The sequence below is a fragment of the Empedobacter sp. R750 genome (assembly GCF_030324345.1).
GTDB classification, from domain to species: Bacteria; Bacteroidota; Bacteroidia; order Flavobacteriales; family Weeksellaceae; genus Empedobacter; species Empedobacter falsenii_C.
On the sequence record NZ_JACAGF010000004.1, the window covers coordinates 109,685 to 167,355 of the forward strand.

Annotated in this window: 63 protein-coding genes (2 of these 63 running past the window's edge); 17 read left to right on the plus strand and 46 right to left on the minus strand. The window is 31.6% G+C overall.

Going from position 1 to position 57,671, the window contains the following annotated elements:
* The 20 genes in view from HXZ74_RS06030 to flxA are tightly spaced (at most 50 nt apart) and all read right to left on the minus strand, a layout consistent with a single transcriptional unit that may run on beyond the window.
* Positions 1-386 carry the 5' end (the start) of a beta-ketoacyl synthase chain length factor gene (locus HXZ74_RS06030; protein WP_286474328.1) on the minus strand. Its footprint begins 604 nt before the window's first position, so only the first 386 of its 990 coding nucleotides appear in the window; it begins with the start codon at positions 384-386; its stop codon lies beyond the left edge, outside the window.
* Positions 383-1,579, minus strand: coding sequence for a beta-ketoacyl-[acyl-carrier-protein] synthase family protein (locus tag HXZ74_RS06035; RefSeq protein ID WP_286474330.1), 1,197 nt, complete (start codon positions 1,577-1,579; stop codon positions 383-385). The genes HXZ74_RS06030 and HXZ74_RS06035 overlap by 4 nt, the downstream gene beginning before the upstream one ends.
* Complete coding sequence (locus HXZ74_RS06040) at positions 1,579-1,836, minus strand: phosphopantetheine-binding protein (RefSeq protein WP_019975316.1); 258 nt, start codon at positions 1,834-1,836, stop codon at positions 1,579-1,581. The genes HXZ74_RS06035 and HXZ74_RS06040 overlap by 1 nt, the downstream gene beginning before the upstream one ends.
* 30 nt (positions 1,837-1,866) lie before the next feature.
* Positions 1,867-2,406, minus strand: a complete 540-nt coding sequence (locus HXZ74_RS06045) for a 3-oxoacyl-ACP synthase (protein ID WP_286474332.1) — start codon at positions 2,404-2,406, stop codon at positions 1,867-1,869.
* Positions 2,399-3,520, minus strand: a complete 1,122-nt coding sequence (locus HXZ74_RS06050; protein ID WP_286474334.1) for a beta-ketoacyl-[acyl-carrier-protein] synthase family protein — start codon at positions 3,518-3,520, stop codon at positions 2,399-2,401. Before HXZ74_RS06050 ends, HXZ74_RS06045 begins: the two co-directional genes overlap by 8 nt.
* Entirely contained in the window at positions 3,520-3,957 is a 438-nt protein-coding gene (locus HXZ74_RS06055) for an acyl-CoA thioesterase (protein ID WP_038332275.1), read from the minus strand. Before HXZ74_RS06055 ends, HXZ74_RS06050 begins: the two co-directional genes overlap by 1 nt.
* Entirely contained in the window at positions 3,932-5,209 is a 1,278-nt protein-coding gene (locus HXZ74_RS06060; RefSeq protein ID WP_286474337.1) for an ABC transporter permease, read from the minus strand. The genes HXZ74_RS06055 and HXZ74_RS06060 overlap by 26 nt, the downstream gene beginning before the upstream one ends.
* A gap of 1 nt (position 5,210) precedes the next feature.
* Entirely contained in the window at positions 5,211-5,936 is a 726-nt protein-coding gene (locus HXZ74_RS06065; RefSeq protein ID WP_286474339.1) for an ABC transporter ATP-binding protein, read from the minus strand.
* Between the two features lie 6 nt (positions 5,937-5,942).
* Positions 5,943-6,944 carry a BtrH-related acyltransferase DarH gene (darH, locus tag HXZ74_RS06070; RefSeq protein ID WP_286474342.1) on the minus strand — a complete coding sequence of 334 codons (1,002 nt, stop codon included), beginning with the start codon at positions 6,942-6,944 and terminating at the stop codon, positions 5,943-5,945.
* The gene (DarG, locus tag HXZ74_RS06075) at positions 6,928-7,332 is read right to left on the minus strand and encodes a flexirubin biosynthesis protein DarG (protein ID WP_286474344.1); all 405 of its coding nucleotides are present in this window, start codon (positions 7,330-7,332) and stop codon (positions 6,928-6,930) included. Before DarG ends, darH begins: the two co-directional genes overlap by 17 nt.
* Positions 7,329-7,784, minus strand: coding sequence for an ApeP family dehydratase (locus HXZ74_RS06080; RefSeq protein ID WP_286474347.1), 456 nt, complete (start codon positions 7,782-7,784; stop codon positions 7,329-7,331). The genes DarG and HXZ74_RS06080 overlap by 4 nt, the downstream gene beginning before the upstream one ends.
* Before the next feature lie 4 nt (positions 7,785-7,788).
* Positions 7,789-8,229 (minus strand): hotdog family protein, encoded by a 441-nt coding sequence (locus HXZ74_RS06085; protein WP_286474350.1) that lies wholly within the window; start codon positions 8,227-8,229, stop codon positions 7,789-7,791.
* Between the two features lie 3 nt (positions 8,230-8,232).
* Complete coding sequence (gene darB, locus HXZ74_RS06090) at positions 8,233-9,372, minus strand: dialkylresorcinol biosynthesis protein DarB (protein WP_286474352.1); 1,140 nt, start codon at positions 9,370-9,372, stop codon at positions 8,233-8,235.
* A 1-nt stretch (position 9,373) separates the two neighbouring features.
* Positions 9,374-10,285 (minus strand): dialkylrecorsinol condensing enzyme DarA, encoded by a 912-nt coding sequence (locus HXZ74_RS06095; protein WP_280061643.1) that lies wholly within the window; start codon positions 10,283-10,285, stop codon positions 9,374-9,376.
* Positions 10,286-10,335: 50 nt separating this feature from the next.
* Positions 10,336-11,205: a lysophospholipid acyltransferase family protein gene (locus tag HXZ74_RS06100; RefSeq protein WP_286474355.1), complete on the minus strand. Its 870-nt coding sequence runs from the start codon at positions 11,203-11,205 to the stop codon at positions 10,336-10,338.
* A 5-nt stretch (positions 11,206-11,210) separates the two neighbouring features.
* Positions 11,211-11,459 (minus strand): phosphopantetheine-binding protein, encoded by a 249-nt coding sequence (locus HXZ74_RS06105; RefSeq protein WP_114999643.1) that lies wholly within the window; start codon positions 11,457-11,459, stop codon positions 11,211-11,213.
* 1 nt (position 11,460) lies between these two features.
* The gene (locus HXZ74_RS06110) at positions 11,461-12,687 is read right to left on the minus strand and encodes a beta-ketoacyl-[acyl-carrier-protein] synthase family protein (protein WP_286474357.1); all 1,227 of its coding nucleotides are present in this window, start codon (positions 12,685-12,687) and stop codon (positions 11,461-11,463) included.
* A 5-nt stretch (positions 12,688-12,692) separates the two neighbouring features.
* On the minus strand, positions 12,693-13,424 hold the full coding sequence (gene flxB / locus HXZ74_RS06115; RefSeq protein ID WP_286474360.1) for a flexirubin biosynthesis SDR family reductase FlxB: 732 nt from the start codon (positions 13,422-13,424) through the stop codon (positions 12,693-12,695).
* A 21-nt stretch (positions 13,425-13,445) separates the two neighbouring features.
* Positions 13,446-14,558: a WG repeat-containing protein gene (locus HXZ74_RS06120; RefSeq protein WP_286474362.1), complete on the minus strand. Its 1,113-nt coding sequence runs from the start codon at positions 14,556-14,558 to the stop codon at positions 13,446-13,448.
* A gap of 10 nt (positions 14,559-14,568) precedes the next feature.
* Complete coding sequence (gene flxA, locus HXZ74_RS06125) at positions 14,569-16,074, minus strand: flexirubin biosynthesis tyrosine ammonia-lyase FlxA (protein WP_286474364.1); 1,506 nt, start codon at positions 16,072-16,074, stop codon at positions 14,569-14,571.
* An 88-nt stretch (positions 16,075-16,162) separates the two neighbouring features.
* Here flxA and HXZ74_RS06130 point away from each other — a divergent pair, with 88 nt between their 5' ends.
* Together HXZ74_RS06130 and HXZ74_RS06135 are read left to right on the plus strand one after the other, a co-directional pair.
* Complete coding sequence (locus HXZ74_RS06130; RefSeq protein ID WP_114999635.1) at positions 16,163-17,404, plus strand: NAD(P)/FAD-dependent oxidoreductase; 1,242 nt, start codon at positions 16,163-16,165, stop codon at positions 17,402-17,404.
* 84 nt (positions 17,405-17,488) lie between these two features.
* The gene (locus tag HXZ74_RS06135) at positions 17,489-18,355 is read left to right on the plus strand and encodes a cupin-like domain-containing protein (RefSeq protein ID WP_038332299.1); all 867 of its coding nucleotides are present in this window, start codon (positions 17,489-17,491) and stop codon (positions 18,353-18,355) included.
* 79 nt (positions 18,356-18,434) lie between these two features.
* Here HXZ74_RS06135 and rplS read toward each other — a convergent pair whose 3' ends face one another.
* The 4 genes from rplS to ppk2 (HXZ74_RS06155) form a co-directional block, all read right to left on the minus strand.
* Positions 18,435-18,785: a 50S ribosomal protein L19 gene (gene rplS, locus HXZ74_RS06140; RefSeq protein WP_019975296.1), complete on the minus strand. Its 351-nt coding sequence runs from the start codon at positions 18,783-18,785 to the stop codon at positions 18,435-18,437.
* Between the two features lie 115 nt (positions 18,786-18,900).
* Positions 18,901-19,704 (minus strand): polyphosphate kinase 2, encoded by an 804-nt coding sequence (gene ppk2, locus HXZ74_RS06145; RefSeq protein WP_286474365.1) that lies wholly within the window; start codon positions 19,702-19,704, stop codon positions 18,901-18,903.
* 17 nt (positions 19,705-19,721) lie between these two features.
* Positions 19,722-20,540 (minus strand): polyphosphate kinase 2, encoded by an 819-nt coding sequence (gene ppk2, locus HXZ74_RS06150; RefSeq protein ID WP_280061638.1) that lies wholly within the window; start codon positions 20,538-20,540, stop codon positions 19,722-19,724.
* Positions 20,541-20,557: 17 nt separating this feature from the next.
* Positions 20,558-21,364 carry a polyphosphate kinase 2 gene (gene ppk2 / locus HXZ74_RS06155; protein WP_407932333.1) on the minus strand — a complete coding sequence of 269 codons (807 nt, stop codon included), beginning with the start codon at positions 21,362-21,364 and terminating at the stop codon, positions 20,558-20,560.
* Between the two features lie 254 nt (positions 21,365-21,618).
* Here ppk2 (HXZ74_RS06155) and HXZ74_RS06160 point away from each other — a divergent pair, with 254 nt between their 5' ends.
* The 3 genes from HXZ74_RS06160 (at position 21,619) to HXZ74_RS06170 (ending at position 22,938) form a co-directional block, all read left to right on the plus strand.
* The gene (locus HXZ74_RS06160; protein WP_286474371.1) at positions 21,619-21,924 is read left to right on the plus strand and encodes a hypothetical protein; all 306 of its coding nucleotides are present in this window, start codon (positions 21,619-21,621) and stop codon (positions 21,922-21,924) included.
* Positions 21,925-21,992: 68 nt separating this feature from the next.
* A complete protein-coding gene (locus HXZ74_RS06165; protein WP_286474375.1) occupies positions 21,993-22,289 on the plus strand; it encodes a YHS domain-containing protein in 297 nt (98 codons plus the stop codon).
* The gene (locus HXZ74_RS06170; RefSeq protein WP_286474377.1) at positions 22,282-22,938 is read left to right on the plus strand and encodes an SCO family protein; all 657 of its coding nucleotides are present in this window, start codon (positions 22,282-22,284) and stop codon (positions 22,936-22,938) included. The genes HXZ74_RS06165 and HXZ74_RS06170 overlap by 8 nt, the downstream gene beginning before the upstream one ends.
* A gap of 49 nt (positions 22,939-22,987) precedes the next feature.
* Here the strand turns inward: HXZ74_RS06170 and HXZ74_RS06175 are convergent, their stop codons facing one another.
* Positions 22,988-23,602 (minus strand): NAD(P)H-dependent oxidoreductase, encoded by a 615-nt coding sequence (locus tag HXZ74_RS06175; RefSeq protein ID WP_286474379.1) that lies wholly within the window; start codon positions 23,600-23,602, stop codon positions 22,988-22,990.
* Positions 23,603-23,694: 92 nt separating this feature from the next.
* Here HXZ74_RS06175 and HXZ74_RS06180 point away from each other — a divergent pair, with 92 nt between their 5' ends.
* Complete coding sequence (locus tag HXZ74_RS06180) at positions 23,695-24,081, plus strand: hypothetical protein (protein WP_280061630.1); 387 nt, start codon at positions 23,695-23,697, stop codon at positions 24,079-24,081.
* A 12-nt stretch (positions 24,082-24,093) separates the two neighbouring features.
* Complete coding sequence (locus tag HXZ74_RS06185; protein ID WP_038332317.1) at positions 24,094-25,005, plus strand: LysR family transcriptional regulator; 912 nt, start codon at positions 24,094-24,096, stop codon at positions 25,003-25,005.
* Here HXZ74_RS06185 and HXZ74_RS06190 read toward each other — a convergent pair.
* The 3 genes from HXZ74_RS06190 to HXZ74_RS06200 form a co-directional block, all read right to left on the minus strand.
* Positions 25,002-25,667: a response regulator gene (locus tag HXZ74_RS06190; protein ID WP_125348814.1), complete on the minus strand. Its 666-nt coding sequence runs from the start codon at positions 25,665-25,667 to the stop codon at positions 25,002-25,004. The genes HXZ74_RS06185 and HXZ74_RS06190 overlap by 4 nt on opposite strands.
* A 14-nt stretch (positions 25,668-25,681) precedes the next feature.
* Positions 25,682-27,136, minus strand: a complete 1,455-nt coding sequence (locus tag HXZ74_RS06195) for a tetratricopeptide repeat-containing sensor histidine kinase (protein ID WP_286474381.1) — start codon at positions 27,134-27,136, stop codon at positions 25,682-25,684.
* Between the two features lie 288 nt (positions 27,137-27,424).
* Positions 27,425-27,580, minus strand: a complete 156-nt coding sequence (locus HXZ74_RS06200) for a hypothetical protein (protein WP_219035051.1) — start codon at positions 27,578-27,580, stop codon at positions 27,425-27,427.
* Between the two features lie 354 nt (positions 27,581-27,934).
* Between HXZ74_RS06200 and HXZ74_RS06205 the strand changes: the two genes are divergently transcribed.
* Positions 27,935-28,717 (plus strand): hypothetical protein, encoded by a 783-nt coding sequence (locus HXZ74_RS06205; protein ID WP_219035050.1) that lies wholly within the window; start codon positions 27,935-27,937, stop codon positions 28,715-28,717.
* Positions 28,718-28,775: 58 nt separating this feature from the next.
* On the opposite strand, the gene HXZ74_RS06210 is transcribed toward HXZ74_RS06205, so the two are convergent.
* The 6 genes from HXZ74_RS06210 to cysD are packed head-to-tail and all read right to left on the minus strand — an operon-like array spanning position 28,776 to position 36,608.
* Complete coding sequence (locus tag HXZ74_RS06210; RefSeq protein WP_286474384.1) at positions 28,776-30,218, minus strand: TSUP family transporter; 1,443 nt, start codon at positions 30,216-30,218, stop codon at positions 28,776-28,778.
* A 19-nt stretch (positions 30,219-30,237) separates the two neighbouring features.
* The gene (locus HXZ74_RS06215; RefSeq protein ID WP_286474387.1) at positions 30,238-31,890 is read right to left on the minus strand and encodes an NADPH-dependent assimilatory sulfite reductase hemoprotein subunit; all 1,653 of its coding nucleotides are present in this window, start codon (positions 31,888-31,890) and stop codon (positions 30,238-30,240) included.
* A 19-nt stretch (positions 31,891-31,909) separates the two neighbouring features.
* Positions 31,910-33,568: a diflavin oxidoreductase gene (locus HXZ74_RS06220; RefSeq protein WP_219035046.1), complete on the minus strand. Its 1,659-nt coding sequence runs from the start codon at positions 33,566-33,568 to the stop codon at positions 31,910-31,912.
* Positions 33,558-34,370 (minus strand): uroporphyrinogen-III C-methyltransferase, encoded by an 813-nt coding sequence (gene cobA / locus HXZ74_RS06225; protein WP_280061624.1) that lies wholly within the window; start codon positions 34,368-34,370, stop codon positions 33,558-33,560. Before cobA ends, HXZ74_RS06220 begins: the two co-directional genes overlap by 11 nt.
* A 42-nt stretch (positions 34,371-34,412) precedes the next feature.
* Positions 34,413-35,648: a sulfate adenylyltransferase subunit 1 gene (locus tag HXZ74_RS06230; protein WP_114999575.1), complete on the minus strand. Its 1,236-nt coding sequence runs from the start codon at positions 35,646-35,648 to the stop codon at positions 34,413-34,415.
* A gap of 51 nt (positions 35,649-35,699) precedes the next feature.
* Positions 35,700-36,608, minus strand: a complete 909-nt coding sequence (gene cysD, locus HXZ74_RS06235) for a sulfate adenylyltransferase subunit CysD (protein WP_114999573.1) — start codon at positions 36,606-36,608, stop codon at positions 35,700-35,702.
* Positions 36,609-37,028: 420 nt separating this feature from the next.
* On the opposite strand from cysD, the gene rlmD reads away from it, so the two are divergent.
* The 4 genes from rlmD to HXZ74_RS06255 are packed head-to-tail and all read left to right on the plus strand — an operon-like array spanning position 37,029 to position 39,929.
* Positions 37,029-38,447 (plus strand): 23S rRNA (uracil(1939)-C(5))-methyltransferase RlmD, encoded by a 1,419-nt coding sequence (gene rlmD / locus HXZ74_RS06240; protein ID WP_286474390.1) that lies wholly within the window; start codon positions 37,029-37,031, stop codon positions 38,445-38,447.
* 17 nt (positions 38,448-38,464) lie between these two features.
* Complete coding sequence (locus tag HXZ74_RS06245) at positions 38,465-39,082, plus strand: DUF6452 family protein (RefSeq protein ID WP_114999568.1); 618 nt, start codon at positions 38,465-38,467, stop codon at positions 39,080-39,082.
* Entirely contained in the window at positions 39,036-39,722 is a 687-nt protein-coding gene (locus HXZ74_RS06250; RefSeq protein ID WP_152606094.1) for a DUF6048 family protein, read from the plus strand. The genes HXZ74_RS06245 and HXZ74_RS06250 overlap by 47 nt, the downstream gene beginning before the upstream one ends.
* A 15-nt stretch (positions 39,723-39,737) precedes the next feature.
* On the plus strand, positions 39,738-39,929 hold the full coding sequence (locus HXZ74_RS06255; RefSeq protein WP_286474392.1) for a hypothetical protein: 192 nt from the start codon (positions 39,738-39,740) through the stop codon (positions 39,927-39,929).
* A 95-nt stretch (positions 39,930-40,024) separates the two neighbouring features.
* Here the strand turns inward: HXZ74_RS06255 and HXZ74_RS06260 are convergent, their stop codons facing one another.
* From HXZ74_RS06260 to HXZ74_RS06285, 6 genes are all read right to left on the minus strand, one after another.
* Positions 40,025-41,803, minus strand: a complete 1,779-nt coding sequence (locus HXZ74_RS06260; RefSeq protein WP_114999564.1) for a WG repeat-containing protein — start codon at positions 41,801-41,803, stop codon at positions 40,025-40,027.
* A gap of 87 nt (positions 41,804-41,890) precedes the next feature.
* On the minus strand, positions 41,891-44,329 hold the full coding sequence (gene lon, locus HXZ74_RS06265; protein WP_280061621.1) for an endopeptidase La: 2,439 nt from the start codon (positions 44,327-44,329) through the stop codon (positions 41,891-41,893).
* Positions 44,330-44,519: 190 nt separating this feature from the next.
* Positions 44,520-45,128, minus strand: a complete 609-nt coding sequence (locus HXZ74_RS06270; RefSeq protein ID WP_280061620.1) for an SMI1/KNR4 family protein — start codon at positions 45,126-45,128, stop codon at positions 44,520-44,522.
* Between the two features lie 45 nt (positions 45,129-45,173).
* Positions 45,174-46,310: an N-acetyl-alpha-D-glucosaminyl L-malate synthase BshA gene (gene bshA, locus HXZ74_RS06275; protein WP_038332343.1), complete on the minus strand. Its 1,137-nt coding sequence runs from the start codon at positions 46,308-46,310 to the stop codon at positions 45,174-45,176.
* Between the two features lie 23 nt (positions 46,311-46,333).
* Positions 46,334-47,464: a serine hydrolase domain-containing protein gene (locus tag HXZ74_RS06280; RefSeq protein WP_114999558.1), complete on the minus strand. Its 1,131-nt coding sequence runs from the start codon at positions 47,462-47,464 to the stop codon at positions 46,334-46,336.
* A gap of 2 nt (positions 47,465-47,466) precedes the next feature.
* Complete coding sequence (locus tag HXZ74_RS06285) at positions 47,467-49,215, minus strand: glycoside hydrolase family 3 protein (RefSeq protein ID WP_286474395.1); 1,749 nt, start codon at positions 49,213-49,215, stop codon at positions 47,467-47,469.
* 111 nt (positions 49,216-49,326) lie between these two features.
* On the opposite strand from HXZ74_RS06285, the gene HXZ74_RS06290 reads away from it, so the two are divergent.
* On the plus strand, positions 49,327-50,406 hold the full coding sequence (locus tag HXZ74_RS06290) for a TerC family protein (RefSeq protein ID WP_180904861.1): 1,080 nt from the start codon (positions 49,327-49,329) through the stop codon (positions 50,404-50,406).
* Positions 50,407-50,472: 66 nt separating this feature from the next.
* On the opposite strand, the gene HXZ74_RS06295 is transcribed toward HXZ74_RS06290, so the two are convergent.
* From HXZ74_RS06295 to HXZ74_RS06315, 5 genes are all read right to left on the minus strand, one after another.
* Positions 50,473-50,826: a hypothetical protein gene (locus HXZ74_RS06295; protein WP_052217580.1), complete on the minus strand. Its 354-nt coding sequence runs from the start codon at positions 50,824-50,826 to the stop codon at positions 50,473-50,475.
* 67 nt (positions 50,827-50,893) lie between these two features.
* Positions 50,894-51,409, minus strand: coding sequence for a c-type cytochrome (locus tag HXZ74_RS06300; protein WP_286474397.1), 516 nt, complete (start codon positions 51,407-51,409; stop codon positions 50,894-50,896).
* A 111-nt stretch (positions 51,410-51,520) separates the two neighbouring features.
* On the minus strand, positions 51,521-52,435 hold the full coding sequence (gene rlmF, locus HXZ74_RS06305) for a 23S rRNA (adenine(1618)-N(6))-methyltransferase RlmF (RefSeq protein ID WP_114999549.1): 915 nt from the start codon (positions 52,433-52,435) through the stop codon (positions 51,521-51,523).
* A 67-nt stretch (positions 52,436-52,502) separates the two neighbouring features.
* Positions 52,503-52,760, minus strand: coding sequence for a chaperone modulator CbpM (locus HXZ74_RS06310; protein ID WP_125349027.1), 258 nt, complete (start codon positions 52,758-52,760; stop codon positions 52,503-52,505).
* 4 nt (positions 52,761-52,764) lie between these two features.
* Positions 52,765-53,661: a DnaJ C-terminal domain-containing protein gene (locus tag HXZ74_RS06315; RefSeq protein ID WP_280051524.1), complete on the minus strand. Its 897-nt coding sequence runs from the start codon at positions 53,659-53,661 to the stop codon at positions 52,765-52,767.
* Positions 53,662-53,869: 208 nt separating this feature from the next.
* Here HXZ74_RS06315 and HXZ74_RS06320 point away from each other — a divergent pair, with 208 nt between their 5' ends.
* The 4 genes from HXZ74_RS06320 to HXZ74_RS06335 are packed head-to-tail and all read left to right on the plus strand — an operon-like array spanning position 53,870 to position 56,384.
* Positions 53,870-54,811 carry an ADP-ribosylglycohydrolase family protein gene (locus HXZ74_RS06320; protein WP_286474399.1) on the plus strand — a complete coding sequence of 314 codons (942 nt, stop codon included), beginning with the start codon at positions 53,870-53,872 and terminating at the stop codon, positions 54,809-54,811.
* Positions 54,804-55,748, plus strand: coding sequence for a hypothetical protein (locus tag HXZ74_RS06325; protein WP_038332357.1), 945 nt, complete (start codon positions 54,804-54,806; stop codon positions 55,746-55,748). Before HXZ74_RS06320 ends, HXZ74_RS06325 begins: the two co-directional genes overlap by 8 nt.
* A gap of 28 nt (positions 55,749-55,776) precedes the next feature.
* Positions 55,777-55,998: a VF530 family protein gene (locus tag HXZ74_RS06330; RefSeq protein WP_038332359.1), complete on the plus strand. Its 222-nt coding sequence runs from the start codon at positions 55,777-55,779 to the stop codon at positions 55,996-55,998.
* Positions 55,998-56,384, plus strand: coding sequence for a hypothetical protein (locus tag HXZ74_RS06335; RefSeq protein WP_286474402.1), 387 nt, complete (start codon positions 55,998-56,000; stop codon positions 56,382-56,384). Before HXZ74_RS06330 ends, HXZ74_RS06335 begins: the two co-directional genes overlap by 1 nt.
* A 57-nt stretch (positions 56,385-56,441) precedes the next feature.
* Here HXZ74_RS06335 and purD read toward each other — a convergent pair whose 3' ends face one another.
* On the minus strand, positions 56,442-57,671 hold the 3' portion of the coding sequence (gene purD, locus HXZ74_RS06340) for a phosphoribosylamine--glycine ligase (protein ID WP_286474406.1). 63 nt of this gene lie beyond the right edge of the window; only the last 1,230 of its 1,293 coding nucleotides appear in the window; its start codon lies off the right edge, out of view; its stop codon occupies positions 56,442-56,444.

Consider the following 57,671-nt stretch of genomic DNA (forward strand, 5'->3'; position numbering starts at 1 on the left):
GCATTACAACCAAGATGCAGAGCAATTTGAGAGCCAACCGTATTATGTGTAGATTGAATAAAAGCCGTTGGTGTTAAAAACTCTTCTTTATTTTGAATAATATTCGTCAAAAACTTTTCGGAATCAACCAAACAACCTAAAGCCGTTCCTGTAATTATCGCTTCTGGTTGTTGAATTCCTGCTTCATTCAATGCTTTTAGTGAAGAATAAATTCCCATTTTAACTCCAGAAGCCATTCTACGACTCATCGCTGGCGAAATCATATCCTTAAGAGAAGGAGATTTTGCCTTAGTAATGGATGTTTCTAAAGGAAGAAAATCATTTGTAATTTCATCTATACATTGCGCATTTACAAAACCTAGTCCGTTTACAAATATTTCTTTCATGATTTAGAAAAAATTAAAGTTGAACAATTTCCTCCAAAACCAAACGAATTTGATAACACATATTCAATATCTTTCTTTTCCAATTTTGTAATCGGAAAGATATTCAACTCTTCAATCGGAGATTGAAAATTAAGATTTGGATAAACAAGATTATGTTGAAGACTCAACAAGCTAAAAACTGCTTCTACACTCGCAGCAGCAGCCAATGTATGACCTGTGAATGGTTTCGTAGAACTGAAATTTGGTACATTTTCTCCGAAAATTCTCTTCAAAGCTCGTCCTTCTGTTAAATCATTATTGTTTGTTGCAGTTCCATGAACATTGATATAATCAATTTCGGTTGGTTGAATAGCTGCTGTTTCAAATGCTTTTTTCATCGCCAAATACGCTCCTTCTCCATTTTCAGACGAAGCTGTTTGATGAAATGCATCGTTTGCATTTCCCGCTCCAATCAAATAACCAAGGACTTTTTTATTTGATTTTCGAATAGATTCTTCTGATTCTAAAACCAAATAAGCAGCTGCTTCACCAAGATTCAAACCTTTTCGATTTTCATCAAAAGGTTGATTAAATTCATCACTCAGAATCATCAAACTTTTGAATCCATTAATGGTAAATTTTGACAATGCATCCGTTCCACCAACAATCACTCGATCCAATTTTCCTGAATTAATCAAGCGCGCGCCATACATAATCGCATTCGCAGCCGAAGAACAAGCCGTACTAATTGTTGAAACAAAGCCTTTTAAACCGATCTCATTTGCAATTTGATTGGAAGAAGCGCCAGCATCATGACTCGAAATGTACTTCTGTTTTTCAGGCAAATTTTCATAATCCAAAAAGTAATTTTCTGTCCTATCCATTCCTCCCACACTTGTCGAAGAAATCAATCCAGTTCTGACTTCATTTACGTTTTCGATTCCTGCATTTTGCAGAGCTTCTTTCACAGCAATTAGTCCTAACATCGCTGTTCGAGAGAAATTATTATCCGGAGATAAATTTAAAAAAGTTGCTAATTCATCGTTCGATAATTTAATTTCTCCTACAAAAATTTCGTTTTTATGAATAGAATCAAAATTTTTGAGGCGTGATAAGCCATGCTTTTGATGAATTAATGAATCGAAATTCTCTTCGACATTTTTACCAATTGCCGAAATAATTCCCATTCCTGTTATTGCAACTTTTTTATGCATTATTTTGTTCTATTTTTTTCAATATAATCTGCCATTACTTCTACCGATTGAAAGATCGTTTTTCCTTCTTTTGGATCTGTAATTTTAATTCCATATTCTTTATCCAATAAAACAATCAACTCCAAAGCATCGATTGAATCTAATCCCAAACCATCTCCAAATAAAGGATCATCATTTTTGATATCCTCTACTGATACATCTTCAAGATTTAAAATTTCAATGATTTTAACTTTCAAATCGTTAATTAAATTTTCCATAGTATTTTTTATTGTTAACTAATATTGTTTTTAATCTATTAAGTACATTTTTGCTTCGTAATTACCTTGTAAATAATCTATCCAAGCCAAAACAACTTTCTTTGTTTTATTTTTTTGAATTAAATAATTCGCATACTTTTTTAATTGTTCTTCATTGAAATTTTCCGAAATAAAAAAAGCATTTTCGGTCTTCAATCGATGACGAATACTCACTTCTCCCAAACAAATATTTGCTAATGTGTAAACAAAAACTGCTGGACTCGGAAAAATTTCATCAGCAGATTGAATACTTTGTTGATGTTTCAAATCTGATTCTAAGCTCGAATTTCGATTCGCAAAAACCAATGCAATATCTTGATTTTCGTTCAATGTATTTTCATCTTTCAACAAAATTTCGGCAGCTAAAAAAGCTAATTTACTCTGATGATCCATTTTATAAAATTTTGGATAATCAATCTGGAAAGATTTGAAGAAATTTTTCGAAAATATACCAAAATCTCCTGAAGAATCTTCAAAATAAAGTTCATCATTCAACCAAACTTGTTCGTTTTTAATCTCAACTTTAGTCATTTTGAACTTTTTTTAGAATAATTACTGCATTACTTCCTCCAAAACCAGAAGAAGTTTTCAAAATAATATTGACTTCTTTTTGAAGATTTTTTTTCAAAATATTTAATGGAACTGATGTTCCTATTTCATCGAAATTATGACTTTTCAAAAGCAAATTTTCTTGTGCTTGCTTCATCGAAATAATCAATTCTAACAATCCAGAAGCTCCCAATGTATGTCCGTAAAAAGCTTTCAAACTATTTGTCGGAATCGATTCCAATTGTAAACGATTAAAAGCAATTGCCTCCATTTCATCATTATACAATGTAGCCGTTCCATGAGCCGAAATATAATCTATTTCATTTGATGAAATATTTGCCTCTTTCATTGCCGATTCTATACTCGATACCAAGCCTTCACCCGTTCGAGATGGTCCAGAAATATGATTTGCATCGTTGATTGAAGCTTCACCTAAAATCAGAAAACTATTTTCGTCTTTATTTTTTGAAAGATAAACACAAGCCGCAGCTTCGCCTAAATTTACACCTTTTCTATCTTTGTCAAATGGTTTACACAACTCAAAATCCATTGCCTGAAAAGAATTGAAACCTGTTAAAACAAAATCTGTCAATTCATCCAAAGCCAAAACATAAGCATCATCAAATTCATCCATTTCGATGAAACGTTTTGCAACATTAACTGCTAAAACTCCCGAAACACAAGCATTTGAAACAATAATTGGTTCTGTTTTAAACTCAAAATAGTTTGCAATCTTCTTTGCAAAATTTGGAATTGAAGCTTTTTCTAACGAATCAGAAAGTTGATCAATATTACCTTTTGTTGTTGAAATTACAAAAGCAGTTCGTTGTGAAATTTTGGATTTATCAATAATAGATTGAAAAGCTAAAATCCCAATTATTTCTAATCGAGTATAAATCTGATTACCTTTAACTTGCTCTTTTAAATTTAAGAAAATTTCATCATCAATTTTTCCAGCATAAAAATTCTTTAAATGTCCAAAAGAATCAATTTTAAAAACAGCAGAATTTCCTTTTACTAATTCATTCCAATTCGCTTGAATAGAATTTCCGAAAGGCGTTAAAATATTCGCACAATTAATGTAAACTTTTTCCATTACAACAATCCTACTTTTTTCTTCCATTCTTCAAAAAATGGTGGTAATGTTAACATTAAATCTCCTTCGTTGTCTAAAAAAACTTGAATCGTTTCTCCAATACAAACTAACTTTTCATCTTGATTAAAAATTTTGAATTTGTATATCATTTTAGCCGCCAAAGTATCTTCAAAAGTCGTTTCTATTCTACATATATCACCATATTTCAACGGAAATTTGTGTTCACAAACCGACTTAATAATTGGTGTTACAAATCCACTTTTCTGAATATCCAAATAACTAATCCCAAAATGACGTCCAAAAGCTTCCCTTCCATCTTCAAAATACGTGATGTAATTCCCATGCCACACAATTCCCAACGGATCGGTTTCATTGAATCGTACTGCGAAATTAGAATTATGTACTAATGTTTTAATCTTCTCTTCTGAACTTATCATAATATATAGCGGCAAACAAGGTAATAATATAGAACAAAGTTAACAAAATAATATTCGGAACAATCTGAAGAAAAGATTGATTTCGCAGGATTAAACTATAATAGCCATCAAGTGCCCAATTCATCGGTGATATTTTCGCGAAATGTTGCATAAAATCTGACATCGCAAAAACTGGAATCCAAACACCGCCTATTGCAGCTAAAATCACGACCAAAGTCGCTCCGAAAGGTGCAGATTGTTCTTGGGTTTTCGCAATTGTACCAATTAAAAGTCCTAATCCAATTGCTGCTAAAGAAGCGAATACAGTTAATCCGTAAATCGAAAATAATATACCATCCGTTTTGAAACCTGGTAAATCAATCAATGGAAAAACTAATTTAGCGACACATAAAATCATAGTAAATTGTAGTAAACTTATGATTAAATACGTGATGGTTTTTCCGATAATTTGAACAGAATAAGGCATTGGACTTGTTAATAATCGAATATGTGTGCCTAAACTTTTCTCTTTTACAATATTGATTGACAGCGGCACTACGATAAAAAATATCGCAAATAATGTCCATGCTGGCACATTATGTTGTGTAACATTTGGTTTCAAAACTGATTTAGAATCCTCAGGAACAATCTCTTGAAAATGAATAAACTTCTCATTTTGAAATCCTAAATCATTTGATCCCATTTCTTGTTGAAATGCTTTATAAATACTTTTATTCTCAGTATCTGTAATTAATTTATCCAAAACATTCGATACATTTTCTTTAAAAGCAAGCGAAGTTGCGGGATCAAAGTATAATTTAATCGTTTTTGGATTGACTTGTTGATTATATTTCACTTGCGTGCTATCAAAAGCAAATTCGTTCAAAATTTTCTCAACATTTTGATTAATTTTATAATTCAAATCTTTTGACAATCGCGCTGGTATTACAATTCCAACTTGGTATTTACCTTTAAAAACTTCGGATTTCAGTTTATCTTCCGTTAATTTTTTTCCATTTAATTCAGTTACGATTTTTAAATTTCCTGAATGAGAAATATGTTTTTTAACAATTGCGGAAATACTATCTTGATCATGATCAATAAATAGCACCGGAATACTCGCTTCGGCAAAAGAATCGTAGGTACTTTTCTGAATTTTAGTCACCGTAATAACCAAAATCAAAGGCATAATAAAAAGAATCACCAATCCGCCAATATCGCGAATGAGCAACAAAATTTCTTTCTTAATACATGCTAAAAGTTGACTCAACATATCACGATAATTTAGTTAGATTAACAAAAGCTTCCTCCAAATTATATGCATTTACTTGCTTGATTAATTCTTTCGGTTCGGCTGTTACAATCGATTTTCCTTGATTCATAATCGTAACTTGTGTACAAAAATCTTCGGCTTCTGCCATGTGATGCGAAGTGTAAACAATCGACATTCCTTGTTGATGCAATTCTTGTAAATAATCCAATAACGCAATTTTTGATTGTATATCAACACCAACGGTTGGCTCATCTAAAAAGAGGATTTCTGGCTGATGAAGAATTCCTGCCAATAAATTAATACGACGTTTCATTCCGCCCGAAAAAGAATCAATTTTTTTATCCAAAAACTTACTCATTCCTACTTTTTCAGTCAAAAGCTGAATCTTTTCGTGTAATTCTTTTGAAGGAACTTTATAAATTTTTCCAAAAAATTCTAAATTTTCTCGCGCTGTCAACGTTGGATACAACGCATATTCTTGTGGAACAATTCCAATAATTTTCTGAATCTGTTTTAAATCCGTTTTTTGATTTAAATTCTGAATCACAACATTACCAGAAGTTGGTTTAATCAATCCAGAAAGTATCGACATCAAGGTTGTTTTCCCTGCTCCGTTTGGACCAAGTAAACCGTGAATTTCGTTCTGTTTTATCGTCAATGAAAAATCTTCTAACGCAAAAACATCCGAATTTTTATATTTTTTATATAATTTTTCAATTTCAATCATCTGTGGCTAAATTGCTTTTCTTAAACGTTTAAAAAACGATTCTTCCAAATCGGCTAATTCCAACAATTGATTCGAAATCACATCGTAAATATCTTGCGCATTATTTCGTTTTTTATAAACTCTTGATGCATTTAGAGCAAAATCTCGCCATTTATCTCCTATTTCAGAAATTTCTATGGCAAAATCATTCAAATTTGGTTGATTCAATTTTTGTGAAGCTTCTTGCAAAAAAGCAGCATAAATATACCGAAAACCTCCACCTCCTGTCCCAATCTCTTCTTGCATTCGAATCATTTGCGCCAGAAAATAATTTGTTTTTGCATTCCCAATTTTCTTGGGCATTTTTTTGATTCGTTTAGCAACCATTCTAATTCCACGAACACCAACAATCGGAACTGGCGCTAACATTTCACGACACGTTTTCTTGATTCCTTTTTTGATTGCTTTCTGATAATCAATATTTTCTGGAATAAATTCAGGATAATATAAATGTCCTTTTGGTGCTAAAACTCCTTTCGAAAAACGAACTTTTTCTAACTCATTTTCAGTCAATTTTGTCGTTTCTTGCATCACAGGATCACTGATTAAATACGTTTGATCTTGCTTTCCGAAAACAACTAAATTATGTCCGTTAAAATGAAATTTATATTCTTCAGGAAAGTATGTCAAATTGTACACTCCAACCTGTAAACCGCAAGGTCGATTGACTAAAAGTTGCTCATCTAAGAAAGTCTGAGCTGATTTTGTAGAGCGAAATTTATGACGTTTAACCTTTATACCAAGATTTTTTGCTGCACGATTAAAAATCATTCCTGGCATTGGACGATAGCTAATCGCAGGCGCATGATTGACTTTTAAGAAAGGTAAAAACACAAAAAAAAGACCAGAACCAATTCCAAAAATCATCGGCTCTGAAATATCAATTCCTTTATTTTTTAATAAGTTGGAGGCAACTCCATTTTCGCAATGTGCTGATTGAAAATGTTTAAAATCAGTTATGGTTTTCATCAAAGTTTTTTAATTCATCAACCGAAATTTCAAAAGCTTCGGCATATTTTTTTAGTGTTGATTCTTTTAATTTTGAGAAAACAATTGGTTTTGCATGTCTTTTGACAAAAATCTTCCAAATTCCAACATAATTAGACAAAATTTCCCAATCCATACGTTTCAATTCCATGAAATATAAAATTGGACTTGCTTTTCCATCCATTACTTTTTGTCTTGCTTCCTCTGTGCGTTCATCCAAAATTTTTAAAGTTTCGGATTGAACAATATTCTTCGCTTCCCAACCCGCACTCAATGTTTGAGAAAATTCTCCCTGTTCATCAATTGCATAATAAACTTCGTTGAAATCCTTGAGATGTCCTTTATCTTGCGGTACTTCTGATTGTTTCATTTTTTATGGTTTTGAAGCATCAAATTCATTGTAGCTGTCGCAATTATTTCGTCATTCAAGATAACTTTTGCTTGCATCAGACTAATTGTAAATTCATCGTAATCAAAAACTTCTAACAACGTTGCTTTTGTTGTAATGGTTTGATTAACTTTTGGTAATTGCATAATTTCAGCTTGTTTAATCGTGCTAATAAAGCCGATTACATCGCCTTTGTGTACATCAGAAAAATTGATAAAATAGTTTTGTCCGATAATTGTCGAACAAACTTGCGCCATATTTTCCAATAAACCGACTTCAGTAAAATATTCGTTCTGAATAAATAATTGATCCGATTTTATCGTAAATAAAGCTTCAACATAGGTTTTCTCAATCCAAGAAATCATGTCTACAAAAAGCATTGGTTCACGATGCGGAAGAAATTGTTGAATATCAATTTGCTGATTTACTTTCATAAAATTATGTTTCTGCAATCACTGTTTTCATCTCTCCTTTTGCAATTACTTCTTCTTCTATCTTTGTTTCAATCGAAACCAAAGTCACTCCCATTACTTCGTGCAAAATAGTTGCTGTTGTTGTTAAATTTTCATTCACTTTTGGCAAACGATTAATCTCTATTGATTTCATCGAGCCAATATATCCAGTTGGAGCTGATTCATTTCGAATATAAAATTGATAACCTGTATACAAAGCAACTGTTTGTGCCATGTGCTCTAATATTCCAGATTCTCTCAATTGATTATTTTCGACAAAAATCGAATCGTTTTTAACTGTTAAGCCTCCAACAACTTTTCCCTCTTCATATTCAAAAATAGCATCTACCATAATAATTGGTTCGCGTTGTGGAATCAATTGTTTGATAAATTCTATCGTATGATTGGGTAATTGTATTTTATTCATTTTTTAAACAACTGTTAAATAAGCGTACGAATATGAAAAACGTCCACTTTCTGGTACGCAAAGCATAATACGATCTCCTTTTTTAAGGTTTCCGTCTTGAAATAGTTCATCAAGCATCAAAAAAACAGACGCTGAACCCACATTTCCAACTTTGCTTAAATTCATAAACCATTTCTCTAACGGAATATGAATGTCTTTCTTACAAAATTCGTCATATAAACCTTGAACAAAATAGTTTGACGACACATGCGGCAACAAATAATCAATCTCATTTGACGATAATTGATGTTTATCCATTGCAGCTTTCATGCTTTCTACGCCTTTTATCAAAATATTATCATTCAGAATTTTGACATCTTGTTTCAATGAAAAAACAGACTCTTTTAACCATTCTTCCGAAGAAAAATCGCTCCAAGGTTTCATTTCTCCATTCAGTAATTTATCACCTCCGGCATACATATACGTTTCCAATTCGTGCGCGTAAGAATAAGATTCCATCCACTCTATTTTAAGCGAAATAGAATCTTCGTTTGGTTGATTTTGCAATAAAAAAGCGGCAGCACCATCCGATAACATCCAACGTAAAAAATCTTTTTTGAATGCTATAATTGGTTGTTCTTCTAATTCTTTTAAATTGTCAACTTCATGCTCAAATTTCTCTGCTTTCATCCACGTCGAAACTCGTTCAGAACCTGAACAAATTGCATTTTTAGAATTACCTGACTTTACCGAAAGATAGCCAAATTTCAAGGCATTCATTCCCGAATTACAAACTCCTGAAGAAGAATTTAACTCAACAGAAACATTATTTTGCAATAAACCGTGTACCATCGCGGCATGAGAAGGCAACAACAAATCTGGCGTTGAAGTCCCACATGACAACACTTCTACCTCATTTTTTGTGAACTGCGCATCAAATAAATTTGTAATTGCACTACTCGTCAATTCGGCATTAGAATGTGTGACATTTCCAGTTTTATCGAGAGCGTAATAACGCGTTTTGATTCCATTATTTCTTAAAACGATTCTTCTAGCTTTTGAAGGAATTTGATTAATTTTTCCTAAAAAATCTTCCATTTCATCATTCGAAATTGGTTGATTTGGCAAAAACTTCGACGTTTTCGTTATATATACATTTTGCATATTATTCTATTCCTTGAAAATATTTTATCTGTTTTTTGTATTTAAAATAGTTGAACGGATAAAATATAATATATAACAAATTTACTAGTGGAGATATTATCCAAATAGCTAAAATTAAATAATAATAAAAGAATTTCAAATACTTTTCTCGCTGTTTACCTTGTTTAGAATCAATAATTTTAGACCAAACTTTAAACATTCGATTCCCTTTTGTATCCACAGAAACTAAAAAAGGTTTAACCTCAACGGCTCCAGATTGAATTAAATTTTCTTGTAGATTAGAGTAATTATTATTTTGGATTGAATTTAGAATAATTTTACCAAATCTTCTACTTTCCTGAATAGTTTTTTCACTAATTCCTGGCAAAGGCAACAAATTGAACATTCGCTTTTTAACGCCCGAAAACATCCAATTTACAATTGTCATGGCGCTTACTAAATTTGGCGTATGATCGACCAATGCAATGTTTCCAACTAATTTTGCTTGGCGTTCTTTCAAGATTGTTTTGATTTTTTCTTGTGCTAAGAACCACATATTTCGTGAACCGCTAATTGTAATTATTTTAGAATTTTCTAAAATTTGCTGCGTTTGTTTATCCCTTAAAAAAGAATTTATTGGAATAGATGGCGATAAAAACCAAACTTGATAATACAGTAAAATCAAATCATATTTCTGATTCAAGATTTCTGTCGGAATTGGTTTAATCTTCTTTTCTTTTTGAAGAAAACTATCTGGAAAAGCATTAAAAAAAGAATAAAAATCCCACGGAAAAGGAAATTCCTCTTCCATTTCTATCTTATATTTCGTTAAATTAATATCTTGGTTTTGAACTAAATCATATGTTGTTTGATCGACAATTTCTTTTAACTGTCCTGACTGCGAGTAATAAACAACTAATACGTTGCATTTCATGTAAAGGTTTAGGTTTTTTAGTGGTTTGAAAATTCATATTGTGGTCTAATTTACTTCCAAAAATCGAAATAATTAAACCATTGATAAGGATATTTTTTTACAATGGTTTCGAGATTGACGCAAAACTCTTTCAAAAGTGCATTTGCATCACGATGTTTGAAATTTGCTTGACGCGCATATAAATGATAATGTAGATTTTTTTCCTTCATTACATATACAAAAGCAACGGGCACTTTCAAGCGAGAAGCGATAGAAAATGGACCTGCAGGGAAATTTGCTTCTTTTCCAAGAAGAACTTCTGACATCGTTTTATTTCCTTCGAAATAACGATCTCCTGTAAAACAAATTAATTCGTTTCGACTAAGCGCATTATTAATCTCGAAAATATGGGATAAATCTTCTTGAATCAAGATAAATTTTACCGAAGGTTTCATCGAAATACTTTCTAAATATTCTTTGATAACATTTCGTTCTAAATCTGTTGTAACTAAATTGATTTGACAATCAAAATCGATGTCTGCAAAAAAATGTTCAGCAACTTCGAAATTACCAACATGCGCACTAATTAAAATTCCACCTTGTTTTTGATCCAATAGATTTTTTAATAATTCTATTCCATCAAATTCGTACGAGTATTTGTTACGCAAACCTGCATTAATTGCTGTTTTATCAATCAAAGTTTGTCCAAAAGTATAATAACTTTTGTAAACACTTAAAATTGATTTGAAAACCGAAAAATTTAATCGATAACGAAAGTATTCGTAAATAGATTTATTACTGCTATAAGCCGTTATAAAATAATAAAAAGCTACAAAAATTAAGACTGAGTAAGCAGCCTTAATTCCGAGCTTTTTCATAACATTGACAAATATTTTGTATCCCAGGACCGTTCCTTTAGAACGACCATCCCATTGTTTCATATCTGTTATTTATTTTCTAACTTTTGTTCTACAATTGCGTAGAAATCTTCAAAAGTTATCATATTTTGAAAATCTTCTTTAATTAATTTCACACCGAAATTAGATTCAATGATTACCACTAAATCAACATAGTCCAAACTATCTAAATCTAAAGATTCTTTAATATTTTTTTCCTCTGAAATCACAGAAGGATCAACCTCAAATTCATCAATTAAGATAGCGTTTAATTTTTCAGCGATTTGACTTTTCACCATATTAGGAGTTAAATTTTTTAATTACTAAGGCAGAATTTGTTCCACCAAATCCAAAAGAATTCGACAAATATACATCAAATTCTTTATTTAAGGTTTCTTTAACAATGTTTAATTTAGCTGAATCTTCGTCTGCTTCTTCAAAATTAATATTTGGAGCAATAAAGTTATTCATCATCATTAAGTTAGAATAAATAATCTCACTTGCTCCTGCCATCCAACATTCGTGTCCCGTCATCGATTTTGTAGAACTTACAAAAGGCTTCGTTTTTCCAAAAACTTGGTCAATCGCTTTTGCTTCGTTTGCATCACCAACCGGCGTAGAAGTCGCATGTGCATTAATATATTGAATTTCATCTGCCGAAACTTTTGCTTGTTTCAACGCTCTATTCATCGCTATTGCTGGTCCATCTACATTTGGCGTAGAAATATGTCCACCATTCGATGAAAAACCATAACCCAAGACCTCAGCAATAATTGGCGCACCACGTTTTACAGCAGATTCATAACTTTCTAAAATCAGTGTTGCTCCACCTCCACTCGGCACCAAACCATCACGATTTTTGTCAAAAGGACGACATGCTTTTTCAGGATGCTCTTCATTTTCTGAAAAGACACCTAAACCATCAAAACTTGCCATTGCATATTTATTAATTTCCTGCGCTCCTCCACAAATAATCATCTCCTGTAAACCATCCTTGATCATCATATAACCTAAACCAATCGAATGCGAACCACTTGCACAAGCTGCACTAATTGTAAAATTGATTCCAGTCAACTCAAAAATTGTCGCAAGATTCATCGTTACAGTAGAATTCATTGATTTGAAAATAGCTCCAGAACCAATTAATTCTGTATCTTTTTTCTCGCGAACAATATCTATTGCATCAATAATTGCTTTCGAAACGCTATCGTTTCCATATATAATTCCGACCTCGTTAGTCTTGATATATTCTTCTGTCAATCCTGCATTTTTCAATGCTTCTAAAGTTGCCATGTAAGCAAACTCTGTTTCTTGACCAATTGTAATTCGTTGTCTACGATTCAAAAAAGGTTTCAAATCTGGTACTGGAACAGTTCCCGTCAAAGCAGATTTAAAGCCAAATTCTTTGCGTTCTTCATCAAAAATAATCCCTGATTTTCCTTGACGTAAAGATTCTGTTACTTCTTCTAATGATGTTCCTAAGCAAGAATAGATGCCCATTCCTGTTATTACGACTCTTTGGCTCATTTTATCTAAGAATAAATTCCTCCATTTATATTAATAACTTCTCCTGTGATATAACTCGATTTTTTAGAAACCAAAAAGCTTACCAAATCGGCAACTTCTTCGGCTTTTCCAAAACGATTTGCTGGAATTAGCTTCTTTAATTCTTGTTGATCCAATTCATCTGTCATATCCGTTTCGATAAAACCTGGCGCAACAGCATTCACCGTTACATTACGTTTTGCTATTTCTTGTGCCAATGCTTTCGTCGCTCCTATCACAGCAGCTTTTGCAGCAGAATAATTGGTTTGTCCTGGCGTTCCTTTCAAACCGGAAACTGAAACTATATTGACAATTCTTCCGAATCTATTTCTCAATAATGGATTAATAAAAAAGTGAGTTACATTGTAAAAACCATTTAAGCTTGTATTAATCACATTTGACCAATCATCTTGTGAAATCCACATAAACAAATTGTCTTTCGTAATCCCTGCATTGTTTACAATAACTTCTACAATTGCATCTGTATTTTTTTCTGACCATTCTGTTAAAACTTGTTGCGTTTGATTTGCGTCAGCCACATCAAATTTTAAAATTTCTCCTGTTCCACCTAACGCTTCCACTTCTTTCAAAGTCTCTAACGCAGCAGCTTCATTCGAATTATAATTTATTAAAAGATGATAATCGTGTTCTTCTGCAATTTTAAGACAAATTGCTTTTCCAATTCCACGAGAACCACCTGTTACAATTGCACATTTCATGCTTTATAAAATCTATTTTTTTTACTCATTAAAAAGTTCAGCATTATCAAACCATTGATCTGCTAATACATTTCCATTCTCCTCCAGAAAAGCCCACTTTCCTTGCTTCTTTACTCGAGCTAATTTACCATTGAACCCTTTATCTTTTTGTGAAAATCCGAAACTTACAGAGATGTCATACAAAGCTGGAATGACTAATTTACCATCTTTATTGACAAATCCCCATTTACTACCCTCTTTTACTGGAGCTAATCCTATTTCACTAAAAACTTCTGCATTATTATATTTTGGTCGAATAACGACTTCTCCTTGTTCATTAATAAATCCCCATTTCCCTTTATCCTCAATAGGAGCTAACCCATTAGAAAATGATTTTGCATTAGAAAAAATAGGTGTTATTATCCACTCTCCTTTTTTATTTATAAAACCAAACTTATGATTTTTTCGAGCAAAAGTGTATGAAGAAGAGTTAAAATTCCCAATAAAGTCTACTCCTTCAATAGCTATAAATTGATTGTTAGAAACAATTCCAAAATCAGTTCCCTTTTTTGCCCAAACAACATCTTGATTAAATTCTCCAACATCATCATATTCCAAGTTGACAATCAAATTTCCTTTTGTATCAATTACACCCCACTTTTTGTTTAAAGCTACTTTCGCATATCCATTTATAAAAGTTCTGATAACATGATATGTTGGCTCAATAAGTACATTTCCATTATAGTCAATTAAACCGACCAAATCTCCTTTTCTGATAAATGCAACTCCTTCATTAAAGTCATATACTTTATCAGTTAAAGGATAATTTTGTTGTTCACCTTTTGTATTAATGTATGTCCATTTTTTATCAATCTCAACCATTGCTATTCCGGAATTAAACTTCTTTGCATTGGAATATTGAGGTTCTATTACCCACTGATTTTCTTTATTAATAAATCCCCAAAAATTTCCTTTTTTAATTGCAGCAAGTCCTTCTGAAAAATCCTTTGCATCAGAATATTGAGGTTCTATTAAATATTGTCCGTATTCACCAATAAATCCAATTTTATTTTTTGTTTTTACTAATGCTAATTTCTGTGCAGATAATATTCCAAAAAAGACAGTTAAAAATGATAATAAAAGATATTTTCTCATCAATATATTTTTAAAATTTCAGTAAACAATTTTTCACTTCCTTAAGATAAGGATAAATCACCTCATCTTCTTTAAACGCAGGAACAATTTTACGAATCGAATCATAAAAAGCTTTTCCTTTCGAAGATAGTTTATCTTGTATTTGTAGAAATTCTATCGCTTGCGTTACAGCCAAACTCTGAACCGTCAACACTTCGAACGTATTATCAATCACTTTTGCGCAAATCGTTGCCGCATTTGTTCCCATACTCACAATATCTTGATTATCGTTATTGTTTGGAATACTATGCACATACATCGACGTAGAAAGTGTTTGATTTTCTGCCGTTGTAGAAGTCGCTGTAAATTGAGCAGCCTGCAAACCAAAATTAAAACCAAGCCTTCCTAAATTGACAAAAGGAGGTAAAATATTATTGATTTTTGGATTGACTAAATAATTTAATTGACGCTCACTCAGCATTGACAGACGAGTTACAGCTAATTTCAATTTATCCAATTCTAATGAAACATAATCGCCATGAAAATTCCCTCCATGATGAACAGTTTCATTTTCGACATCAATAATTGGATTGTCACTTGCCGAATTTATTTCATTTTCTAACACTTCTTTCGCGGCATTCCATGTATCATAAATTGGTCCTAAAATCTGAGGAACACAACGCAACGAATAATATTCTTGTACTTTTTCTTCAAAAATTTTTTCGGTACGCTCTTGATATAGTTCATCAGCACGTTTTTTGACTAATTTGCTATCATTCAAAAATTCTGACATTTTATTCGCAATATAGCGTTGACCAATGTGTTGCTTTGCTTCATTCAACGGTTTTGAATAATGATCATTAAAAGATTGAACAATCTCATTCATCATCGAGCTTAACGTAATCGAAAGATTGATTAATTGATTAACCTTTATCAAATTTACCATTCCAATTCCCGTCATTACCGAAGTTCCATTCATAATTGATAAACCTTCACGAATATGAACTTCTATTGGTTGAAGATTTTCAAGTTCAAAAACTTCTTTCGTCGATTTGATTTCACCTTTATAAAAAACTTCACCTTCTCCAATTAATGTCAAAGCTAAATGCGCCAATTGAACCAAATCTCCACTCGCACCAACACTTCCATGTTGATAAATGACAGGTAAAATATCACGGTTCACTAATTCTTGCATCAATACTAAAACTGAAGGATGTATCCCAGAATATCCCAATGAAAGCGTATTAAAACGTGCAATAACAGCAGCTTTTGTTTGATCTAACGTCAACGGTTCTCCAATTCCTGTACAGTGACTTCTGATTAAATTATATTGAAGTTGAATTGTATTTTCGTCTTCAATACGATATTGTGCCATTGGTCCAAAACCTGTATTTACGCCGTAAATTATTTTATTTTTTGAAAATTCTTTTAGGAATTTAAAACTATTCTCCACACGATCAAGTGTTAATTTATCGAGCAATAATTTTTTATTCTCAAAAAGTATGTTTTCTATAGTGTCAATTGTTAATTTTGTCATGTTATTGATTAGGTAAAAGATTTATCGATTTTGGTTATTTACTCCCTCAATCAGTTGCAAAAATAATTAAAAAACTATACAAAAAGTCATGATTGAAAATACAGATGTTTTAATCATCGGTGCAGGACCTTCGGGATCGGTTGCAGCAGCCTATTTAAGAGAAAAAAACATTAAAGTTATTGTTTTAGAAAAAACTCAATTTCCGAGAATTGTTGTAGGTGAAAGTTTAATCCCTCGCTCTATGGATCATTTCGAAGAAGCTGGATTGTTACCATATTTAGAGAAACAAAATTTCGAAGTAAAACCTGGTGCGAGATTTATTCGAGGTGAACAGATTTGTATTTTCGATTTTAGTAAAAAATTTGGGAAAGGACAAGATTGGACTTGGCAAGTTCCGCGCGCTGATTTTGACATGACTTTAGCTGATGCAATTATAGACAAAGGAGCAGATTTACGTTTTAATGAAGAAGTAATTGATGTTCAATTTGAAGGAAAAAAATCGATTACAACTGTTAAAAAACAAAATGGAGAAACCTATCAAATCAATGCTAAATTTTTGATTGATGCAAGCGGATATGGTCGTGTTTTACCACGATTATTAAATATTGATAGTCCATCAAAACTAAATCCTCATTCAGCAATTTTCACACATATTGATGATGTTCGTCGCCCTGAAGGTCGAGAAGGAACGCAGATTTCTTTTGATATTATCGAAACGAAAGTTTGGTTGTGGGTAATTCCTTTTTCGAATGGAAAAACAAGTGTCGGAATCGTTGGACCAACAGATTATATTAATCAATTATCAACCAATCAAGATACAACGGAAGCTTTGCAAAATGCAATTCAAAAATCTGATTTTTACGTCAATCGTTTTGGTAATTTACCATTTGAATTTAATCCAATTTGGTTAAAAAATTATTCCGCAGCGGTGACTAAAATGTTTGGAGATGGTTATGTTTTGACAGGAAATAGTACCGAGTTTTTAGATCCCGTTTTTTCTTCTGGTGTTTGTTTCGCAACAGAAAGTGGTTTAAAAGCTGCTAAACTTGCTATTAAAGAAATAAATGGTGAAAAAGTAGACTGGCAGACAGATTACGAAGATTATATGAAAGAAGGTATAGATGTTTTCACCACTTATGTGCAAGAATGGTATACCGGAAATTTGCAAGAATTATTTTTCCATCAACCTGAAAATCCTGATGTCAAAGAAAAAATTTGTGCTGTTTTAGCGGGATATGTATGGAACAAAGAAAATCCATTTGTTAAAAAACATTATAGCGTCATCCGGAATATGGCGCATCTGATTCGAATGGTTAAAGAAATAGAATAAATGAAAAGTCAACAATATGTTGGCTTTTTTATTTTTAATTCAGATAGATTCTCTATTTTTGAGTAATCCAATACTTTAAGACGCATGCAATTTCAAGCTATTGATACAGTTGAATCAATTTCAAAAGAAGATTTCATCAAAAATTATCTCAAAAAAAGAAAACCTTTGTTATTGAAAGGTTATGCAAAGAATTGGAAGGATTTTGACAAATGGAATCTCGATTATATCAAAGAAAAAGCCGGCGAACAAGTTGTGCCTTTATACGATAGTAAACCTGCTGATGCTAACAAAAGTTCGGACACTCCTGCTACACATATGAAGTTTAATGAATATGTGGATTTGATCAAAAAAGAGCCTTCTGATTTGAGAATTTTTTTCTTTATTATCAAAGATAAAATTCCCGAATTACTCAAAAATTTTGCTTATCCTGATCTTGGTTTAAAATATTTTGAACGTTTGCCTACCTTATTTTTTGGAGGAAGTGAAGCTAAAGTTTTGATGCATTATGATGTCGATATGACGGATTTTATTCATTTTCAGTTTCAAGGAGATAAACGAATTTTGTTGTTTGATCCAAAACAATCCAAAGCTTTATATAAAGTCCCTCTTTCGGTACATACGATTTACGAAATCGATTATGATCATCCCGATTACGAAAAATTTCCTGCTTTGAAACACGCAAAAGGTTTTGATTTTGTAATGAATCATGGTGATGCGCTATTTATTCCGCGAGGTTATTGGCATTATAATCGTTATTTAGAAGCTGGATTTTCGATGTCTTTACGCGCTTTCCCTAATGAATTTTTCCAAGTGATGAATACCGTTTATCATGTTTTTATTATGCGTTACACCGATAAATTAATGCGTAAATTATTTCAATCGAAATGGATTAATTTTAAAGAAAAATGGGCAATAAAGAAAAGTCATCGTTATTATGGAATTGAGAAATAAGATTTGAAAAAATTATTAAAAATAAAAAAATCCGTTCGATAGTCGAACGGATTTTATATTTTTCCTAAAAAAGCAGTTTTTAGTAAGCAGCGTCTTTGATACGAGCTTTTTTACCACGTAATGCTCTGAAGTAGAAGATACGAGCTCTACGAACTTTACCTTTTTTGTTTACTTCAATTTTTTGTAACGCTGGCATGTTAACTGGGAAGATACGCTCTACACCAACATCTCCAGACATTTTACGGATTGTGAAAGTTTCTGTAGTTCCTTGTCCTCTTCTTTGGATAACAACCCCTTTAAAGAACTGAACACGAGTTTTTCCACCCTCTGTAATTTCTTGATAAACTGTAATAGTATCACCTGCTGCGAAAGCTGGGAACTCTTTTTTAGCTACGTATTTCTCTTGTACGTATTTTACTAAATTTTCCATTATTATAATTTCAATTTATTTGAATTGAGCAACTTAAACGTCTTTCGTCAGAGGTTGAACAATGTGGGTGCAAAATTAATCAAAAATCTTGATTATACAAATGATTCTCTTACTTTTATGAATGAATTTTTATTACATCATCTTCAAAAGTTTGATTTTCTAATTTAGCAATGATTGATTTCATCGCTAAAAGTCGAGCCGCTTTTTTATCATCGGTCTCAATTTCTAGCCAAGACGAATTTTCTGTTCCTGTTTCTTGAAACATTTTATCAATGTAATTAGTATAAACATCCCATAACTCTTGTGCCTTTTGATCCAATGAACCTAATTTCCACTGTTTCATTTCGTCATCTTTTCGCTCTTGTAATCGTTCTGCTTGTTCTTCTTTCGAAATTGAAAGAAAAATTTTAATCAGAATAATTCCATCATCTTGTAAAAGTTGTTCTACTTCTACAACTTGCTTCATGAATTTTGAATATTGCTCTTCCGTACAAAATCCAAAAACTGGCTCTACAACAGCCCTATTATACCAAGAACGATCAAAGAAAACTATTTCTCCTGCATTTGGTAATTTCTGAAAATAACGCTGAAAATACCATTGTCCTTGTTCAATTTCGGTCGGCTTTGGTAATGCTTCAACACGATATTTTTTTGGATTTAGAAATTCTGTTATTCTCGAAATTGTTCCGCCTTTTCCAGCCGCATCTCGACCTTCGAAAATGATTAATACACGTTTATTACCCTGAATAACTCTAGATTGTATTTCTAACAATTTTTCTTGAAGTTCTTTTAATTCCTTCTCATAAGCGAGTTGCTCCTTGAACTTCTTTTCTTTTATAATATCATGTTTAACCAAAAAATCAATGATTTCTTGCTTATTATTTATTTTCTCTAAATCGTTTAAATCAAATTCGGCCATAATTATAGATTTGATGATTAATTTTCTTCTTCTAAGTTTTGATGTTTCAAAATACGTTTATTTTTATCATCATAAGGTATTTTAGACAAAATATATTCCATCGCTTCTACTCTAGCTTTGTACTTTTTGTTGGCATCAATGATTTTCCAAGGAGCAACATCTGTATTTGTTTTCTCAAACATCACATCTTTATAAGCCGAATAAACATCAAACAAATCTTGCGCTTTTTGATCAACAGAACTATACTTCCATCGTTTGGTTGGTGAATTTACAATATCTGCAAAACGTTTTGCTTGTTGTTCTTTTGTAATCGAAAAATAAATTTTAATCAAATATATACCTGAATTGATCCACATTTTTTCGACATCATTTACTTCGTTCATAAACGTTTCATATTCATCATTAGAACAAAAGCCATTTACAGGCTCTACAACAGCTCTATTGTACCAACTTCTATCAAAAAAGACTATTTCTCCTTCACGAGGAAGTTGACGAACATATCGCTGAAAATACCATTGTCCACGTTCTACTTCATTAGGTTTTGGTAGCGCTATAATTCTATGCTCACGAGGATTTAGATGTTCTACAATTCGACGAATTGCACCACCTTTTCCAGCTGCATCTCGACCTTCAAAAACAATCACTACTTTCCGTTTATTTTCGGCTATCCAAGTTTGTAATTTTATCAATTCTTCTTGTAATTGCTCTATCCTATTTTCATATTTTACAGTACGCAAGGCTTTCGCAAAATTCAATTTCCCATGATCAGATTGCAAAAGTCCAACAAGACCTTTTTTGGTTTCGATTAATTTTAAATCTTTCGGTTTTAGCTCCATTTTCTTACTATTTAAAATTAATGATTTAGTTCTTTTACCATTCGATAATAACGTTCAATCACATTTGGATCCACCATCAAATTTACTTCAGCGTCCTCTTTTCCTTTATAATTAAACAAAGAAAGCACATAACGAATAGATTCTAACCTTGCAGCATTTTTATCATTTGCGTTGACAATAATCCAAGGCGAAAAAGAGTTGTGTGTACGCGTAAACATTTGATTGATATAATGCGAAAATTCGTCCCAAAGCTCTTGTCCTTTTGCATCGACTGGACTATATTTCCATTTTTTAAGCGGATTATTTAACCTCGAATCAAAACGTGCTTGCTGCTCCTCTTTCGTCACAGAAAACCACAATTTAATAATATATGTCCCTGATTCGTACAACATATGTTCGAATTCGGAAACTTGCACCATAAATTGCTCATATTGTTGCTCTGTGCAAAATCCCATAACCGGTTCTACAACTGCTCTGTTATACCAACTTCTATCAAAAAAAACAATTTCCCCAGCATTTGGTAATTCTTTGATATAACGATTGAAGTACCACTGATTTTGCTCGACTTCTGTAGGTTTATTCAATGCAACAACACGCATAGAACGCGGATTAAGATGCTCGCGAAAACGGCGAATTGTTCCTCCTTTTCCTGAAGCATCTCGTCCTTCGAAAATAATTGCAACTTTTTTCTTTTCTGTCGAAATCCAATTTTGAAGATTTACTAATTCTGATTGCAGTTTTAATAATTCATTTTCGTATTCAAATTTCTTGAGAACATTTTTATATAAAGGATTTTCTTCTTGATTTTCAACTAAAAAGCTCATTAGTTCTTCGGTTGTTATAAAATCTAAAATCTTACTTTTTTTCATAAATATTTATAGATTGTAAAATCTTTTTTAAGGTAAAAATTTTACAGAACATAAAAGTGAAGATTATGATAAATCTTTCTTTTAAAATCATAAATTTTATCATATTCAACCTCAATCAATTTGGTTAAATTTGTCACTAAATTAGTTTTTTGCGCATACTATTTTTCATATCACTCATATTTTCTATCGCATTTCGTCCTTTAATGCCGATGATAGATTATGTTTTGAATTATAAAGAAATCACAAATGAACTTTGTGAAAATCGAGAAAAACCTGAATTACTTTGTAACGGTTTTTGCTATTTGAAAGATGAAATTTCGAAAAGTGAAAAGAATCAACCCGAAAATCATTTTGTCAAAAATTCGGTCAAAATTTTAGATGCGATTGTTCCTCAAAAACAAATTATTTCTCCTAAAAAATATTTTACACAAGAAAATAAATCTTCAACTGATTATTATCTAGATATTAATTCTAACTATATTATTCGTTTAATTTTTCATCCACCAATTGTTTAGTTTTTCTTTTATAAACCTGAATTACAGAATAAGATAACAATTAATTAAAAACAAATAAACAATATAAAATGAAAAACTTAAAAAATATATTCGCTTTAATCGTAGTAGGATTTGCATTATTTTCTTGTAACAAAAAGCAACCAAAACAAGAGAGTTTTGAAGTAAAACATGTTTCTCACCAAGAAATGAAAGCAGCAACGAAATTGGATGTTGCGGTTGTGAACGAAGCTGATCCTATTTGTGGAATGAAAACTGCTGAACATTTAAGTGATACAGCTAATTACCAAGGAAAAACGTATGGTTTTTGTTCGACAATGTGTAAAGAAGAATTTCTAAAAAATCCAGAAAAACATATTCATGAATAAACAATTAATAGCCGTTATTGTTATCATTTTAGGCGTTATAGGAACTGTTTTTTGGTTAAAAAATAAGCCAAAAGACGAACTTTACACCGTAATGAAAGTTCCAGAATTTTCGATGACGAATCAAAATAATCAAACAATTACAGATCGTGATATGTTAGGAAAAGTGTACGTTGTAGAATTTTTCTTTACAAGTTGTCCTACTATTTGTCCTGTGATGAGCCATAATTTACGTTCGATAGAAGATGAAATAAATGATGCAAACCTTGGTTTTATTTCGGTTACGATTGACCCAAAACGAGATACACCTGCACGATTGTTAGAATATGCAAAACAAATTGGTGTAAAATCGCCGAATTGGCATTATTTGACTTCGGATCGAGAAAATATTGAGCAACTTTCGGACAAATTCAATATTTATGTTGGAAAAGACGAAACAACTGCCGAAGGTCTAAATCATAGCGGAAAACTTGCGTTGGTTGATAAACAGGGGAATATCAGAAGTCGATATGATAAAATGGGTGTTCCAATGTTGTTTTATTCGGGACTGAATTACAAAGATCCTGAAGGAAAAGAACCTTCATTGGGAGGAAAATATCATCCTGAAATAGAATTTTTAAAAGAAGATATTAAAAAACTTCTTTCAGAATAAAATCTTAAAACCCTCCTAAAATGGAGGGTTTTGTTTTAATTATAGTTTTCTAAATTACAACCAATTCTTGCTCTATTTCAGCTTTCAAAAATGATTTGTATTCATTTTGATAAGCATCTATCCGCTCTGGCGTTGCATTTTTCTCGATATCATGAAAGTGAAAACTATTCAATCTTGTCATTCCTGTAAATTCATTCATTTTATGGAATCCAAATAAAACACCTTCATCAACAGATTTTTGCTCAAAAAACTCACCTTCTAACGTAAAAGCTTCTTCTGGCGCGTTCCAAGTACTTGTTACCATATATTTTTTTCCGTGCATCAATCCACCTTTTCCGTAATTAATTGCAGGATTTATTCGCGAACGGCCATCACTAGCGTACATTCCATTATTGTGTCCTGCTGTAAAAACATCATCTATGTAAAACTTTAATCGAAAAGGAACTTGAAACCACCAAATTGGCACATGATAAATAATCAAATCTGCCCATTTAAAATTCTCAACTTCTTCTTTTGGATCAAATTCATCATTAATATCTGTTATTCGAATATCTAATCCTAAATCTTTTAAAATTTCTTCTGACCAATTTGTAATAGAATGATTTAGCTTTCCGCCTGAATGTGCATATTTAAGACCGCCGTTTATTATAAAAACATTTTTCATTGTATTTTCTTTTTTGATGAGACAAAATTCCAACAAGTTTTTCTATTATTAAAATAACTTAAATTATATATTTGTATCATAATTATTATAGAATGAGAAAACAATATCATTTCAGAAAAATTGATAACAAACTATACGCATGGGATGTAGACAATTTAATTTTTCTAACAAAGGAATTAGAAATCGAAAATATTGATTTGTCTAAAATAAATGAGTTTGAAGAAACCTATTGGTATAATGAAGAAGGAGATTCGCCGACATGCCGTTCTATCACGCAACATATAAAATTAGTAAATGATTCAGACTTAAATTATCCAATTATTGTTTGTCCTGATGGAAAATTGATGGACGGAATGCATCGTGTTGTAAAAGCAAATTTATTGGAGTTGAAAACGATAAAAGCGTATCGACTTTCGACTTTACCAAAACCCGATTATATTGATGTAAATCCTGACGATTTACCTTATGACGAAAATTAAAATTTAGAAATTATGCAATCAAATTTTGAATGGTTCAGAACGTTTAAAGCAATTTACGAAACAGGAACTTTATCAGCCGCAGCGCAACAATTATTTATTTCACAACCTGGTGTTAGCTTACATCTCAATTCGTTGGAAGCCTATACGGGTTACAAATTATTTGATCGATCGGCGCGAAAAATGGTACCGACTGAAAAAGGAAAAATTTTGTATAATTTTATTTTAGAACCGATTCAAAAATTAGCTGCTGCAGAGCAACATTTTCATAAACGAGCTGATAAAGATCGTGCAACAATCAGCATAGGAATGTGTTTTGAAACTTTTCAATATACATTAGAGGAACATGTTTCTGATTTAGATTTTAACTTAATTATCAAATTTGGAGATTATAAAATCATGCACCAAGATTTGGATAATGGTTTATTGGATTTGGTTATTACTCCTCAAAAAAGTACTCACAAAAATCTTTGTTATCATCCTTTTTCGAAAGAAAAAATCGTTTTGATTGCAGGAAACAATACAGATTTAACTTCAATCGAAAAAAGTTTAAACCATAAAGATTATAAAGCTTTAAAAAATGAATTAAAAAATAATCTTTGGTATAGCACAGCCGCTGATATGGAACATTTAAAACATTTTTGGTTAGAAAACTTTAAGGAGCATCCAGATTTCAAACCAAATTATATCGTTCCAAATATCAGTTCTATTATTCGTTGTTTGAGTGATGGAAATGGTTTTTCTATTGTTCCTGATTTTTTATGCCAAGAAGCAATAAATTCTGGTAAAATAAAATTGGTTTGGCAAGGTGAAAAACCATTGGAAAATACACTCTATTTTGGTTCCCGAAAAAATACGATTTACGAAAAAGAAATTGCGCAATTACAACAGATTTTCGAGAATAAATGGTGTAAAGATTTGGGTTAAATGCTTCCCAAATCTTTAAAAAATGCAACCAATTGATGATTACTTGTAATTTGTAGCGACTCTTTTAATGAGCCCAATCTCTTTTCTACACTGCTTTGACTTGCTGGCTTGATATTATTTTGTTTTAAGTGATTTGGAATATCTTTTAACAAAATTCCATTCGAAAGTAACGAAACTAATGTGACATCATATGAAGTAATTTCATACGTATTTTTTTGTTTTATACTACGTTTCATGTCCAATTCCAAATGCATTCCATCCGCAAAAACAGTTTGTATCGCTTTTTTCAATTCTTTCGAGTCTTCTCTTCCTTTCGCCACAAACCCATCTATATGGTATTCTTTGAAAAGATTATCCACCATATCCGCTTTCTTTTCTACCGAAAAAACAATCACTTTCAAATTTGGCTGAATCGCTTTTACTGCTTCAATTAAATCTCTTCCCCCTTTCAAGTTTTGCTCGCGATGATCTTCTTCAAAAGACAAATCAGAAATCAATAAATCATAAGGTTGATCGTCGTGCAGTGCTTTTTTCACTTTCAAGAATGCATCATCACAATAAAAAGCATAATCAGGATTTTCAACTTGTAAATCTTTTAAAACTTTCTGAACCGAAATATTAAAACTCTCAAAATCTTCTGCAATTAATACTTTTTTAAACATACTTTTTATTTAGGTTATTGAATTGGAAATATGATCTTAATTTTTAGACCATTCACATTTTCAGTTTCAAAAATAACATCTCCGTTTAGATTAGAAATACGTGAAACCGTATTTTGCAAACCATTTTTAGGTTTTAAATCCGAAATTCCAATTCCGTCATCCGAATAATTGATAATAATTTGCTGATTTTCTTCTTTAAAATTTAATATAACTCGTGAAGCTTCGCTATGTTTTTTCATGTTCGTCAACAATTCTTGCATCACCAAAAAAACCTCTGTTTTAGCATAATCTTGTACATTCCTCCAAAGTTCTTTATCATTTCCAATCAAATATATTTTGACTTGTTCCGAATCATAAGAACTTATCAACTGTGCTAATTTTTCGGCAAAATTTTCTTGTTGATTTTCATCGATTTTGTCATAAGAAATATCGCGCGAAATTTCATAAACAACTTCCAATTTATCTAGGATTTCATCACGATTAAATTCTGATTTATTCTCAATATCAGACATCACATGATAAATTCCGTTCGCCACTTTATCGTGTACTTTTTTAGAATATTTCAGTTCCGTTTTCTTAACTTCCAAAACCTTTTCTTGCTCTAATTTTTGCTTTCTTTTTCTGTACAAAAAATATCCAAAAACAAACAGAACGATCAATAAACCGATTAGAATATAAAGTTTTAAAATATCATTTTTCTTCTTTTCGTTTTCTGCTTCAGCTTTCAAAAAATCTGCACGATTTTTCTCCGAATCATAACGCACCAACGCAAATTGATTTTTCGCTCTGTTACGTTCTAACTGAATACTATCATTTAGCTTTTGATAAGCTTCAAAATATTGTTTTGCATTTGTTGGATTTTCTAATAAAATAAGTTGCTGATAAACTTCTAATTTATCGTCTACACTCTTATTCTCAAACGCAATTTGTTTTCTTTTATAAGCGTAATCCAATGCTTTTTTATGATCTAAATTTGAAAAATAATCTGTTAAATGCGCATAACTTGCATTTTGTCCCCACAAATCATTTTCCTTTAATCTAATATTTAATGCTTTATTTAATTCATTTACAACATTCGATTTATTGTCTTTTAACCATTTGGTATATGCTAAATTATCAGTAATTCGCGCATATTCTTTTGGATTTTCAATTGTAGTCTTATCTTTTAATAATTCCTCGTAAATATTTATCGCTTTATCATACTGACTATCATATAGATAACTGTTTGCAATATTATTTTGATTAATAATATAAACATCTTTTTCTGTAGAATATTCTATTGATTTTTCATAATATTGGATAGCTTCCTTATAATTTCCTAAATCATGAGTAGTTTGCCCTAAAATATTATATGCACTAGAAAGTGTTTCTTTTTCATCTTTTATTTGAGGATTTAATAATTTTATTGAAGAAATAATCAATTCTTGACTTCCAAACCAATCTCCTTGATCTTTAGAAATAAAAGCCATGTTTATCAAACATTTTGATGCTTTATGAATATTTTTATTTTTTAAAAATTCTGAATATGCCTTATTAAAATAAATATACGCACTATCATTTTCTTTCTTCTCATAAAACTTCCAAGCAACATCATAAGCTTTACTTTCAAAATAATTTTGTTCAATCTCTTTGTTTTTAGACTGTTGGCATGAAGTTATTAAAAGTATAATACCAAAAAATAAAATTTTTCTCAAATCATTGTATTTACTCAATAAAGCTAAATAAAAAACGGATAGATTTCTCTACCCGTCCATAATTTATTTTTTTACAGGAACATCCCCTTTTTCTCCATTTGTATCACCGTCTATACTATCGGTTGATGTTTGTACAATTGGATGTTGATCTTGTGAAATTGTGTTTGCATTTTGATTTGGAAAAAAGAATCCCAATAAAGCGAATAATAATTGTAACATAGCTTAAATTTTTAATTTTTTGATATAGGTGCTCTTCCTCACAAAACAGATTGCGAGTAGTGTACACGAGAAAAAAAGAAGCGCTTCTTTAGTGGGAAGTTTTTGTAATCTTGAGAACAATTCAGGAAAAATGCTTCCCTTCAAATCACCTCAACTATTTTCGAGACTACGTTTTCAGAAATCAAGTTTTTTGTTTTTGTTTTGATTTCTATTGCAAAGTAAATACAGAACACAAAGTCGCTGTTAGACAAACAATGGACAAGTTTTGGACAATTATTAGACAGCTCGCTTTACGTGAAACCGTAATTTATTTTGTCCAAAATTTGTCTACTTTGTAAAAGAATTAAAAGTGAAATGTCTACGAAAAAATATCTATTCGAAAAAGTTTTTGAGAAAGCAAAAAATGAATGTGGGAGTTCAAGTAAAAATGCATTATCAACTTATCTAAATACAATTTTTATTGATGATTATAATTTCCCGATTAGCACAAAAACGATTTCGAGATATTATGAAGCATTCGAGAAAAATGAAATTAATGATAAGAATATTTCTATTGATGTATTAAATATTCTTGCTCATTATATCGGTTATGAAAGTTTTGGAGATTTTAATCAAAAAAATCAGCTGATAAAAAGTGATGAAAAAGAAGTTAATGTAGAAGAAATCGTATCGGTAAAACCAATAATAGATGATAATATTCCTGAAGAGGAATCAATAATTAATCTTCCATCAAAAAAGAATAATTTCTTTGAGAAAATAAAACTTCAACGAAATAAAGTAATTGCTGGAAGTGGCATTGCAACTATTTTGGCTAGCGGAGGATTATTTCTTAATTCAATCAATCAAAATTCGTCTTGTATGATTTGGAAAGAAAATCATTATGAAGAAATAGAATGCGAAGAAACTTCGCCTCAAATGAATGCTGTTCCATATAACGAAACTGTTTTTCAATTGAAGAAAATCACAAAACCTGATACTTTAAATTTTGAAAATGCACTTGATAAAGTTTGGTATACAAAGAAAAATGGTGAAGTAGAATTTTATACAAATTACGGTTTACATCCCGAAAATGGCAAAACATTGAAACCTGTCACAAAATATATTTTAACTAAATATGTCTTAAATAATGAACAATAAAAAACACTCAACATACGAGATGAAGAGTGTTTTGATTGTTAGAAATGATATATAAAATTTAGAAAATTTTAAAAAGAATACGAATACTAAATGTGATCACTAAAAAAGCTACAGCCAAAATAGCTACTTTCTGAGGTATTTTGCCTGCTAATTTCGCTGCAATTGGCGCTGCTAAAGCTCCTCCAATTATTAAACCTGCAATGATAAAACCATGACTTACGCCCAAAGCTGCAAAAAAAGTCAACGATGCAGAAAGTGTCACAAAAAACTCGGCTAAACTAACTGTTCCTACTACTAAGTTTGATTTTTTTCCTTTTGCTAATAAAGTTGATGTCACGACAGGTCCCCAACCTCCACCACCAAAAGCATCTAAAAAACCTCCGGCAAATCCTAAAAACCCAACTCGTTTTACTTTTTTGCGTTCGATTTTTTTTCTGAATGCTAAAATAATTAATCGAATTCCGATGATTAAGGTGTACGAAGCCAATATTCCGTAAGTAATGGTTTCGTATTTGTTTCCCAAATAAACCAATAATAATGATCCCGAAACTGCTCCAATAACGCCTGGAATAGCCAAAGCAACCAATAATTTTTTGTTTACATTTCCAAATCTATAATGCGAAAAACCACTAATTCCGCTCGAAAACATTTCGGCAGTATGAATACTACCACTTATTGAAGGCAGATTAACACCAAACAACATCATGCTTGTGGAACACGTTACACCATATCCCAAACCAACGGCTCCGTCGACCATTTGCGCGAAAAAACCAACCGCCAACATGATGTAAAAAACATTGGGAATATGAACAACGAAATCTTTCGCTTCCGAAAAACTTACGATTGATGACAAAGCATATCCTAAGAATAATGCAAAAAATATCAATGTAATTTCGGTTACTAAACGTTTGTATTTTTTAGTCGATTTTTTTCCTTCAAATGAAGAAGTTAAATGATTCAAATCAGTTAGTTTTTGATTAAAATCTCCTTTGTGATTATTTCTGATTTTATTTAAACTTTCAATGTTTTCATCAATTGAATCTGGAATAACATCAGAAAAATATTCTCTCAAACGTTTTGCCATAACAGGAGATTGTCCATTTGTAGAAATCGCAATTTTAAGATGACCTTTATTCACAATCGAACCTAAATAAAAATCGCACAAATCTGGCTGATCAGCTGCATTAACCAAAATTCCTTTTGCATTTGCTTTTTGCTTCACTTCTTGCGAAGTCTCTTTATTATCGGTGGCGACAATCACTAAATCTACATCTTCCAAATCACTCGATTCGAACGCATGAGTTTCATATTGAATTGATGGATATTGTGAAAAAACATCTTTCAATTCTTGTTTAAATTCCTTTGCTACAACTTTCAAATTGACCGAAGGATTTTGTTTGATTAGCGTCGAAACCTTTTCTAATCCTACATTTCCTCCGCCAACAATCAGGAAGCGCAAATGCTCTGTTTTTAAAAATATCGGGAATAAATTATTTTTCATTGTTCTTAAAGCGATTTAACTAATTAACCGAAAAATATTTTCGATAGGTAAAATCTCCGAATGTTTCATTGTCTATTTTTTCTTTTGTATAACTTTCGAAAACTTGGTCTAACTCATTCAAAATCTCAGTTTCATTGACTTTTTCTTTGTAAATTTTGTTCAAACGAACACCATATCGATCTCCTCCCAACATCAAATTATAATGTCCAGCAGAAGTCCCTACAAAACCAATCTCCGAAACATACGAACGACCACAACCATTTGGACAGCCCGTCATACGAATAGAAATATCATCATTTTGAAGTTGATGTTTTTCTAGCAAAGGCTCTATTTTAGTCATCAATTCTGGCAAATAACGTTGCGCTTCTGCTAAAGCCAATGGACAAGTTGGTAAAGCCACGCATGCCATCGAATTTTTTCGAAGTTCACTAATATCTTTGTGAATAGAATATTTTTCTAAAAGTTGTTCAACTTTAGCTTTATTTTCAGTTGAAATTTCACCTAACAATAAATTTTGATTCGCTGTAAAAATGAAATTATTGATGTTTAATAAAGCCAATTCATGTAAAAATGCTTTCTGATTAGGCTGTACAACTCCATTCTCCACAAATAAAGTGTAATACCACGTTTCGTTATTCACTTGTCGCCAATCATAAATATCAGAACGCTCCGTAAATTTATAGGGCTGAGAAGGCTCTAATTTAAAACCAACACGTTTTTCTAATTCAGACTTGAAACCATCAACCGTTAATTTATCAACTGTATATTTTAATCGCGCTAATTTTCGATCTCCACGATTCCCAAAATCACGCTGAATTGTCAACACTTCATAAGCCAGTTTCAACACTTTTTCTTCAGAATCAACAAAACCAATTTCGGTTGCTAAACGCGAATATGTATTTGGATTTCCGTGAGTTGTAGACAAACCTCCACCAACAGCGATATTGAAACCTTTCAATTCATTATTTTCGATAATCGCAATCAGTCCCAAATCATTTGCAAAAACATCTACATCATTAGTTGGCGGAATAGCAATTGCAATTTTAAATTTTCGGGGTAAATAGCGGTCTTCGTACAAATCATCTTTCTCTGTTTCGCGTTCGTAAATCTTTTCATTATCCACAAAAATCTCATAATAAGCTTGTGTTTTAGGCAACAAATGTTTTGATAATTTATCTGCATATGCATGAATTTGAGCATGAATAGACGAAACCAACGGATGAGAACTCGCAATTACATTTCGGTTCACATCACCACAAGCCACGATAGAATCTAACTTTGCTTGGTCAAACGATTGTAAAGTTGGACGCAATTGATGTTTCAAAATTCCGTGCAATTGAATGGTTTGACGCGTTGTAATTTTCAAAACGCCTGTTCCATATTGTTCAGAAGTTTCGTGAATTGCCAACCATTTATCAGCGTCAATAATTCCACCCGGAATACGTAAACGAATCATAAAAGAATACAATTTGTCTAACTTTTTTTCTGCGCGTTCTTCTCGTCTATCGCGATCATCTTGCACATACATTCCGTGAAATTTCACCAAAGCTTCGTCATCTGCACGCACATTTCCGGTGTGATTATCCAGCTCTATACTCTCTTTTAACGTACCGCGAAGTCCGTCACTTTTTATTTTAATTCCTTCAATAGGAGATTGTTTTTCTATACTCATTTTGTTAGTTATTGGTTGATTAGTAGACATCTTTTTGGTAACGACCTTCTTCTTGTAATTGTTCCAGAAAATTTTTCGCTGAAACCTCATCTTGATTTGATTCTTTTGCAATTAATTCGATCAAAGCACTTTCTACATCTGTACTCATTCCATCTTTTTGTCCACAGACATACAAATAAGCACCTTCATTTAACCAATTGTAAAGCTCTTTTCCTTGTTCTTTCACTCGATCTTGTACATAAATTTTATGTTTTTGATCTCTAGAAAAAGCTGTATCTAATTTGCTCAAAACTCCTGTCGAAAGCCATTCCTGAATTTCAGTTTGATAATAGAAATCCGAAACAAAATGTTGTTCACCAAAAAACAACCAGTTTTTACCTTCTGCGCCAATTGCATCACGATGTGTCAAAAAACTACGAAAAGGTGCAATTCCTGTTCCTGGACCAATCATAATTACCGATTGATTTTCATCTGGAAGTTTGAAGTTTTTATTTTTATGAATGTAAAATTCTATGGATTTACCTTGCTCAAAATCTGCTAAAAACTGAGAACATAATCCAGTTTTTTGTTGATCTGAAACTGAAAAAGTATTCAGACTAACCGTTAAATGAATTTCATTATCATGTGCTTCATTCGATGATGAAATCGAATATAAACGTGGTGCAATTGGATGCAAAAGATTTAAAATATCATCAAATTTTATTGTAGATTCTGACGAAAAATATTTTGTCAACAAATCAATTAAATCAATTTTAGTTTCGAGAATTTCTACATTCAAAATCGTTGCAAATTGATCGATTGATTTTTTAGAAAGTGCTCTAATATTTTTTTCTTCAAGTTCTTTCGCGCGATTTTCTTCATTAAAAAGCTTTGCTATTGCTAAAATTTCGGTTTGATTATTTTTTGGATAAACACCCAAAGCATCACCAGGTTCGTAATCGACTTGCTCATCAACTGCTATTTCGACATGATAGGTTTCTTTGTTTGAACCTCTGTCGTTCAAAACGATTTTATGCTTTACAATTCCTTCATACGATTTTTTCTGCGTTGAAGAACTTTGCAATTTTTGAGGTTGTACAACCGTTGAACTTCCTTCTGATTGAATAGTTTTTAAAATATCCGCAAACCAATTTTCGGCAATTTCTTGATAATCTAAATCTACTTTTACCAAATCGAAAACGCGTTGTGCGCCTAGTTTTCCAAATAATTCATCAATTTCTTCTCCTGATTTACAGAAAAACGGATAAGACGTATCGCCCAAACCAAAAACAGCAAACTTAGTTTGATTTAATTTTAGATCAGAGTTACTCAAATTATCATAGAATTTTTGAGCATTTTGAGGTAAATCTCCATCTCCCTGCGTACTAAAAATTAAAATTAAAAATTCTTCTTTTTCAATTTTTTCGAGTGGATATTGAAACGCATCAATCGCTTTAGCTTGAATTTTATTCTTCTTAAAAATTCCAAGCAATTGATTGGCTAATTTCTTCGCATTTCCTGTTTCAGTTCCATAGATTATTGTAGGTTTGATTGAGGTTAAAACCCTTTGTTCTTTCGGCTCATCTTGTGTCTGATTTGCAACTAATCCAGCCAAATAACCATTTGTCCAAATAATTTCGTCACGTGATAATTCTTTGACTAAACTTTTTACTAAGTTCAATTTTTCGTTAGCTAGCATAAGAAATTGTTGTTTTATGGTTATCAAAATAAGAGTTGGAAGTTGGCTGTTCATCGAACCAAGCGAATGATTGATGCAAATTGACAACATGACCAACGATAATTAAAGTTGGTACAAAATCGAAGGTTGGTAAATGATTTTCTACAATATTTTCAAAAGTAAAAACTTGTGTTTTCTGATCTGGAGTTGTCGCTTGTTGAATAACTGCTAAACCTTTTTCGGTATCAATTCCATTCAAAATTAACTGATTGGCCAAAGTTTGTAAACGTTGTCCACTCATATAAAAAACCAATGTATCAGACGTTTTTGCCCAATCTTTCCATTGTTTATCTTCAATAGATTTCAAATCGCACAACGTCAACATGCGAACTCCTTTCGAATGATTGCGTGCTGTCAACGGAATTCCTGTGTAAGCAGCAGCACCAAAAGCAGCCGAAATTCCTGGAATTATTTCGTACGGAACATGATTTTTTTTCAAGGTTACTAATTCGTCCAAAATATTAGAAAAAAGTGAAGCGTCACCTCCTTTCAATCGAACCACTAATTTTCCTTGCATTGCAAACTCAATCATCAAATCGTTGATATCTTTTTGAGGCGTATGAATGCCTTTCGAACATTGTTTTCCGACATAAATAACTAACGCATCTTTCGACGCATATTCGTCTATTAACACTGGAGAAACCAAGCGATCTGTCAAAATAACATCTGCTTTTTTGATATAATTTAATGTTTTGAGCGTCACCAATTCTGGATCTCCAGGACCAGCGCCAGCCAAAATTACTTTTCCTATTGTTGTTTGCATGTTTGTAATAAATTAGTTGATTGATAAGATTTAATTGATGTTTTAATCAATAAACATCAAAGCTGCGACTGTATTTTTCGTTGTTTCGTCAATCAAAATGGCATTTCCTGTATGAATATTTTCTTTGAAAGAATCAAAAAATAAAGGTTGATTCGTTTTTAAAACCACTTGTCCAATATCATTTAACTTGATTTCTTCAGATGGAATAAATTCCCAATTATTAATATCCCAATGTTGATCGATTGTTTTGATTTTTGCACGAACCGAATGAAAACGGTGTTGTAAAACATACGTTTTTCCTTGTTGCAATGCATTATTGTCTAACCAACAAATCCAAGCCTTTGGTTCGTTTGTCGTTTGCGGTTCTTCGGAAGTTTTTACAATTGTGTCTCCTCTACTGATATCTATATTATTTTCGAGATGAATCACAACATTTTCTCCTGCTTCAGCATGTTGTACTTCTTCCAAATGACGTTCTATTTTAACAATTTTTGATTCGATATTTGATGGATAAACTTTAATAGAATCCCCAACTTTGTAAACTCCACTCAAAATTTGTCCCGCATAACCTCTATAATCGTGATGTTCTTCATCTTTTGGGCGAATTACCCATTGAACCTGAAAACGCGCTGCTAAATTTTTATCTGTTTCAATCGAAACTGTTTCCAACTGATGCAATAATGTTTCACCATTATACCAAGGCGTTTTCGCAGATTTTTCGACAATATTATCGCCAACCAAAGCAGAAACTGGAATAAAAGTTACTTCATCATAATTCAATTGATCTTGAATTTGTTGAAAATCATTTTTTATCTTTTCGAAAATATCTTGCGAATAATCAACCAAATCAATTTTGTTAATCGCAATAATTGCTTTTTTAATTCCCATCAACGAACCAATACTTGCATGACGTTTTGTTTGAGAAGTAATTCCTTTTCGTGCATCAACCAGAATAATAATCAACTCTGAATTTGAAGCACCTGTAATCATATTTCGAGTATATTGCTCATGTCCAGGCGCATCTGCAATAATAAATTTTCGTTTTGCAGTCGAAAAATATTTATATGCAACGTCTATTGTAATTCCTTGTTCGCGCTCGGCACGTAAACCATCTGTGATCAAAGACAAATCAATTTCGTCGTCTTCATTTGATTTACGTTTTTCTAAAACACCCAATTGATCGGTGTGAATACTATTCGAATCGTAAAGTAAACGTCCTATTAAAGTACTTTTACCATCGTCTACGTTTCCTGCTGTTATAAATTTTAATGTAATCATTTTACTTAATTCCTATAGATATTATAGAGTTTTGTTTAAAAAAATTTTGACTTAGAAATAACCTTGTTTTTTACGGTCTTCCATCGCAGATTCTGACAATTGATCATCCAAACGAGTTTGTCCTCTTTCGCTAATTCTTGTATTAATAATATCAGTAATGATATCGTCAATCGTAGAAGAATCCGAAGGTACAGCCGCTGTACACGTCATATCACCAACCGTTCTGTAACGTACTTTTTCTACGACAACCTCATCGTCTGCATTTGGCTGAATAAAATCTGAAGTCGCAATTAATTTATCATTGTAAACAATACATTCGCGCTCGTGGGCAAAGTATAAATTTGGTAATTCGATGTTATTTTGTTTTATGTAATTCCAAACATCTAATTCTGTCCAATTGCTAATCGGAAAAACACGTACATTATGTCCTTTTTCAATTCTTCCATTCAAAATATTCCACAATTCTGGACGCTGAAGTTTAGGATCCCATTGACCAAAATCATCACGAACCGAGAAAATACGTTCTTTTGCACGTGCTTTTTCTTCATCACGACGTGCTCCTCCAATACATGCATCAAATTCATTTTCTTCGATTACATCTAACAACGCATACGTTTGCAAGGCATTACGAGAAGGAAAACGGCCAGCAGTTTCTTTCAGATTATACTTTTTTATAGCATCTTCTACAGAAGCAACAATCAATTTTTCGCCAATTTTATTGACCAAATAATCTCTAAATTTTATCGCTTCAGGAAAATTGTGTCCTGTATCTACGTGTACCAAAGGAAAAGGAAATTTCCCTGGACGAAAGGCTTTCAAAGCTAAATGAATCAAAACAATAGAATCTTTTCCTCCTGAAAATAACAATGCTGGACGCTCAAATTGAGCAGCTGTTTCTCTCAAAATGTAGATTGCTTCGTCTTCTAGTTGATTTAAATAATTTTTTTCTTGACTTGACATTCTTTCTAACTTTCTAACTTATTTTTTGACAATAAAAAACTCCTCAAAATTTTGGAGGAGTTCATGAATTATTATTTTCGTAATTAATACGTCACAATATATTCCTCCTCTTTTAACGAGTGGCACATATACATTGACATATTAAATACTAAATTTTTCATTTTTTCTTGTTTTATTTCTGATTTCAAAATTATATTATTTTTCTAAACAAATATAATTAAGAGAATAATTTAAATAACAAACCTATTTTTTAAACTATTTTATGAAAATTATTCTAAATAAATTTATCAAACAAAATAATAACCTATAAAACCGATAGATTTTATATTGTAAAAATAAAAATATTATTTAAAATACAAAGATTGATTCCAAAAAAAGATAAAAAATTGAATATTTCGACGACTTCCTTACCTTTGCAAAATGTCAAGAAAAGCGAAACAAAAAATCATATTAAATAATATAGAAGTTTTACGTGCTGGTGCAAAAGGTGTATCAGTTGGTAAAACAGAGGAAGGAAAAACGGTTCTGATAAAAGGTGCGATTCCAGGAGACGTTGTAGATGTACACATTTTGAAGAAAAAAAGCAGCTATTTAGAGGGACAAGCAATCGAAATTCACACAAAATCTCCTTATCGTGTTCAGCCAGAATGTGAGCATTTTGGTGTTTGCGGTGGTTGTAAATGGCAAGATATGAGCTATGATGCTCAACTTAAATTTAAACACGACGAAGTGGTTAACAATTTGGTTCGTATCGGAGGTTTCAAAGATCTAGATGCTGAAATTGTTCCAATTTTAGGTTCTAAAGAACAATATTTTTACCGTAATAAATTAGAATTTACTTTTTCTAATGCACGTTGGTTAACGTTAGAAGAAATTCAGTCTGGGAAAGAATTTGACGACCGTGACGTAGTTGGATTCCATATTCCTGGTGCTTGGTCTAAAGTTTTGGATGTTACAAAATGTCACTTACAACGTGATCCTTCGAATGCGATTCGTGTTGAAGCAAAACGTTTTGCATTAGAACATAACTTAGATTTCTTCGATTTAAAAAATCAAGAAGGTTTATTAAGAACATTAATGATTCGTACTTCTCAGAATGGACAAGTAATGGTTTTGGTTCAATTTTTCCGTGAAGAAAAAGAAAATCGTGAGGCTTTCTTACAAAACTTGAAAGATAAATTCCCAGAAATCACTTCATTATTGTATGCAATCAATCCAAAACAAAACGATTCTGTTTATGATTTAGATATTGAAGTTTTTGCTGGAGATGATCATATTATGGAAAAGATGGAAGATTTGAACTTTAAAATTGGTCCAAAATCTTTCTATCAAACAAATCCAGAACAAGCATACGAATTATATAAATTAACACGTGATTTTGCAGGTTTAACTGGTGATGAATTAGTGTACGATTTATATACAGGAACTGGAACAATTGCACAATTCGTTTCGAAAAAAGCGAAAAAAGTAGTTGGTGTAGAATCTGTTCAAGAAGCTATTGATGCAGCAAAAGCGGCAGCAAAATTCAATGGAATTGATAATTGTGATTTCTATTGTGGTGATATGAAAGATGTATTGAATCAAGATTTTATCAACGAACACGGAATTCCAGATGTAATTATTACTGATCCTCCACGTGATGGAATGCATAAAAAAGTAGTTGAAAATATTTTGTTCATGAATCCTAAACGTGTTGTTTACGTTTCGTGTAACTCTGCTACACAAGCGCGCGATTTAGAATTGATGAAAGATCACTATAAAATTGTTAAAGTTCAGCCAGTTGATATGTTTCCACAAACGCATCATGTCGAAAATATTGTACTTTTAGAGCGAATTTAAAATTCAATCAAAAAAAAATGAAAAATATTCAACGTTTTCTGGCTTATTCAATTTTCGCTTCTATAATTTCTTTAGCATTTTATAGTTGCGAAGACGATGATATTTGTACCGACGAAGGTGATGTTCCTCGCATGGTTGCTGATATGTATTATGATGGAACAAATGTTCCTTTAGAAGATTCGATTTATTATTGGGCGTATGTATATAATGATTCGATTACGAAAGGAATTAGAGAAGCTACAGGAACGAGTAAAGATACTGTCTTAATCGAAAAAAATTCTGCTTTAGGAAAAACGAGTTTCGGAATTGCTTTGCGTAATAATTCAAAAAAAGAAATTTATTATACTATAGCGCAAGGTCCAGATATAGATGTAAAAGATTCTATAACGGGTAAAGTCATCAGAACAATCCTTGCAAAACGTGATCGATTGATTTTAAAATACGATACACTTGGAAATGGCTATACTTCTAAAGCTTGTGGTTTTGGATTAACTTTTAAAGGAGTTGATGTAAAATTGGTGACGAAAACTGCAAATGGAGCTGGAAATTGGATAAAGAAAATAGAAACTGTAAATACTGAAATTAAAGATGGTTCGACAACTGTTATTAAGCTTTTTGCTAACGAGCGCAATTAGTTTTGCATTTGGTCAAGAAAATAAAACTGATTCGACAAAAGTTTCCGTTACAGATTCTATTCCAAAGAAAAAACACCATGATATTTTTATCGGTGTAGATGTTTTCAATCCGATTGTTTCTGCTTTCAACGATAAAAAAGGTGTTAGTGCTTATGCTTCTTATCAAATCAATAATAAGTGGCATGCTGTTGTAGAAGCTGGTTTCGAGAAAAATAAGTTCGATGAAATCAATTGGAATGTTGATGTTGACGGCGTTTTTGCAAAACTTGGTGCAAACTGGTTTATAACGCAAGATGTAGAAAATCAATCGAACGGAATTTACATTGGTGGACGAATTGCGTATTCTAAATATTCGCAAACCATTAATAGTTATCCGATTAGAGATTTACAATCTAATGAGATTACAGGAACAGGAAGTTTGCCAAAAGCGAATGTAAGCAGTTATTGGATAGAAGCTGTGGTTGGTGGACGTGTAGAGATTTTCAAGAATTTTTATGGTGAATTAGCCTTGCATCCTGCAGCTTATATTGGTGGTAAAAAAGATCAAGGAATTGATCCTTTAGTCATTCCTGGTTACGGAAAATACAGCGGTCCTTTTAATATGCCCGTTTTTTGGGGAATTTCTTATAAGATAAAGTAAGATTAAAACTTTGTTATGAATCAAATTAGAATAACAAAAGATAACATTTCTCTTTTTCCAAAATATGAAAAGTTACTTCATGATAACAAAATAAAATTCGATTCTTTAGGCCGATTAAGATATTTACATGGAGCACCTATTGGAGATTTGATTCAAATCAAAATAGATCAAAATAGAAAACCAATTTTTCAAGAAATAAGTGATTAATGGTTTGATCCTGAAAGTGAAAAGGCTAAAAAATTTGTTTGGTTATAGATTTATATACAAACTAAAAAAGGAACTCTAATTGAGTTCCTTTTTTGCTAATACAATCCAAACTTATCCCATTCTTCTTGAGATAAATTCGTTTTAATTATATTATTTTTCAGATCAATTAACATTCTCTCTCCTTTTTTTATAACAGCTATAGTAATTGGTTTATTCTCATAATTAAAATAAAAATCACTCCAATTAAATTTCAATTCATCATATTCAAATGGAATTAACTGATTATTCAACTTATCTACAGCTCCGAATTTCCCTCTTTGGCTCACAAAAAAGTAGCCGTTTGCATAACTAAAATCTTTGTAAATACAAGGTATTGAAATCTGACCTTCTCGCGTTATCAAACCAGATAAACCATTTTTAGTAACAATATGTTCTTTAGGTCCATATTCTACCCAATTAGAAATAGAAGAATATTCTATTGGAACAATTATTTTTTGATTAATATCTATAATTCCAAATTTCTTATTTTTTTTAACGATAAAATTATTTTGTCTATTATAGACAGCTTCTATTGCTCCATAAATTGGTGGAATTTTAGTAATTCCCAAAGTATCAACAACTCCAAATAATTTATTCTTTTTTAAAATAATAAATCCCTCATCAGTTGAATGATAGTAATTTGTAAACTCAGTATTTGAAAGTGTTTTTTGAATAATATTGAACAAATAAATCTTTTTATTCTTTTTTATTACAGCAATTTTATTTTCATTTACTAAAAAAACGTCTTCGTTTTCTATTTTCACCAATTCTCGTCCATCAGAAGTTAATATTCCTTTTTTCTTATTAAAGTCTTCGACTTCAAACAATAAAATATATTGATCATTTTCTACAACAGCTTCTCGAAAATTTATACTTTTCAACCATTTGTCACCAGAAATTGAAATTAAATCTTCGGAAAGTAATTTTAATTTACCATCCTTTTTGATAACAAAAGTTTCTAATTTATTTCCATAAAGTCCATCATTTGAAATTGAATCATAAATAATATCTAAAGCAATTTGTCCTTTAGAATTTATAATTCCATATTTAGATTTATCTTCAACTATTGCTAAACCTTTTTGATTGAAAATTAAAACATTATCATATTTTCCAAACTCTAATACTTCTTTTAAATTCTTATCTAAAAACCCAATTTTACCATTCTTCGATAATTTCATAGAACCATCTATAAAATATGTAGTTCCATTTCCAAAACTATTCTTAGGTTTCACAATAACCTCCTCTGCATGATTATCAAATATATAATCAGTTAATTGTTTTCCTTCATTATTAAAAATTGCCCATTTTTCCTTATTCTTTACAAATAAAATACTATCATTCATAGATTGATCAACAGAATTATAAATAGGAGAAACAATTTCTTTTCCTGTTTTGTCTACAAATCCATATTTTCCATTTTTAACAATTTTCGATAAACCTGATTTGTAAAAATAATTTAATCGATCATAAATAAATGGAATTAAAACCTCTCCTTTTCTATTTATTGCACCAAACTTATCTTTAATTTGAGCAATTGCTAAACCATTATCAGAAAAAACACTTAGATCATTGTAAATAAAAGGTATTAAAATATTATCATTAATATCAATATAACCTTCTTTATCATCTTTCTTAGCAAGAATCATATTTTCTTGATCTAGAGGATTCATAAATTTATATTTACCAAGTGGAATTTTTATTTCTTTTGTTCTGTTATCAACATAACCCCAATAATCATTTTCAGAAATTCTTGAATAAATCTCCGTTTTATTTTGTACTTGAGACAAACAAAGTTCAGATAAGAATATTAAGATAAATAATAAAGCTACACGCATATTCGAAGTATTAATTCTTTGATTAATATACAATAAAAAAAGGAACTCTAATTGAGTTCCTTTTTTTTGTTTTGAGAAGATTTCAGATTAATCCAAAACCTTTGCTCCTTTTACTTTTTGATTTGTTAAAGCGATTTCCAAAACTTCTTTCATTTCTTTTACAAAATGGAAAGTCATTCCTTTTACATATTCTGCTTTAATTTCTTCGATATCTTTTCGGTTATCTTCGCACAAAATAATCTCTTTGATATTTGCACGTTTTGCTGCCAAAATTTTCTCTTTAATTCCACCAACTGGCAATACTTTTCCACGAAGTGTGATTTCACCTGTCATCGCCAATTTTGCTTTCACTTTACGTTGTGTAAAAGACGAAACCAAGGATGTCAACATTGTAATTCCGGCAGATGGTCCATCTTTTGGTGTTGCACCTTCTGGCACGTGAATATGAACTTTATAATTCTCGAAAACTTCTGGTTTGATACCTAATTCGTCCGCATGCGCTTTGATATATTCTAACGCAATTGTCGCAGATTCTTTCATCACAGTTCCAAGGTTTCCTGTAATCGAAAGTCCACCATTTTTCGCTTTTGATAAAATAGATTCGATAAATAAAATATCTCCTCCAACACTTGTCCAAGCTAAACCAACCACAACACCCGGAACTTCGTTGTTCTCATATTGATCTGGTGTAATAGAAGGTCCTAAGATTTTCGAAATATCTTCGATTGAATATTTAGTATTAAATTCTTCTTCCAACGCAATATGTTTTGCAGCCGAACGAACTAATTTCGCAACTTTCTGATTCAATTTACGAACACCAGATTCGCGTGTATAACCCGTAATTAAATATTCTATTTCTTTTTTACCTAACACAACATCTTTCTCTTTCAAGCCATGTTCTGTTAATTGTTTTGGTAAAAGGTGACGTTTTACGATTTCAGATTTTTCCTCGATTGTATAACCTGCAATATTAATCATCTCCATACGATCGCGCAACGGACTTGGAATATCTCCTATATTATTGGCTGTCGCAATGAAAAATACTTTCGACAAATCATAACCAATTTCTAAGAAATTGTCATAAAAAGTTGAATTTTGCTCAGGATCTAAAACCTCTAACATTGCTGATGAAGGATCTCCATGCGCACTCGCTGTCATTTTATCAATCTCATCTAAAACAAAAACTGGATTCGAAGATTCTGATTTTTTGATTGATTGTAAAATACGTCCTGGCATCGCTCCTATATAGGTTTTACGGTGACCGCGAATTTCTGATTCATCATGTAAACCACCCAACGACATACGCACATATTTGCGTCCAATCGCTTCTGAAATAGATTTCCCTAACGATGTTTTACCAACACCCGGAGGTCCATATAAACAAAGAATTGGCGAACGCATATCTCCTTTCAATTTCAAGACTGCAAGATGCTCCAAAATACGTTCTTTCACATCTTCTAAACCATAATGATCATGATCTAAAATTTTCTTTGCATTCTTGATATCAAAGTTATCTTTCGTTAAGGTATTCCAAGGTAAATCCAACATAAATTCAAGGTAATTGCGCTGAATATTATGTTCTGGCATTTGCGGATTTAGACGAGAAAGACGGTTGATTTCTTTATCAAAATGATTCGCTACTTCTTCGCTCCAACTTTTCGTTAAAGCACGTTTGCGCATTTCATTGATTTCTTCTTCAGTCGAATTTCCTCCTAACTCTTCTTGAATCGATTTGATTTGTTGATTTAAGAAATATTCTTTTTGTTGTTGATCTAATTCTTTGCGAACTTTATTCTGAATCGTATTTTTCAACTCCAATTTCTGAAGTTCAACATTCATAAAACGCATCACTTCCATTGCGCGAAGTTTCATATCAGAAATCTCTAACAATAACTGTTTTTCATCTAAACTCAACGTCAAATTAGACGCGACAAAGTTGATTAAAAACGTATTACTTTCAATACTTTTTATAGCTCCTGCAGCTTCCGAAGGCAACATTGGATTTTCTTCTACAATCTGAAAAGCTAAATCACGAATTGATTCAATAATAATTGGATATTCTTTGTTGCGTGATGTCGGAACTTTTTCTGTCAAAATTTCTACTTCTGCCTTGAAATAAGGATCATTTGAAACAAATTCTTTGACTTTGAAGCGTTTCATACCTTGTAAAATCACCGTAATGTTTCCATCTGGCAACTTTATCATTCGCATGATTTTCGCAACTGTACCAACTGTATACAAATCGTCTTGTGTAGGATCTTCCACAGCAATTTCTTTTTGTGAAAGCACACCAATAATGCGATCTTCTTTGTAAGCTTGTGTTAAAAGTTGTATAGATTTATCTCTACCCGCGGTAATTGGCGCAACCACACCCGGAAATAAGACAGTATTTCTTAACGATAAAATAGGCAATACCGAAGAAATATCTTGCTTATTTAGCTTACTTTCTTCGTCTTTACTCATCAAAGGAATTAATTCGATTTCTTCTTCCATTACTTGTGCTAATGACAAATTGTCTATGTTCATAATTTTTTTGTACGTTCAAAGTGTCAGTAAAACTATTTTTAACTGACGAAAGCTTTTCATAATTTCAAAAAAAACTACGATATAGTTCTTGTTTGAAGCGTTTAGAAAAGCGAGTATTAATAAGACAAACGTTGTGCCAATAAAATATATTGTCAGTTTTTCAATAAAGGTTTATAATGAGGATAAATAATTATTTTGCTTCTAAATCTTTTATCAAGATAGTTTGATCTTTAATTATAAAACAATTTGCAAGAAATTCGTTCATTGATTTTGCATGAAAATTCATCATTCCAAAATCTTCAGAAATTAAAATTTCGGTCAATTCTTCAAGCGATAATTGGTTCAAATCTTTGTAATCTGTTTCTTCTTCAACTTTTTCTAGAAATGAATTTAACGTTTCATGCGTGATATATAAATCGTGATCGATGCAACCAATCCAACCTTTTTTATCGCCTTGTAAAACCTCAACAAATTCGTTTCCTCCAGGATCTGTTCCAATTTTGAAAAATATAGATTCGAAAATAGTATAGGCTTGCGCTTCTATCAAATCATAATAATCTGAATTAGAATTCAAGCCATATAAGCCTCCAAACATTTGCCAAGGTTCTTCGCCAGTATAATTCGCGGTAAAATTGTTATAATCGGCATCAAAAAAGAGTAAATCATTAAATCCATTTTGTTCTAATAAAAAAGTCGCATATTCATCAGAAAAATTATACTTCTTTTGCAATGATTGAATTTCTTCTTTTGTAGGTTTTGAAAATCCAAATGGATTAGGAAAAGTGACTTTTGACAACATAGATTGAGTTGGTTTAAAACTTAAAAATATAAAAAAAATCGGGATTTACCCGATTTTAGATTTTGCGATGACTTTGCGATAAAGTTCTTCGTATTGTGGAAGAATATTCGTTTTATCAAATCGTATCGCTTGTTCTTTTGCTTGATGACTAAACTCTGCCAAACGCTTATCGTCTTCTAAGATATAGATTGCCTTTTCTGCCATCATTTCGATATCTCCTACAGGACAAACAAAACCAGTAAGTCCATCAACATTTACTTCTGGAATTCCGCCTGCATTCGACGAAATAACCGGAACACTTGCTGCCATAGCTTCAAGCGCTGCCAAACCAAAACTTTCTTGTTCGGATGGTAAAAGAAATAAATCTGCGGCTTTCAAAACATCATTCAAATCACTTACCATTCCAAGACTTTTCACTTTATCTTGAATTCCAAATTCTTGAATCATTTGATCTGCCATATCCCACTCAGGTCCTTCTCCAGCAATAATCAATTTAGATGGTATTTGTTTCTGAATCAAATTAAACGTTCCAATTACATCTTCAATGCGTTTTACCTTTCTCAAGTTTGAAGTGTGTAAAATCACTTTCTCTTTTGGTTGCGCAAAATTATCACGACAACACACACATTTCTCTGGTAAATATTGATCGTTATCAATAAAGTTTGGGACAACTTCTATCTCATTTGTAATGTCAAATGCACATAAAGTATCTTGTTTCAAACTTTCGGAAACCGATGTTACGGCATCCGATTCGTTAATCGAAAATTCAACAGCCGTTTTATACACAGGATGTTTCCCTACCAACGTAATATCCGTTCCGTGCAATGTTGTTACAATTGGTAATTTATACCCTTTTCGCGCCAACATTTGCTTCGTAAAATACGCTGCATACGCATGCGGAATCGCATAATGTACATGCACCAAATCTAATTCGTAATGCAAAACTTTATCATACAAAATTGTGCTCAATGCCAAATCGTATGGCTGATATTGGAACAATGGATACGTTTCGACATGAATTCGATGAAAGTATATATTTGGTAATTTGATGTTTAATCTCGCAGGAACATTTGTGCTAAAAAAATGTACTTCATGACCTTTTTCTGCTAAATCCATTCCCAGTTCTGTTGCCACAATTCCACTTCCTCCGTAAGTTGGGTAGCATACAATTCCTATTTTCATTCGCGATTTTTATTTAGACAAATTTAAGGTAAAATTGCTTCATAAATTACTTGTCGAATATTTTCTCGCACTTTTTTAATGGAAAGATAATTTGGCTCGACTGTTTCATTCACACGATTCGAAAGAAAAATATACACTATATTATATTTAGGATCAGCCCAAACCATTGTTCCTGTAAAACCTGTATGACCAAAACTTTCGACTGATGGACCTATTTTAGACGTTGTTTGCATTTTATCAAAACCAGCTCCACGATGATTGCCTTTGAATTGTTGTTTGGTAAATTCCGCCACCGTTTCTGGCTTCAAATAAACCTCATCACCATATTCGCCTCCATTCAAATACATTTGCATCAATTTTGCTAAATCAATCGAATTGGAAAATAAACCAGCATGACCAGCAATTCCGCCCATCATCGCAGCGCCTTGATCGTGTACAAAACCATGTATCAATTGATTTCTATATGTTTTGTCGTATTCGGTTGGAATAATATCTTCTAAACTAAATTTTTCTTTTGGATTGAACGTTGTGCGATACATTCCCAATGATTGATAAAATTTCTCTTGTGTCAGTTGATTCAGATCTTTCCCAAAATCTTTTTCTAATTTCTTTTTGAAAATATAATAACCCAAATCTGAATATTCATATGATTTACGACTTAAAGAAGATTTATAAATATCTTCGTAAATCGTATCTTTTATAGAATTGATAATATAAATGTTATCCGTAACTTTTATTTGATGTTCTTCATCTTGTTTTCTCGAATAGAAATCTAAATATAATCGCGCATTTTTTACATTGACAGTTTCATTGTAAAAACCAATCCAAGGTTTAAGACCAGCTTGATGCGCTAATACTTCACGAACTTTTAAAGAAGATTTGTTTGAATTCTTCGCTTCATTATCAATTTCTCCAATTGTTTGATCAAGGTTTAACTTGCCTTCGTTTACCTCCAACATCAACAAAGGCAACGTTGCCGTCACCTTTGTTACCGAAGCGACATCATATAAATCTGTCCACTCCACTTTTTTGGAAGAATTTTTATCTTGTGTTCCGAAGCTTTTATCATACACTATTTTCCCATCTTTTGCGACTAAAATTTGCATTCCAGGCGTGTAATGATTTGCAATTGCTTCTTCGGCAAGTCTATCTATTTCTAAGAGTTTTTTTTTCCTAAACTCACATTTTCAGGTGCAGTAAATCCTAAACGTTTGATGTGTTTTGTTACAATTCCTTGTCCTTCTTTCAAATTTTGATTGATATCTACTGGAAACGTTCCATCTGCATCAATTGCTCCAAAAATAACTTGTGCAGCAGCTGCTTGTGCATCTTTTGTATTTTGATATTGAACTGTAACCGCATCCAAATTTGATAAATCAAGATCTTTCAAACCATAAGGACTTGTGAATAACGAAAAGATTTTCTTTTTGTCTTTTGGTAACGCTTTCAAAATTGCTTTCGAATTATCTGACAATTTATAAGGTTTATAAACCGTTTCATTCGATAAAAACGCTCCAGAAATAATCACATCATAATCATTCAATAAATTGATTTGATTTGGATTTGAAATTTTAACTAACTCAACATTTGCATATTTTTGTAAATGTGTCAAAAATTGATCATAATCTGTTTGTTCAAGCGGAACAAAAGCTATTTTTTGATTTAATTTTTTAATTGGCAAAACTTTATCATTATTCTTCACAACTGTCGAAGCTTTCTCAAAAATTTTAGTTGTTAATGCTAAATTTTCGGCAGAATTTAAATCTTCTAACACATTTGTAGGATTTAACGTTTTAATTTCATTTAATCCTGTGATATATTTCGCCATCAAAATTTTCTTCACACTTTCTTCTAAACGCGCTTCAGAAATCTGACCTTTATTTATTGCATCAATAATTTTTTGTTTCCCAACATGTACATTTTGCGAAAACAACAAAATATCATTTCCAGCTACAAATGCTCTGTAATCCACATCACCAGCAGGAAACATTTTTGCTACACCATCCATATTCAATGCATCTGTAATCACAATTCCTTTGAATTGTAACTCACCTTTCAAATAATCTGTAATAATATTTTTTGACAACGTCGAAGGCATTTTTGGATCTGGTTCTAAAGCTGGAACATTTAGATGCGCCACCATAATTGACTGCACACCTGCCTCAATCATTTTCTTAAAAGGCGCAATGTGATATTTCTCTAAATCCGCTTTATTATCTGGAATTAAAGGCAAAACTTTGTGCGAATCTTGATCTGTATTTCCATGTCCAGGAAAATGTTTTGCAGACGATAACACGTTTTGAGCACGCATTCCTTCCATATAAGCAATTCCTTTTTCTGCAACCCGATCAGGATTTGAACCAAAAGAACGATTCCCAATAATTGGGTTATTTGGATTAACATTGACATCAACCGAAGGCGAAAAATTAAACTGGACGCCCATTCTATTCGCTTGTATACCAATTTGTTTTCCAACTTGATAAACCAATTTATTATCGCGTAAAGCGCCAAGCGTCATATTCCAAGGAAAACGCTCCACTCCTTTCAATCTCATTGCCAATCCCCATTCTGCATCCATACCAATCAATAATGGAATTTTAGAAATCGATTGAAATTTATTTGTCAACTCAATTTGATGAGCCGCTTGATCTTGCATAAAAATTAATCCTCCGATATGTTCTTCTTCAATTAATTTTTGAATATCATTCTCATGCACCGCATCTCTGTTTGTATAGGCTGCAACGATAAATAACTGACCTACTTTCTCTTCCAACGACATAGAATTGTACTTTTCATCCACCCATTTCATCTGAATAGAATCTTTGTACAATGGCGAAACGTGTTGCGCTTTCGAAGCTATAGGTAAAATAATTGTTAAGAATACGTATGCGATTACTCTTTTCATTCCGGAATAAATTAATTTTGCTTGTTTTTTCTTTTTTAGAAACATTTTTTAAAGGCCAATCGAGTTAGGATTGGTAAATTTATAGTAAATTGTCAAATTAAATAAATTTATATGAGTATTTTCAGTGTTGTACAGGATAGCATGTTGAATCATCCTGGACTAATAACTGTTTTTGGGGTTGCAGTAATTATTATGTTGCTGCTTGATTTGGGTGTTTTTAATAAAAATGCGCACGCAGTTTCGAACAAAGAAGCGCTTACTTGGACTGTCGTTTGGATTTCCTTGGCGATGATTTTTAGTGGTGTAATTTATTTCGTTTTTAAAGAAGCAGATGGACATGCATTTGCCATCAATAAATTTTCGCAATTTCAGGCAGCATATTGGATAGAAAAAGCCTTATCCGTGGATAATTTATTCGTCTTCATCCTCGTTTTTGGATTCTTTAAAATTCCAAAAGAATATCAACATAAAGTCCTTTTTTGGGGAATTTTAGGTGCTCTTCTTTTTAGAGCAATCTTTATTTTTGCAGGAGTTGAATTAATTAAAATGACTTATTTACCAGCTTTTTCAATTGGAGATTGGCACTTTAATCTTGGTGATGAAGCGACTCATGCAAATTTTGCAGCAAAACAATTCTTCCGTCCAAATGTCGTTTTAACACTGTTCGGATTCTTCTTAATCGTTGCTGGAATCAAATCTTGGAAATCAAGTGACGATGATGAAAATCAAGATTTATCGCAGAATTTTGGTGTTAAATTAGTACACAAATTCTTTAAGGTTACACCAAATTTTGATGGAGATAAATTCTTTTCTGTACAAAACGGAATTAAAATGGCAACACCTCTTTTTGTAGCTTTAATGGTAATTGAAGTAACTGATTTAGTTTTCGCTGTAGATAGTATTCCTGCTATTTTTGCCGTTGCTCCAGACGATCCATTTATTCTATATTCATCTAATATTTTTGCCATTTTAGGACTACGTTCATTGTATTTCTTGTTGGCAAATTCAATGGATAAATTCAATAAACTACATTACGGTTTAGCGATTATTTTAAGTTTTATCGGAATTAAAATGATTATTATGCCATTCTATCATTTCGAATCGACAGTTTCATTATCAATCATTGGTGGAGTTCTATTAACAACAATTATTTGGTCGCTAATTTCGAATAAATCGGAGGTTAAAGAGTAGATTATTACTTCGAAATAAATTTAAAAAAGCCATTCTTACGAATGGCTTTTTTAAATTTTATACATCTCACTTTTTATCTTCTATTGGTAAATTAATAACTTTTTCTAGATCTCCATTTTCATTGTAATTATAAATAAATCCATATTCAAAATTTTGATGAAGATATTTTTCAATTTTGACTAATCTATTATCTCTATAATATCCAATATAATAAGCATTTTTAACATTAGTTGAATCTTTCATTTCAAACTCATCATATAAATCTAATGGATGAGAATACTTTCCAAAACCAAGATAATATTTTTTTACGATTAAGTCTTTAGAACCGGATTTTGTAACCGAGTTATTTTGAATATTTCTTTCTGTTTTATTACAACTAAATATCGATAAAGCAACAAGAATGCATAAAAATTTAATCATACCAATAATGTTAACAAGCTTAAATTTATAAAAAAAGCTCCAAAAATGGAGCTTATATTTCTATTCTTTATTTTTTCTCAACTTTCGCTGAACCAGATGCTGGAGCTAATTTTTCTTTTGCAACATCTTTCACGTTTTTCAACTCAACGTTTACAGGCTCAATCAATGATTTTGTAGGACTTTCGTTACCTCTGTGGCACATTACACATGTTACAACATTGATCATTTCTGGATTTTTTGAGTTTTCCCAGTTGAAATTTTTTGCGTTTATATCACGTGTCATCACAATCATATGACGTGCAAATTCCTTTTCTTTTTTTGCATCACTTGCAAAATCCATCTTTTTCGTATCTGGATTTTCGGCGTGGCAAAAATTACATTTCACACCTAAAGCAGCATTATATCCGCGCATCAAACCTTTCAAACTATCTTCTGAAATGTTTTGTGGTAACACTTTTAGGTTTTTCCATTCTGAACTTGAAATTGCTTTTCCTGTGTCAATTTGGCGAGAAGTTGTAAACGAAAAGATACTAAACATCAACGCTAAAACTCCCAAAGAAGCCATTATTCTATTTGTTTTCATTTGTAATAATTTTGTTTATACAAGGTAAAACAAATCTTAAACCGAATAAACCCTTCAGAAAAATTTGGAATAATTTTAAATAAAATCTTTAATAAATTAAAAATAAATCAATTAAAATCTCCAAACTAATAAACGCGAAATTTTATTCCCTTGTTGCATATTTACAATTCGGTAATCTCTTACTTTTTCGCGTTTTAAAATTCCTTCTAAAATTCGAACATTTTCTTTCTTAGAAACCAATGTTGTAAACCATTTTACTTGATGTTTATAGTCTGCACTTTCTTTTATCATTTTTGTGATAAACAGGCGCTCTCCTCCTCTACACCAAAGCTCAGAATTATTTCCACCAAAGTTTTGAATTGGTTTTTGATCAGATTTTTGACCCAAGTTTTTCAGTTTACGCATTGTTTGCTCCATCACTTCTTGATTTGATCTAAAAAATGGAGGATTACAAATTGTAATATCAAATTTTTCGCCTTGTTTGATGATATTTTTGAAAATATTGTTTGGATTAAATTGCATTCTAATCTCAACTTTGTTACGTAATCGAGCATTTTTCTTGACAATTTCTTCCGCATTTTTGAAAGAAGCATAATCCAACTCTGCACCAACAAAATTCCAATCGTATTCGTAATTTCCAATAATCGGATAAATACAATTCGCACCAACACCAACGTCCAAGACTTTTACATCTTTTCCTCGCGGAATTACTCCATCGAAACTTTCGCCCAAAATATCGGCAACGTAATGAATATAATCGGCGCGACCAGGAATTGGCGGACACAAATTATCTTTTGGCAATTCCCAATAATCGATGTCATAATATGTTTTCAACAACGCTTTGTTCAACGCTTTTACAGCTTCTCTATCCGAGAAATTAATCGTTGGTTCGTTCTCTTTATTGGGTTTGATATATTTGGAAAGTGGCGAATAAATCGCACACAATTTTTCGAAATTATAAGGCGCTAAATGACGATTGCGCGAATGTAATTTTTTTAATTTACTCTTCTTTTCGGGAGTATCCATACAAAAATATTTATGCAAAAATAAGACAACCTTTGCAGTTTTCTGCAAAGGTTGCTTTTGATTTCGATTATTTAAGTTGTTTTTGTAGAGTTTCGATTTGTTTCAAAAGATGATGAATCACTTCTAAACCTTCTAAATTAACGCCCAAATTATAATGAAATTCAATAAATCGTTCGATTAATTTCAAATCATTTTCTTCGATAAAATATTCTTGGTTACGTTCATGCAAAACAACCAAATCATTTTTGTACAAATCAATCACAAATTGAGGTTCAATCTGATGATATTTACTAAACTGAATAACAGATATCGTTACATTTTTCATGGTTTTAAGCTTTTTTAAGTGAACGTAATTTCTCGAATAATTCTTTCTCTTCTGCTGATAAATTAGTTGGAGTTTTTACAGAAAATGTCACATACAAATCTCCAAATTGATCATCTTTCTTATAAATTGGCAAACCTTTTCCTTTCAATTTTACCTTTTTATTATTTTCCGTTCCTTCTTTTATCGGAACTTTTACTTTTCCAGAAAGCGTATCAACCATTGCTTCTCCACCCAAAATTGCATCGTATAAATCGACTACAATAGTAGTAGATAAATCTGCTCCATTCACTTCAAACGAGGTATTATTTTCGATATGAAACGTGATATACAAATCTCCATTGGGTCCATTGTTATAACCTTTTCCTCCGTGACCTTTTATCTTAATCGTTTGTCCATCTTCTACTCCAGCCGGAATTGTAATTCGAATATTTTTACCATTCACCGCAAAAGTTTGTTTGTGCGAAGTCAATGTATCTGTCAAATTTAGTGTCAAACTGGCATTTACATCTTGCCCTTTATAACCTGTTGATCTACTTCTACCTTCACGTCCAAACATCGAACTGAAAAAATCTGAATAGCCATCGAAATCACCAAAACCTTCAGCTCCATCAAAATCGCTATTACTATATTGATATTGTTGCTGTTGTTGCTGACGAGCTTTTTCATATTCTTCACCATGTTGCCAATTCTCTCCATATTTATCGTATTTTTTACGTTTTTCTGGATCGCTCAACACTTCGTTTGCTTCGTTTAATTCTTTAAATTTCTGTGCAGCTTCATCGTTATTTGGATTAAGATCGGGATGATACTTACGTGCCAATTTCCGATAAGCTTTTTTTATCTCATCTTGTGATGCGGTCTTTTGCAGACCTAATGTTGTATAATAATCTATAAAAGCCATAGTAATTAATAAGTTTGTGCCATAATTTAATCAAAATCAGTTCCAATTTTTTCAAAACTGACAATACGACTTATTCTTTTTATTCATTATAAAATTTTTAATATTTTATCTAAAATGAATAAATTTATTATGATTAATTTATAAATTTTCAAAAATAATTTGGATATATTCAAAAAAAACAATTATTTTTCATTTATAAAAGAAGGTTATGAATAGAAGAAATTTTTCGAAAAATATATTAATTGGATCGGCGGTTGGTGACGCATTAGGAGTTCCTGTTGAGTTTAAAAGCAGGCAATATCTGCAACAAAATCCTGTAACCGATATGACGGGTTATGGAACATATAATATGCCTCCAGGCACTTTTTCTGACGATAGTTCGATGATGTTTTGCTTGGCAGAATCCTTGTGCAATGGTTATAATGTAAATGATATTGCAGAAAAATTTCAGATGTGGATGCATGAAGGTTATTGGACGGCTGACGGAGAAGTGTTTGATGTGGGAATTTCTACACGAAAAGCAATAAATCGTTTACGAGTTGTAAAAAATCCAACCGAAGCTGGTTCTACAGCCGAATCTGATAATGGAAATGGGTCGTTAATGCGTATTCTTCCTTTAGCAATTTTTACAAAAGATTTATCGATTGATGAACGTTGTGAAATCGTCAAAGAAGTTTCTTCTATCACGCATGCGCACAATCGTTCTGTTTTGGCGTGTATTTATTATATTGAATTTGCGTTGAATGTTTTGGATTCCGAAAATTTAGAAGAAGCTTATCTGAATACAAATTTTTGGTTAAAATTATTCTTAGAAGAAAATGAAATTTATAAAAACGAATTTCAATATTTCGAACGAATTTTAAGTGGAAAACTAATTGATTTAAAAGAAGATGAAATTAAATCAACTGGTTATGTTATGGATAGTTTAGAAGCTTCTATTTGGTGTTTATTGCATACAGATTCGTATAAAAATTGTGTTTTGAAAGCTGTGAATTTAGGGCATGATACGGACACAATTGCATGTATTGCAGGCGGAATTGCAGGAATTTATTATGATGTAGAAACAATTCCGACCAATTGGATTGAACAATTGGCGCGAGTGGATGATATTTTACATTTAGCAGAACAATTGGAAGAAAAATATGAATAAAAGAATTGAGCAATCAATTCTTTTTACCTTTACAATAAATCTTAATCATTGTAAAATGAAGCAAATTTATCTTTTGTTTATACTTTTAATATCTTCATTGACTTTTGGGCAATATAATGCTATAAATCAAACAGCTGATGCTATTCCTTATTGGAGTAAAGGCGACATTTTTGAATACGAAGTGATCGAGTCAACTTTCGAATACAATAGATTTGACACTATTACTAAAAAGGAAAATAAATACGATTTAAAATTAACTATTATTGACTCAACTTCAAATTCTTATACCTTAAAATGGGAAACAAAATTTCCAATACCAGATGATAATCCTGAGATTAAAAAATATATTGAAAAAAACTTAAAAGAATTTAATAATTATACCATTCTTTATAAAACTGATGAGTTTGGGGCTGTTGAAAACATTATCAATTTAAAAGAAGTCAAAAAATTCTACAAAAAACTTTTTGATTTAGCTATTTCAAAAGATAATTTTCAAAAAACAGAAAAAAATATGATTTACCAATTTATTGATAATGATGAACTTTTTCAGAATTATTTGATGCAAGATTTAAATCAATATCATCATTTTTATGGCAGTCAATTTTCTAAAAACCCATTGGTTACCGAAGTAGAATTAACAAATCCTTTTACCAATACACCTTTGCAATACAAACAAATTTATACTTTGATTGATATTAACGAAGAAGATGAAACGTATACATTAAAGATGGATCAATTAGTCGATGAAGAGAAATTAATCAACGAAATCGAAAATAAATTTGGATCGAAAAAATCAGAAAATTTAGATATTTCTTTTCTATTCAATATGAAACAAATTACGCATAATTCTGGTGTTATTCTGTATTCAGTTTTTTCAAAAGTGGTAGAAAATAGCGGAAAATCTAAAAGTAACCTAAAAGAGTTTATTTTAAAATAGTAAGCCAACATTTTCGTAAATTTGCAAAATGGAAAGTCAAAAAAATAATCCATTACACGGAAAACGTTTAGACGATATTATCGAAGAATTAGTGATTTATTACGGCGGTTGGGAAGGTTTGGGAAACCAAATTAACATCAGATGTTTTAATGATAATCCAAGTTTGAAATCATCGTTGAAATTTCTTCGAAAAACAGATTGGGCACGTGCAAAAGTGGAAGAATTGTACATCAAAAAAATTGCAAAATAATGAGTGCAACTATTCTTGAAGAAAAGATTTTTATTGATTCTGAACTCTTAACTAATATCGAAGAAGAAAGTCAGGTTATTATACATTGTTGTATGACGGCAGACGAATATGCAAATGCCGCACGTATTTGGCCTTCTACTTTTATTATTGATAACCAGTCAGGAAAACGTTGTCAATTGGTTTTTGCTGACGGAATTACGATGTATCCAAATTGGACGTATATCGAAGAAGGTTCGTCTCTCAATTTTACTTTAATTTTTAATGGTTTGCCAAAAAGTTGTCAATCATTTGATTTGGTCGAAATTATTCCGCAAGCTGGAGGATTTGAATACCGTAAAATAAATCGAAATAAAAGCGATGTTTATCACGTCGAATTTTCAGAATAAATAAAAAAAAATGCGTTTCATTTGAAACGCATTTTTTAATAATATAAACTGTATTTTTTATTGAATTACTCCAATATCATTTCGATAATATTCGTAATCAAAATGTACTTTCTTGATGTTTTCGTAAGCGGTTTCACGCGCTTCTTCTAACGTATTTCCTAATCCAACTATGTTGATTACACGCCCACCAGAAGTAACAATTTGTTCTCCTGATAATTTTGCACCAGCAATAAAATTAGGACAAGTTACCTTTTCTAAACCACGAATCTCAAAACCTTTGTCGTAATTTCCTGGATATCCTCCCGAAACCATCACCACACAACATGCATGTTGATTTTTGAAAGTCAAGTCGAAATCTTCTCCTTTGATTGCTTTATTTACAACCTCAACCAAATCATTTTCTAACAAAGGTAAAGTTGTTTGTGTTTCTGGATCGCCCATTCTTAGGTTATATTCCAACAAATAAACTCCTTTTGTCGTAATCATTAATCCAAAGAAAATAACACCTGCAAACTCTAATCCTTCCTTAATTAAACCACATTTTGTTGGCTCCATGATCTCTTCTTCGAACATTTTGAAATGCTCATCTGTAAACAATGGATTTGGAGCAATAACACCCATTCCGCCAGTATTCAAACCAGTTTCACCTTCACCGATTTTCTTATGATCTTTTGCCGAAACAAATGGAACGATTTTTTTCCCGTTAAAGAAAGACAAAATAGAAGCTTCAAAACCTTCTAAATATTCTTCGATAACCACTTCGTTTCCTGCATCACCAAAGGTTTTATCTTCCATTATATCCAAAACAGCTTGTTTCGCTTCTTCGAAATCTTGACAGATAATCACTCCTTTTCCAGCCGCTAAACCAGAGGCTTTCACTACAATTGGATACTCTTGTGTTTTCAAATAATCAATCGCCAACATTGGTCCTTGAAAATTCTTATATTTTGCTGTTTTCACACCATATTTATCCATAAAATCCTTCGCAAAAGCTTTAGAAGCTTCCAATTGCGCAGCAGCTTTATGAGGTCCGAAAACGTTTAAATTCTCTTTCTGAAAAATATCAACGATACCTTCCGATAACTCAGCTTCTGGTCCAACAAAAGTTAAATCAATTTGATTTTCTTTCGCGAAATTTTTCATTTCTTCAATCGAAGAAACCGAAACATTAGTTCCAATTTGCGCTGTTCCTGCATTTCCTGGAATAAAGAATAATTCTACTTCTTGACCTTTTTGTTTAAAATCTTCAGCAAATTTCCATCCGATTGCGTGTTCACGACCACCTGA

Coding starts and splice junctions, on each gene's coding strand:
- HXZ74_RS06255 (WP_286474392.1), top strand. CDS start 39,738: ATGAATCAAATTAGAATAACAAAAGATAACATTTCTCTTTTTCCAAAA.
- HXZ74_RS06160 (WP_286474371.1), top strand. CDS start 21,619: ATGATAGATTATGTTTTGAATTATAAAGAAATCACAAATGAACTTTGT.
- HXZ74_RS06260 (WP_114999564.1), bottom strand. CDS start 41,803: ATGCGTGTAGCTTTATTATTTATCTTAATATTCTTATCTGAACTTTGT.
- HXZ74_RS06300 (WP_286474397.1), bottom strand. CDS start 51,409: ATGAAAACAAATAGAATAATGGCTTCTTTGGGAGTTTTAGCGTTGATG.
- HXZ74_RS06250 (WP_152606094.1), top strand. CDS start 39,036: ATGGTTCGACAACTGTTATTAAGCTTTTTGCTAACGAGCGCAATTAGT.
- HXZ74_RS06325 (WP_038332357.1), top strand. CDS start 54,804: ATGAATAAAAGAATTGAGCAATCAATTCTTTTTACCTTTACAATAAAT.
- rplS (WP_019975296.1), bottom strand. CDS start 18,785: ATGGAAAATTTAGTAAAATACGTACAAGAGAAATACGTAGCTAAAAAA.
- bshA (WP_038332343.1), bottom strand. CDS start 46,310: ATGAAAATAGGAATTGTATGCTACCCAACTTACGGAGGAAGTGGAATT.
- darH (WP_286474342.1), bottom strand. CDS start 6,944: ATGAAAACCATAACTGATTTTAAACATTTTCAATCAGCACATTGCGAA.
- HXZ74_RS06230 (WP_114999575.1), bottom strand. CDS start 35,648: ATGATTACATTAAAATTTATAACAGCAGGAAACGTAGACGATGGTAAA.
- HXZ74_RS06320 (WP_286474399.1), top strand. CDS start 53,870: ATGAATAGAAGAAATTTTTCGAAAAATATATTAATTGGATCGGCGGTT.
- HXZ74_RS06130 (WP_114999635.1), top strand. CDS start 16,163: ATGATTGAAAATACAGATGTTTTAATCATCGGTGCAGGACCTTCGGGA.
- flxB (WP_286474360.1), bottom strand. CDS start 13,424: ATGAAATGTGCAATTGTAACAGGTGGTTCTCGTGGAATTGGAAAAGCA.
- HXZ74_RS06185 (WP_038332317.1), top strand. CDS start 24,094: ATGCAATCAAATTTTGAATGGTTCAGAACGTTTAAAGCAATTTACGAA.
- HXZ74_RS06190 (WP_125348814.1), bottom strand. CDS start 25,667: ATGTTTAAAAAAGTATTAATTGCAGAAGATTTTGAGAGTTTTAATATT.
- HXZ74_RS06290 (WP_180904861.1), top strand. CDS start 49,327: ATGAGTATTTTCAGTGTTGTACAGGATAGCATGTTGAATCATCCTGGA.
- HXZ74_RS06245 (WP_114999568.1), top strand. CDS start 38,465: ATGAAAAATATTCAACGTTTTCTGGCTTATTCAATTTTCGCTTCTATA.
- HXZ74_RS06270 (WP_280061620.1), bottom strand. CDS start 45,128: ATGTTGTCAAAAGTCACTTTTCCTAATCCATTTGGATTTTCAAAACCT.
- ppk2 (WP_286474365.1), bottom strand. CDS start 19,704: ATGGCCGAATTTGATTTAAACGATTTAGAGAAAATAAATAATAAGCAA.
- cobA (WP_280061624.1), bottom strand. CDS start 34,370: ATGCAAACAACAATAGGAAAAGTAATTTTGGCTGGCGCTGGTCCTGGA.
- HXZ74_RS06210 (WP_286474384.1), bottom strand. CDS start 30,218: ATGAAAAATAATTTATTCCCGATATTTTTAAAAACAGAGCATTTGCGC.
- HXZ74_RS06175 (WP_286474379.1), bottom strand. CDS start 23,602: ATGAAAAATGTTTTTATAATAAACGGCGGTCTTAAATATGCACATTCA.
- HXZ74_RS06310 (WP_125349027.1), bottom strand. CDS start 52,760: ATGAAAAATGTAACGATATCTGTTATTCAGTTTAGTAAATATCATCAG.
- flxA (WP_286474364.1), bottom strand. CDS start 16,074: ATGACAAAATTAACAATTGACACTATAGAAAACATACTTTTTGAGAAT.
- HXZ74_RS06215 (WP_286474387.1), bottom strand. CDS start 31,890: ATGAGTATAGAAAAACAATCTCCTATTGAAGGAATTAAAATAAAAAGT.
- ppk2 (WP_407932333.1), bottom strand. CDS start 21,364: ATGAGCTTTTTAGTTGAAAATCAAGAAGAAAATCCTTTATATAAAAAT.
- HXZ74_RS06080 (WP_286474347.1), bottom strand. CDS start 7,784: ATGAAAGTAAATCAGCAAATTGATATTCAACAATTTCTTCCGCATCGT.
- rlmF (WP_114999549.1), bottom strand. CDS start 52,435: ATGGATACTCCCGAAAAGAAGAGTAAATTAAAAAAATTACATTCGCGC.
- HXZ74_RS06035 (WP_286474330.1), bottom strand. CDS start 1,579: ATGCATAAAAAAGTTGCAATAACAGGAATGGGAATTATTTCGGCAATT.
- HXZ74_RS06105 (WP_114999643.1), bottom strand. CDS start 11,459: ATGGTGAAAAGTCAAATCGCTGAAAAATTAAACGCTATCTTAATTGAT.
- HXZ74_RS06060 (WP_286474337.1), bottom strand. CDS start 5,209: ATGTTGAGTCAACTTTTAGCATGTATTAAGAAAGAAATTTTGTTGCTC.
- HXZ74_RS06050 (WP_286474334.1), bottom strand. CDS start 3,520: ATGGAAAAAGTTTACATTAATTGTGCGAATATTTTAACGCCTTTCGGA.
- HXZ74_RS06335 (WP_286474402.1), top strand. CDS start 55,998: ATGAGTGCAACTATTCTTGAAGAAAAGATTTTTATTGATTCTGAACTC.
- HXZ74_RS06195 (WP_286474381.1), bottom strand. CDS start 27,136: ATGGCTTTTATTTCTAAAGATCAAGGAGATTGGTTTGGAAGTCAAGAA.
- HXZ74_RS06110 (WP_286474357.1), bottom strand. CDS start 12,687: ATGAGCCAAAGAGTCGTAATAACAGGAATGGGCATCTATTCTTGCTTA.
- HXZ74_RS06315 (WP_280051524.1), bottom strand. CDS start 53,661: ATGGCTTTTATAGATTATTATACAACATTAGGTCTGCAAAAGACCGCA.
- HXZ74_RS06205 (WP_219035050.1), top strand. CDS start 27,935: ATGTCTACGAAAAAATATCTATTCGAAAAAGTTTTTGAGAAAGCAAAA.
- ppk2 (WP_280061638.1), bottom strand. CDS start 20,540: ATGGAGCTAAAACCGAAAGATTTAAAATTAATCGAAACCAAAAAAGGT.
- HXZ74_RS06220 (WP_219035046.1), bottom strand. CDS start 33,568: ATGCTAGCTAACGAAAAATTGAACTTAGTAAAAAGTTTAGTCAAAGAA.
- HXZ74_RS06200 (WP_219035051.1), bottom strand. CDS start 27,580: ATGTTACAATTATTATTCGCTTTATTGGGATTCTTTTTTCCAAATCAA.
- HXZ74_RS06170 (WP_286474377.1), top strand. CDS start 22,282: ATGAATAAACAATTAATAGCCGTTATTGTTATCATTTTAGGCGTTATA.
- HXZ74_RS06135 (WP_038332299.1), top strand. CDS start 17,489: ATGCAATTTCAAGCTATTGATACAGTTGAATCAATTTCAAAAGAAGAT.
- rlmD (WP_286474390.1), top strand. CDS start 37,029: ATGTCAAGAAAAGCGAAACAAAAAATCATATTAAATAATATAGAAGTT.
- HXZ74_RS06120 (WP_286474362.1), bottom strand. CDS start 14,558: ATGAGAAAATATCTTTTATTATCATTTTTAACTGTCTTTTTTGGAATA.
- HXZ74_RS06065 (WP_286474339.1), bottom strand. CDS start 5,936: ATGATTGAAATTGAAAAATTATATAAAAAATATAAAAATTCGGATGTT.
- HXZ74_RS06040 (WP_019975316.1), bottom strand. CDS start 1,836: ATGGAAAATTTAATTAACGATTTGAAAGTTAAAATCATTGAAATTTTA.
- HXZ74_RS06095 (WP_280061643.1), bottom strand. CDS start 10,285: ATGAAATGCAACGTATTAGTTGTTTATTACTCGCAGTCAGGACAGTTA.
- HXZ74_RS06055 (WP_038332275.1), bottom strand. CDS start 3,957: ATGATAAGTTCAGAAGAGAAGATTAAAACATTAGTACATAATTCTAAT.
- HXZ74_RS06085 (WP_286474350.1), bottom strand. CDS start 8,229: ATGAATAAAATACAATTACCCAATCATACGATAGAATTTATCAAACAA.
- cysD (WP_114999573.1), bottom strand. CDS start 36,608: ATGTCAAGTCAAGAAAAAAATTATTTAAATCAACTAGAAGACGAAGCA.
- HXZ74_RS06100 (WP_286474355.1), bottom strand. CDS start 11,205: ATGAAACAATGGGATGGTCGTTCTAAAGGAACGGTCCTGGGATACAAA.
- HXZ74_RS06045 (WP_286474332.1), bottom strand. CDS start 2,406: ATGACTAAAGTTGAGATTAAAAACGAACAAGTTTGGTTGAATGATGAA.
- HXZ74_RS06180 (WP_280061630.1), top strand. CDS start 23,695: ATGAGAAAACAATATCATTTCAGAAAAATTGATAACAAACTATACGCA.
- HXZ74_RS06295 (WP_052217580.1), bottom strand. CDS start 50,826: ATGATTAAATTTTTATGCATTCTTGTTGCTTTATCGATATTTAGTTGT.
- darB (WP_286474352.1), bottom strand. CDS start 9,372: ATGCAAAATGTATATATAACGAAAACGTCGAAGTTTTTGCCAAATCAA.
- HXZ74_RS06165 (WP_286474375.1), top strand. CDS start 21,993: ATGAAAAACTTAAAAAATATATTCGCTTTAATCGTAGTAGGATTTGCA.
- HXZ74_RS06285 (WP_286474395.1), bottom strand. CDS start 49,215: ATGAAAAGAGTAATCGCATACGTATTCTTAACAATTATTTTACCTATA.
- DarG (WP_286474344.1), bottom strand. CDS start 7,332: ATGAAACAATCAGAAGTACCGCAAGATAAAGGACATCTCAAGGATTTC.
- lon (WP_280061621.1), bottom strand. CDS start 44,329: ATGAACATAGACAATTTGTCATTAGCACAAGTAATGGAAGAAGAAATC.
- HXZ74_RS06330 (WP_038332359.1), top strand. CDS start 55,777: ATGGAAAGTCAAAAAAATAATCCATTACACGGAAAACGTTTAGACGAT.